General features: G+C 54.1%; 54 protein-coding genes and 2 tRNA genes (2 of these 56 running past the window's edge). 29 read left to right on the plus strand and 27 right to left on the minus strand.

The window, feature by feature from the left end; translation table 11 throughout:
* Positions 1–244, minus strand: the 5' portion of a protein-coding gene (gene rimP, locus WFN75_RS17505; protein ID WP_040078388.1) for a ribosome maturation factor RimP. It extends 209 nt beyond the left edge of the window; the window shows 244 of its 453 coding nt (coding positions 1–244); the start codon lies at positions 242–244; the stop codon falls past the left edge of the window.
* A 207-nt stretch (positions 245–451) separates the two neighbouring features.
* Positions 452–528, minus strand: a tRNA-Met gene (locus tag WFN75_RS17510).
* Between the two features lie 286 nt (positions 529–814).
* Here WFN75_RS17510 and argG point away from each other — a divergent pair.
* Positions 815–2,161: an argininosuccinate synthase gene (argG, locus tag WFN75_RS17515; RefSeq protein WP_212476761.1), complete on the plus strand. Its 1,347-nt coding sequence runs from the start codon at positions 815–817 to the stop codon at positions 2,159–2,161.
* A gap of 153 nt (positions 2,162–2,314) precedes the next feature.
* Here the strand turns inward: argG and WFN75_RS17520 are convergent.
* From WFN75_RS17520 to rlmE, 6 genes are all read right to left on the minus strand, one after another.
* A tRNA-Leu gene (locus WFN75_RS17520) sits at positions 2,315–2,401 on the minus strand.
* Positions 2,402–2,414: 13 nt separating this feature from the next.
* Positions 2,415–2,747 (minus strand): preprotein translocase subunit SecG, encoded by a 333-nt coding sequence (gene secG, locus WFN75_RS17525; RefSeq protein WP_032614427.1) that lies wholly within the window; start codon positions 2,745–2,747, stop codon positions 2,415–2,417.
* A gap of 224 nt (positions 2,748–2,971) precedes the next feature.
* Positions 2,972–4,309 carry a phosphoglucosamine mutase gene (gene glmM, locus WFN75_RS17530; protein ID WP_046885787.1) on the minus strand — a complete coding sequence of 446 codons (1,338 nt, stop codon included), beginning with the start codon at positions 4,307–4,309 and terminating at the stop codon, positions 2,972–2,974.
* A complete protein-coding gene (gene folP / locus WFN75_RS17535; RefSeq protein WP_046885786.1) occupies positions 4,302–5,150 on the minus strand; it encodes a dihydropteroate synthase in 849 nt (282 codons plus the stop codon). Before folP ends, glmM begins: the two co-directional genes overlap by 8 nt.
* Positions 5,151–5,250: 100 nt before the next feature.
* Positions 5,251–7,185 carry an ATP-dependent zinc metalloprotease FtsH gene (ftsH, locus tag WFN75_RS17540; RefSeq protein WP_046885785.1) on the minus strand — a complete coding sequence of 645 codons (1,935 nt, stop codon included), beginning with the start codon at positions 7,183–7,185 and terminating at the stop codon, positions 5,251–5,253.
* A gap of 102 nt (positions 7,186–7,287) precedes the next feature.
* Positions 7,288–7,914: a 23S rRNA (uridine(2552)-2'-O)-methyltransferase RlmE gene (gene rlmE, locus WFN75_RS17545; RefSeq protein WP_039031646.1), complete on the minus strand. Its 627-nt coding sequence runs from the start codon at positions 7,912–7,914 to the stop codon at positions 7,288–7,290.
* 122 nt (positions 7,915–8,036) lie between these two features.
* Here rlmE and yhbY point away from each other — a divergent pair, with 122 nt between their 5' ends.
* Positions 8,037–8,330: a ribosome assembly RNA-binding protein YhbY gene (gene yhbY, locus WFN75_RS17550; RefSeq protein ID WP_040078387.1), complete on the plus strand. Its 294-nt coding sequence runs from the start codon at positions 8,037–8,039 to the stop codon at positions 8,328–8,330.
* 152 nt (positions 8,331–8,482) lie between these two features.
* Here yhbY and greA read toward each other — a convergent pair whose 3' ends face one another.
* The gene (gene greA, locus WFN75_RS17555) at positions 8,483–8,959 is read right to left on the minus strand and encodes a transcription elongation factor GreA (protein ID WP_046885784.1); all 477 of its coding nucleotides are present in this window, start codon (positions 8,957–8,959) and stop codon (positions 8,483–8,485) included.
* Between the two features lie 239 nt (positions 8,960–9,198).
* Here greA and dacB point away from each other — a divergent pair, with 239 nt between their 5' ends.
* Genes dacB through pmrB form a run of 3 tightly spaced genes read left to right on the plus strand, consistent with a single transcriptional unit; the run spans position 9,199 to position 12,337 of the window.
* The gene (dacB, locus tag WFN75_RS17560; RefSeq protein ID WP_207292470.1) at positions 9,199–10,632 is read left to right on the plus strand and encodes a serine-type D-Ala-D-Ala carboxypeptidase; all 1,434 of its coding nucleotides are present in this window, start codon (positions 9,199–9,201) and stop codon (positions 10,630–10,632) included.
* A gap of 2 nt (positions 10,633–10,634) precedes the next feature.
* Positions 10,635–11,297, plus strand: coding sequence for a two-component system response regulator PmrA (gene pmrA, locus WFN75_RS17565; RefSeq protein WP_046885782.1), 663 nt, complete (start codon positions 10,635–10,637; stop codon positions 11,295–11,297).
* Positions 11,294–12,337 carry a two-component system sensor histidine kinase PmrB gene (gene pmrB, locus WFN75_RS17570; RefSeq protein WP_046885781.1) on the plus strand — a complete coding sequence of 348 codons (1,044 nt, stop codon included), beginning with the start codon at positions 11,294–11,296 and terminating at the stop codon, positions 12,335–12,337. Before pmrA ends, pmrB begins: the two co-directional genes overlap by 4 nt.
* Before the next feature lie 36 nt (positions 12,338–12,373).
* Here the strand turns inward: pmrB and cgtA are convergent, their stop codons facing one another.
* From cgtA to rplU, 4 genes are all read right to left on the minus strand, one after another.
* The gene (gene cgtA / locus WFN75_RS17575) at positions 12,374–13,552 is read right to left on the minus strand and encodes an Obg family GTPase CgtA (RefSeq protein WP_040073885.1); all 1,179 of its coding nucleotides are present in this window, start codon (positions 13,550–13,552) and stop codon (positions 12,374–12,376) included.
* Between the two features lie 15 nt (positions 13,553–13,567).
* A complete protein-coding gene (locus WFN75_RS17580; protein WP_040073884.1) occupies positions 13,568–14,533 on the minus strand; it encodes a DMT family transporter in 966 nt (321 codons plus the stop codon).
* A 96-nt stretch (positions 14,534–14,629) separates the two neighbouring features.
* On the minus strand, positions 14,630–14,887 hold the full coding sequence (gene rpmA, locus WFN75_RS17585) for a 50S ribosomal protein L27 (protein ID WP_007673187.1): 258 nt from the start codon (positions 14,885–14,887) through the stop codon (positions 14,630–14,632).
* A gap of 19 nt (positions 14,888–14,906) precedes the next feature.
* Positions 14,907–15,218 carry a 50S ribosomal protein L21 gene (rplU, locus tag WFN75_RS17590; protein WP_003025032.1) on the minus strand — a complete coding sequence of 104 codons (312 nt, stop codon included), beginning with the start codon at positions 15,216–15,218 and terminating at the stop codon, positions 14,907–14,909.
* Positions 15,219–15,474: 256 nt separating this feature from the next.
* Here rplU and ispB point away from each other — a divergent pair, with 256 nt between their 5' ends.
* Positions 15,475–16,446: an octaprenyl diphosphate synthase gene (gene ispB, locus WFN75_RS17595; RefSeq protein ID WP_040073883.1), complete on the plus strand. Its 972-nt coding sequence runs from the start codon at positions 15,475–15,477 to the stop codon at positions 16,444–16,446.
* Between the two features lie 228 nt (positions 16,447–16,674).
* On the plus strand, positions 16,675–16,962 hold the full coding sequence (gene sfsB, locus WFN75_RS17600; RefSeq protein WP_040073882.1) for a DNA-binding transcriptional regulator SfsB: 288 nt from the start codon (positions 16,675–16,677) through the stop codon (positions 16,960–16,962).
* A gap of 59 nt (positions 16,963–17,021) precedes the next feature.
* Here sfsB and murA read toward each other — a convergent pair whose 3' ends face one another.
* The 7 genes from murA to mlaF all read right to left on the minus strand — a co-directional run bounded on the left by murA (position 17,022) and on the right by mlaF (position 21,807).
* A complete protein-coding gene (murA, locus tag WFN75_RS17605; protein WP_040073881.1) occupies positions 17,022–18,281 on the minus strand; it encodes a UDP-N-acetylglucosamine 1-carboxyvinyltransferase in 1,260 nt (419 codons plus the stop codon).
* A gap of 51 nt (positions 18,282–18,332) precedes the next feature.
* Entirely contained in the window at positions 18,333–18,587 is a 255-nt protein-coding gene (ibaG, locus tag WFN75_RS17610) for a BolA family iron metabolism protein IbaG (protein WP_014071941.1), read from the minus strand.
* Positions 18,588–18,713: 126 nt separating this feature from the next.
* Positions 18,714–19,007: a lipid asymmetry maintenance protein MlaB gene (gene mlaB, locus WFN75_RS17615; RefSeq protein ID WP_040073880.1), complete on the minus strand. Its 294-nt coding sequence runs from the start codon at positions 19,005–19,007 to the stop codon at positions 18,714–18,716.
* The gene (mlaC, locus tag WFN75_RS17620) at positions 19,007–19,642 is read right to left on the minus strand and encodes a phospholipid-binding protein MlaC (RefSeq protein ID WP_040073879.1); all 636 of its coding nucleotides are present in this window, start codon (positions 19,640–19,642) and stop codon (positions 19,007–19,009) included. Before mlaC ends, mlaB begins: the two co-directional genes overlap by 1 nt.
* A 3-nt stretch (positions 19,643–19,645) precedes the next feature.
* Positions 19,646–20,200: an outer membrane lipid asymmetry maintenance protein MlaD gene (gene mlaD / locus WFN75_RS17625; protein WP_040073878.1), complete on the minus strand. Its 555-nt coding sequence runs from the start codon at positions 20,198–20,200 to the stop codon at positions 19,646–19,648.
* A gap of 4 nt (positions 20,201–20,204) precedes the next feature.
* Entirely contained in the window at positions 20,205–20,987 is a 783-nt protein-coding gene (gene mlaE, locus WFN75_RS17630) for a lipid asymmetry maintenance ABC transporter permease subunit MlaE (protein ID WP_040073877.1), read from the minus strand.
* A gap of 7 nt (positions 20,988–20,994) precedes the next feature.
* On the minus strand, positions 20,995–21,807 hold the full coding sequence (gene mlaF, locus WFN75_RS17635) for a phospholipid ABC transporter ATP-binding protein MlaF (RefSeq protein WP_040073876.1): 813 nt from the start codon (positions 21,805–21,807) through the stop codon (positions 20,995–20,997).
* Positions 21,808–22,034: 227 nt separating this feature from the next.
* On the opposite strand from mlaF, the gene WFN75_RS17640 reads away from it, so the two are divergent.
* From WFN75_RS17640 to npr, 11 genes are all read left to right on the plus strand, one after another.
* On the plus strand, positions 22,035–23,012 hold the full coding sequence (locus WFN75_RS17640; protein ID WP_040073875.1) for a calcium/sodium antiporter: 978 nt from the start codon (positions 22,035–22,037) through the stop codon (positions 23,010–23,012).
* A 13-nt stretch (positions 23,013–23,025) separates the two neighbouring features.
* Complete coding sequence (kdsD, locus tag WFN75_RS17645; RefSeq protein WP_046885778.1) at positions 23,026–24,012, plus strand: arabinose-5-phosphate isomerase KdsD; 987 nt, start codon at positions 23,026–23,028, stop codon at positions 24,010–24,012.
* A 14-nt stretch (positions 24,013–24,026) separates the two neighbouring features.
* A complete protein-coding gene (kdsC, locus tag WFN75_RS17650) occupies positions 24,027–24,593 on the plus strand; it encodes a 3-deoxy-manno-octulosonate-8-phosphatase KdsC (protein ID WP_336996613.1) in 567 nt (188 codons plus the stop codon).
* Entirely contained in the window at positions 24,590–25,165 is a 576-nt protein-coding gene (gene lptC / locus WFN75_RS17655) for an LPS export ABC transporter periplasmic protein LptC (RefSeq protein ID WP_040073872.1), read from the plus strand. Before kdsC ends, lptC begins: the two co-directional genes overlap by 4 nt.
* On the plus strand, positions 25,134–25,688 hold the full coding sequence (gene lptA, locus WFN75_RS17660) for a lipopolysaccharide ABC transporter substrate-binding protein LptA (protein WP_040073871.1): 555 nt from the start codon (positions 25,134–25,136) through the stop codon (positions 25,686–25,688). The genes lptC and lptA overlap by 32 nt, the downstream gene beginning before the upstream one ends.
* A 6-nt stretch (positions 25,689–25,694) precedes the next feature.
* On the plus strand, positions 25,695–26,420 hold the full coding sequence (lptB, locus tag WFN75_RS17665) for an LPS export ABC transporter ATP-binding protein (protein WP_040073870.1): 726 nt from the start codon (positions 25,695–25,697) through the stop codon (positions 26,418–26,420).
* A gap of 48 nt (positions 26,421–26,468) precedes the next feature.
* Complete coding sequence (rpoN, locus tag WFN75_RS17670) at positions 26,469–27,902, plus strand: RNA polymerase factor sigma-54 (protein WP_336996597.1); 1,434 nt, start codon at positions 26,469–26,471, stop codon at positions 27,900–27,902.
* Between the two features lie 22 nt (positions 27,903–27,924).
* Positions 27,925–28,212, plus strand: a complete 288-nt coding sequence (gene hpf, locus WFN75_RS17675) for a ribosome hibernation promoting factor (RefSeq protein ID WP_010436063.1) — start codon at positions 27,925–27,927, stop codon at positions 28,210–28,212.
* Positions 28,213–28,294: 82 nt separating this feature from the next.
* Positions 28,295–28,786 (plus strand): PTS IIA-like nitrogen regulatory protein PtsN, encoded by a 492-nt coding sequence (gene ptsN, locus WFN75_RS17680; protein ID WP_040073868.1) that lies wholly within the window; start codon positions 28,295–28,297, stop codon positions 28,784–28,786.
* Positions 28,787–28,831: 45 nt separating this feature from the next.
* Entirely contained in the window at positions 28,832–29,686 is an 855-nt protein-coding gene (rapZ, locus tag WFN75_RS17685; protein WP_040073867.1) for an RNase adapter RapZ, read from the plus strand.
* Entirely contained in the window at positions 29,683–29,955 is a 273-nt protein-coding gene (gene npr / locus WFN75_RS17690; RefSeq protein WP_040073866.1) for a PTS phosphocarrier protein NPr, read from the plus strand. Before rapZ ends, npr begins: the two co-directional genes overlap by 4 nt.
* On the opposite strand, the gene mtgA is transcribed toward npr, so the two are convergent.
* The 5 genes from mtgA to lptF all read right to left on the minus strand — a co-directional run bounded on the left by mtgA (position 29,952) and on the right by lptF (position 36,201).
* Positions 29,952–30,650 (minus strand): monofunctional biosynthetic peptidoglycan transglycosylase, encoded by a 699-nt coding sequence (mtgA, locus tag WFN75_RS17695; protein WP_286808834.1) that lies wholly within the window; start codon positions 30,648–30,650, stop codon positions 29,952–29,954. The genes npr and mtgA overlap by 4 nt on opposite strands.
* A gap of 8 nt (positions 30,651–30,658) precedes the next feature.
* Entirely contained in the window at positions 30,659–31,312 is a 654-nt protein-coding gene (gene elbB, locus WFN75_RS17700; RefSeq protein WP_336996614.1) for an isoprenoid biosynthesis glyoxalase ElbB, read from the minus strand.
* 237 nt (positions 31,313–31,549) lie between these two features.
* Positions 31,550–33,883, minus strand: a complete 2,334-nt coding sequence (gene arcB / locus WFN75_RS17705) for an aerobic respiration two-component sensor histidine kinase ArcB (protein ID WP_046885776.1) — start codon at positions 33,881–33,883, stop codon at positions 31,550–31,552.
* Between the two features lie 135 nt (positions 33,884–34,018).
* On the minus strand, positions 34,019–35,101 hold the full coding sequence (gene lptG / locus WFN75_RS17710) for an LPS export ABC transporter permease LptG (RefSeq protein WP_040073863.1): 1,083 nt from the start codon (positions 35,099–35,101) through the stop codon (positions 34,019–34,021).
* Complete coding sequence (gene lptF, locus WFN75_RS17715; protein WP_040073862.1) at positions 35,101–36,201, minus strand: LPS export ABC transporter permease LptF; 1,101 nt, start codon at positions 36,199–36,201, stop codon at positions 35,101–35,103. The genes lptG and lptF overlap by 1 nt, the downstream gene beginning before the upstream one ends.
* A gap of 266 nt (positions 36,202–36,467) precedes the next feature.
* On the opposite strand from lptF, the gene pepA reads away from it, so the two are divergent.
* The 5 genes from pepA (at position 36,468) to ahr (ending at position 43,070) form a co-directional block, all read left to right on the plus strand.
* Positions 36,468–37,979, plus strand: a complete 1,512-nt coding sequence (gene pepA, locus WFN75_RS17720; RefSeq protein ID WP_040073861.1) for a leucyl aminopeptidase — start codon at positions 36,468–36,470, stop codon at positions 37,977–37,979.
* Positions 37,980–38,046: 67 nt separating this feature from the next.
* Positions 38,047–38,490 (plus strand): DNA polymerase III subunit chi, encoded by a 444-nt coding sequence (gene holC / locus WFN75_RS17725; protein WP_040073860.1) that lies wholly within the window; start codon positions 38,047–38,049, stop codon positions 38,488–38,490.
* Entirely contained in the window at positions 38,490–41,345 is a 2,856-nt protein-coding gene (locus WFN75_RS17730) for a valine--tRNA ligase (RefSeq protein ID WP_207292474.1), read from the plus strand. Before holC ends, WFN75_RS17730 begins: the two co-directional genes overlap by 1 nt.
* Before the next feature lie 123 nt (positions 41,346–41,468).
* A complete protein-coding gene (locus WFN75_RS17735; protein WP_046885773.1) occupies positions 41,469–41,972 on the plus strand; it encodes a GNAT family N-acetyltransferase in 504 nt (167 codons plus the stop codon).
* Between the two features lie 78 nt (positions 41,973–42,050).
* Positions 42,051–43,070 carry an NADPH-dependent aldehyde reductase Ahr gene (gene ahr, locus WFN75_RS17740; RefSeq protein WP_046885772.1) on the plus strand — a complete coding sequence of 340 codons (1,020 nt, stop codon included), beginning with the start codon at positions 42,051–42,053 and terminating at the stop codon, positions 43,068–43,070.
* A 45-nt stretch (positions 43,071–43,115) separates the two neighbouring features.
* Here ahr and WFN75_RS17745 read toward each other — a convergent pair whose 3' ends face one another.
* Entirely contained in the window at positions 43,116–44,753 is a 1,638-nt protein-coding gene (locus WFN75_RS17745) for a glycerone kinase (RefSeq protein ID WP_336996598.1), read from the minus strand.
* Between the two features lie 126 nt (positions 44,754–44,879).
* On the opposite strand from WFN75_RS17745, the gene WFN75_RS17750 reads away from it, so the two are divergent.
* Positions 44,880–46,382, plus strand: a complete 1,503-nt coding sequence (locus tag WFN75_RS17750; RefSeq protein WP_336996599.1) for a helicase HerA-like C-terminal domain-containing protein — start codon at positions 44,880–44,882, stop codon at positions 46,380–46,382.
* Here the strand turns inward: WFN75_RS17750 and WFN75_RS17755 are convergent.
* On the minus strand, positions 46,362–47,303 hold the full coding sequence (locus WFN75_RS17755; protein WP_212476783.1) for a TIGR01212 family radical SAM protein: 942 nt from the start codon (positions 47,301–47,303) through the stop codon (positions 46,362–46,364). The genes WFN75_RS17750 and WFN75_RS17755 overlap by 21 nt on opposite strands.
* A gap of 687 nt (positions 47,304–47,990) precedes the next feature.
* Between WFN75_RS17755 and gltB the strand changes: the two genes are divergently transcribed.
* The 5 genes from gltB to WFN75_RS17780 form a co-directional block, all read left to right on the plus strand.
* Positions 47,991–52,451, plus strand: coding sequence for a glutamate synthase large subunit (gene gltB, locus WFN75_RS17760; RefSeq protein ID WP_046885768.1), 4,461 nt, complete (start codon positions 47,991–47,993; stop codon positions 52,449–52,451).
* A 9-nt stretch (positions 52,452–52,460) separates the two neighbouring features.
* Entirely contained in the window at positions 52,461–53,879 is a 1,419-nt protein-coding gene (gene gltD, locus WFN75_RS17765) for a glutamate synthase subunit GltD (RefSeq protein ID WP_040073853.1), read from the plus strand.
* A gap of 539 nt (positions 53,880–54,418) precedes the next feature.
* Positions 54,419–55,156, plus strand: coding sequence for a DUF1120 domain-containing protein (locus WFN75_RS17770; RefSeq protein WP_046885767.1), 738 nt, complete (start codon positions 54,419–54,421; stop codon positions 55,154–55,156).
* A 62-nt stretch (positions 55,157–55,218) separates the two neighbouring features.
* Positions 55,219–55,893 (plus strand): fimbria/pilus chaperone family protein, encoded by a 675-nt coding sequence (locus WFN75_RS17775; protein WP_040073851.1) that lies wholly within the window; start codon positions 55,219–55,221, stop codon positions 55,891–55,893.
* 11 nt (positions 55,894–55,904) lie between these two features.
* On the plus strand, positions 55,905–57,671 hold the 5' portion of the coding sequence (locus tag WFN75_RS17780; RefSeq protein WP_336996600.1) for a fimbrial biogenesis usher protein. Its footprint extends 669 nt past the window's final position; only the first 1,767 of its 2,436 coding nucleotides appear in the window; it begins with the start codon at positions 55,905–55,907; its stop codon lies off the right edge, out of view.

A 57,671-nucleotide genomic window follows, 5' to 3' on the forward strand; every position in this document is an offset into this window, starting at 1 on the left:
CGAGGCCAGGTGAGGAAACTTCCAGGTTGTATGCAACAGTAATCGGGTCTTCAACGTCAAGAACCGCACTCACCTGGTGGCTGACATCAGCACAATCGTCAACATTGATGCCATCTTCACTATCAATATAGATGCGCAGCGTCGATGTACGGCCGCGAACGAATTCGATGCCGACCAGTTCGTAGCCCAGTGCTTCGACCGGTGCTGTAATCATCTCTGTTAATTTTTGCTCTAATGTGGACAAGCCCACCCCCAAGACATAAAAAAAGGGCATAAAGCCCAGTTATTCTGTAGTCAGATAACAAAAAACCCCGATAAATCGGGGCTTTAGATAACTGAACCCTATAGCCGCAACTGCGGCCTGGAGCACTCTCCGAAAGAATTCTTTCAAATCCAGCTACGAAGGCTCTGAGTCTTCACAGTATATTTGAAAAAGAACTTAATGGGAAAGTGGTTGCGGGGGCCGGATTTGAACCGACGACCTTCGGGTTATGAGCCCGACGAGCTACCAGGCTGCTCCACCCCGCGCCTGAAACGTGGCAAATTCTACTCGTTTTGGGTAAAAAATGCAAATAATGCTGGGATTTGGTACCGAGGACGGGACGTAAAATCGGCGTTTAGTATATTGATAGTAGGGGTTGGCTGTCAACCCTGTAACCGACAGTGGAAAGGCTAAGATATTTTTACAAAAAGTACACGAATGTCTTCCGGTCATCGTCAAAAGATGATTAAATGAAAACTCACTTATTTTGCATAAAAATGCAATTCAGGTGAAAAGGATAACTCATCAGTCAATCAAGCAGGGTTTTATTTTATGACGACGATTCTCAAGCATCTTCCGCAAGGACAACGTATTGGCATCGCTTTTTCGGGCGGCCTGGATACCAGCGCTGCACTGCTGTGGATGCGCCAAAAGGGAGCGGTTCCTTATGCATATACTGCGAACCTGGGTCAGCCGGATGAGGACGATTATGAAGCCATCCCGCGTCGCGCCATGGAGTATGGTGCAGAGAACGCCCGTCTGATTGACTGCCGTAAGCAACTGGTTGCTGAAGGTATCGCAGCCATTCAGTGTGGCGCGTTTCATAACACCACCGGCGGTTTGACTTATTTCAATACCACGCCTCTGGGTCGCGCCGTGACCGGTACTATGCTGGTTGCTGCGATGAAAGAAGATGGTGTGAACATCTGGGGTGACGGCAGCACCTATAAAGGCAACGACATTGAGCGTTTCTATCGCTATGGCCTGCTGACCAACGCTGAACTACAGATCTACAAACCCTGGCTGGATACCGATTTCATCGATGAGCTGGGTGGTCGTCATGAAATGTCTGAATTTATGATTGCCTGCGGCTTCGATTATAAGATGTCCGTCGAGAAAGCTTACTCAACAGACTCCAACATGCTGGGTGCGACGCACGAAGCGAAAGACCTGGAGTACCTGAACTCCAGCGTGAAGATCGTTAACCCGATCATGGGCGTTAAGTTCTGGGACGAAAACGTCAAAATCCAGGCTGAAGAAGTGACGGTGCGTTTCGAACGCGGCCATCCGGTCGCCCTGAACGGGAAAACCTTCTCTGATGACGTTGAACTGATGCTCGAAGCCAATCGCATCGGTGGACGTCACGGTCTGGGCATGAGCGACCAGATTGAGAACCGTATTATTGAAGCGAAAAGCCGTGGCATCTATGAAGCGCCGGGGATGGCATTACTGCATATCGCCTATGAGCGTCTGCTGACCGGTATTCACAACGAAGATACCATCGAGCAGTATCACTCTCATGGTCGTCAGTTAGGGAAACTTCTGTATCAGGGCCGCTGGTTCGACCCGCAGGCACTGATGCTGCGTGATGCGTTGCAGCGCTGGGTGGCAAGCGCCATCACGGGCGAAGTGACGCTGGAGCTGCGTCGCGGTAATGACTACTCCATCCTTAACACGGTCTCTGACAACCTGACCTACCAGGCAGAACGTCTGACCATGGAGAAAGGCGATTCAGTCTTCTCTCCGGACGATCGTATCGGCCAGCTGACTATGCGTAATCTGGATATCACCGATACCCGTGCCAAGCTGTTCACCTATACTGAGAACGGTCTGCTCTCGGTATCCGGTGGAAATGGTTTGCCGCAGGTTGAGAATCAGGATCATAACGATAAGCCGTAATCGTTAATCCGAAAGACAAAAAGCGCCTGCCAGGCGCTTTTTTTTGCCCTTTAACGGGGCGCGTCGATAGTATCTAACCCATTATCGTCACTGTCAGGTGATAAAGGACAGACGAAAAAAAAGACGCTTTTCAGCGTCTTTCTTTCGGAATATTGGTACCGAGGATGGGACTCGAACCCACAAGCCCGTTAGGGCACTACCACCTCAAGGTAGCGTGTCTACCAATTCCACCACCTCGGTACGGAATACTTACTTACTGCGGGATATCGCTGGTCGGCTTAGCCGGTGCAGCTGGCTGAGTCTGCTCGGATTTCGCCGGCGCGCTCAGGTTTTCCCACTCACTTCCCTTACTGGTCTTGTTGCTGTTGATATTGCCAAGCGCCAGGCTGATGATGAAAAACAGTGTCGCCAGAATCGCCGTTGCGCGGGTCATGAAGTTACCAGAACCACTTGAACCGAACAGCGTACCGGAAGCGCCTGCTCCGAAGGAGGCTCCCATGTCAGCGCCTTTACCTTGCTGCAGCATAATCAGCGCAACGAGTGCGATGGCCACAATAAGGAAAACAACCAAAAGAGCTTCGTACATAATCAACCTGTTCCTTGCGGATTTGCCGCATACCAATGCTTCGACCAATAAGCAGGAATTTCTCTTTCCCACTGAAGCGGGTGTGAATACTAACCAAAGCGAATGACCTTCGCAAGGGCAATTTCAGCGCATTGTATCAAGTGCGGAAAAAAACAGCAAAAGCCGCACATCTGCGCAATTTAAAGGCGGCAATCGCCGCCTTTTTAAACACTTAACCTGAATGATTATGCCGCTTTTACCGCATCGGCGATACGGTGAGCAAATTCAGTCACCTGAGCTTCGTCTTCACCCTCTACCATCACGCGGATCAGCGGTTCAGTACCAGATTTACGCAGCAATACACGGCCACGTGAGCCCAGCGCGGCTTCAACCTCAGCCATGACGGCTTTCACGTTCTCATTTTCCAGCGGATCGCCGCTACCTGCAGAGAAACGTACGTTGACCAAAATCTGCGGGAACATTTTCATGCCGCTGCAGAGGTCGTGCAGGGACATATGATTACGTACCATCGCCGCCACAACCTGCAGGCCCGCCACGATGCCATCGCCCGTGGTGGTTTTATCCAGCAGAATAACGTGACCGGAGTTTTCAGCCCCAATGCGCCACCCTTTCTCCTGCAGTTTTTCCAGTACATAGCGGTCGCCCACTTTTGCGCGGACAAACGGAATACCGAGCTGTTTCAGCGCCAGTTCCAGACCCATGTTACTCATCAGCGTACCAACAGCACCGCCGCGCAGTTGTCCCTGGCGCAGCCCTTCACGCGCAATGATATACAAGATCTGGTCGCCATCGACCTTGTGACCCTCATGGTCGACCATGATGACGCGGTCGCCGTCGCCGTCCAGCGCAATCCCCAGATCGGCTTTTTCAGCCAGCACACGAGCCTGCAGTGCCCGGACGTCGGTTGCCCCGACGCCTTCGTTGATGTTCACGCCATCCGGTTCACAGCCGATAGTAATCACTTTCGCGCCCAGTTCGCGGAACACATTCGGTGCAATGTGGTAGGTCGCGCCGTTCGCACAGTCGACAACAATTTTGAGATGGCTAAGGCTCAGCTCGTTAGGGAAGGTACCTTTGCAGAATTCAATGTAGCGGCCCGCAGCATCCACAATGCGGCTCGCTTTACCCAGCTCAGCAGAATCTACGCAGGTAATCTCTTTTTCCATCTCCGCTTCAATGGCTTCCTCTACTTCATCTGGCAGTTTGGTACCGTCGATGGAGAAGAATTTGATGCCGTTGTCATAAAACGGGTTATGGGAAGCAGAGATAACAATACCCGCTTCCGCGCGGAAGGTGCGGGTGAGATAAGCCACTGCAGGGGTCGGCATCGGTCCTGTAAAGGAGGCAGAAAGCCCCGCAGCGGCCAGCCCAGCCTCTAATGCCGATTCCAGCATATAACCGGAGATACGCGTATCTTTGCCAATGATGATTTTGCGTGAGCCGTGACGCGCCAGCACTTTACCAGCTGCCCAACCCAGCTTCAGGACAAAATCAGGGGTGATTGGTGCATCGCCTACGCGCCCACGGATGCCATCGGTACCAAAATATTTACGTTCACTCATAGCGTTTGTTTTCCTTCGCTGCCAATGTAGCTTCCACTACACGCATGGCTTCAACAGTCTCTTTTACGTCATGGACGCGAATAATATGAGCTCCCTGCATCGCTGCAATAACGGCGCAAGCCAGGCTGCCGCTCAGGCGCTCGGAAGGGCCCACGTTCAGCAACTGTCCTATCATTGATTTTCTCGACATCCCAACCAGCAGCGGCAGGCCAAAATGGTGAAACTCAGATAAGCGCGCAAGAAGTTCGTAGTTATGGGAGAGATTCTTACCGAAACCGAATCCCGGGTCGAGTAGCAATTTCTCTTTTGGGATGCCTGCACGCTCACAGCGTGCGATATGCTCAATAAAGAAGCGATTAACATCGGCAAAGACATCTGCATACTTAGGCGCTTCCTGCATCGTTTTCGGCTGCCCCTGCATGTGCATCAGGCACACCGGTAGCCCGGTTTCTGCCGCCGCCTCAAGCGCGCCCGGCTCGGTCAGCGAGCGAATGTCATTGATAATGTGAGCACCTACTCTCGCCACTTCGCGAATCACTTCAGGCTTAGAGGTGTCGACGGAAATCCACACTTCAAAACGTTGAGCAATCGCCTCTACCACCGGAACGACGCGCGCTAACTCTTCGTCTACCGAAACATCCGCCGCCCCCGGGCGCGTGGACTCCCCGCCGACATCAATAATGGTGGCACCCGCGTTGATCATCAAATTCGCGTGTCTCACCGCCTCGATAAGCGTGTTGTGCGTCCCGCCGTCGGAGAAGGAGTCAGGGGTAACGTTCAGGATACCCATCACATGAGGATGTGAGAGTTCAAGATGCGAATCCTGGGCGAAAAGTTTCATGGCAAATATCCCTGGTAACTATATGGTTTAGCGAAAAAGAAAAACCCCGGAGCAAGCTCCAGGGTTTTGAAGTTAAGACAAACGCATCAACAGCAGTGACTTATTTGTCGCCCAACTGTTCTGACATGGTATTACCCGGGTTTGGCGTACGCGGTTCATCGACCGGACGCGGTGCACGCGGAGTGCCATTGTTGTCAGAATTGTTGGAAGCGCCTGGGTCTTCCCAGCCTGCTGGCGGACGCACATCACGGCGAGCCATCAGGTCGTCGATCTGCGGCGCATCGATGGTTTCATATTTCATGAGCGCATCTTTCATCGCATGCAGGATGTCCATATTGTCATTCAGGATTTGACGAGCACGAGCATAGTTACGCTCGATAAGCGATTTCACTTCCTGATCGATGATACGTGCTGTTTCATCGGACATATGTTTGGCTTTCGCTACAGAACGGCCCAGGAAAACTTCACCCTCTTCTTCCGCATACAGCAGAGGACCGAGTTTGTCAGAGAAGCCCCATTGGGTCACCATGTTACGCGCCAGGTTAGTCGCAACTTTAATATCGTTGGACGCACCGGTAGAAACATGTTCCGCACCGTAGATGATCTCTTCTGCCAGACGACCACCGTAGAGGGTCGAAATCTGGCTTTCCAGCTTCTGACGGCTGGCGCTGATCGCGTCGCCCTCTGGCAGGAAGAAGGTCACACCCAGCGCACGACCGCGCGGAATAATCGTCACTTTGTGTACCGGATCGTGTTCCGGTACCAGGCGACCAATAATGGCGTGGCCTGCTTCGTGATAAGCCGTGGACTCTTTCTGCGCTTCCGTCATCACCATGGAGCGACGTTCCGCACCCATCATGATTTTGTCTTTCGCTTTCTCGAACTCCACCATGGAAACCACGCGCTTGTTACCGCGAGCCGCAAACAGAGCCGCTTCGTTCACCAGGTTAGCCAGGTCAGCACCAGAGAAGCCCGGCGTACCGCGCGCAATGATTGCCGCATCGATATCTGGCGCCAGCGGAACGCGACGCATGTGTACTTTCAGAATCTGTTCACGACCACGAACATCCGGCAGACCGACCACAACCTGACGGTCGAAACGGCCTGGACGCAGCAGTGCTGGGTCAAGTACGTCCGGACGGTTAGTCGCTGCAATAACGATAATACCTTCGTTACCTTCGAAGCCATCCATCTCAACCAGCATCTGGTTAAGGGTCTGTTCGCGCTCATCGTGACCACCGCCCAGGCCTGCGCCACGCTGGCGGCCTACGGCGTCGATTTCATCGATGAAGATGATGCACGGTGCCGCTTTCTTGGCCTGTTCGAACATGTCGCGCACACGAGATGCACCCACACCCACGAACATTTCCACGAAGTCGGAACCAGAAATGGTAAAGAACGGCACCTTCGCTTCACCGGCAATGGCTTTCGCCAGCAGGGTTTTACCGGTACCTGGAGGGCCGACCATCAGAACGCCTTTCGGGATCTTACCGCCCAGTTTCTGGAAACGGCTCGGCTCACGCAGATATTCAACCAGCTCACCCACCTCTTCTTTTGCTTCGTCACAACCTGCTACGTCGGCAAAAGTGGTTTTGATCTGGTCTTCCGTCAGCATGCGCGCCTTACTCTTACCGAACGACATGGCGCCTTTGCCACCGCCGCCCTGCATCTGACGCATAAAGAAGATCCAGACGCCGATAAGCAGCAGCATCGGGAACCACGAAATGAAGATAGAAGCCAGCAGGCTTGGTTCTTCCGGCGGCTCACCGACCACCTTGACGTTTTTAGTCAGAAGGTTATCAAGCAGCTTAGGATCGTTCACCGGGATGTAAGTCGTGTAACGGTTACTATCTTTCTTGGTAACGTTGATCTCACGTCCGTTGATACGCGCTTCGCGAACCTGATCCTGGTTGACCTCTTGCAGGAAGGTAGAATAATCCACCTTGCGGCCATTAGACTCGCTGGGCCCAAAGCTCTGGAATACTGACATCAGCACAACGGCAATGACCAGCCAGAGTATTAGGTTTTTCGCCATGTCACTCAAGGGATTAACCTCTTATTACAACTGTGTTAAAAACAGCGTCAGGATACTCTGTATCCGATTTATTTCAAACTTTCGTCTGAAACTCACCGACTATCATTTTCGCCCGGTCGCTACAATATACACTTCACGTGAACGCGCACGAGAAGAGTCCGGCTTACGAACTTTGACCTTCGTAAACAGGGAGCGAATTTCCTTTAGATACTCCTCGAAACCTTCGCCCTGGAACACCTTTACTAAAAAACTACCACCTGGCGCCAATACATCACGACACATTTCTAACGCCAGTTCTACCAGATACATGGAGCGAGGAATATCCACCGCCGGTGTTCCGCACATATTTGGCGCCATATCAGACATGACAACCTGTACTTTACTGTCACCTACACGCTCAAGTAACGCTTTCAGCACTAATTCATCACGAAAGTCGCCCTGAAGGAAGTCAACACCAACGATAGGATCCATTGGTAAAAGATCGCATGCAATGATTCGGCCCGTTCCGCCGATTTGCGTCACCGCATACTGAGACCATCCGCCGGGTGCTGCACCGAGATCGACAATCGTCATTCCCGGTTTAAAAAGTTTGTCACTTTGCTGTATTTCATCAAGTTTAAACCAGGCACGGGAACGTAACCCCTTTTTCTGTGCCTGTTGAACATATTTATCGCTAAAGTGTTCCTGGAGCCAGCGGCTCGAGCTAGCAGAACGCTTTTTACCTGTCATTTAACATTCCGTCCTGGTTCATCGTCGCCAGTGGTGTAAATTTCCACATAGCAATTTGGCGATATATGGGAGATGGCGGTAGAATGAACCGTTTTCAATCCCAACGTAAGCAAAAATATACGATGAATCTGAGTACTAAACAAAAACAGCACCTTAAAGGTCTGGCACATCCGCTCAAGCCTGTAGTTATGCTTGGCAACAATGGTTTGACCGAAGGGGTACTGGCCGAGATTGAACAAGCGCTGGAGCACCACGAGCTGATCAAGGTGAAAATCGCCTCTGAAGACAGAGAGACCAAAAACCTGATCGTGGAAGCCATCGTGCGCGAAACCGGCGCCTGTAATGTACAGGTCATCGGTAAAACGCTGGTGCTCTACCGCCCATCTAAAGAGCGTAAAATCTCGCTGCCACGCTAAGATTATCCTGAATTGAACACAGTTTCTGTGTAAAACGAGGGGTTTTCCTTTAGCAGGTGAGCAAAATGCCATGCTCCTTGAGTTGATAAAAGGCCGCTATGCGGCCTTTTTCCTTTCTTTACAATGTATCAACATCTTGCGGGAGATGCGAATTACAGGTAATCAACCTTCGTAATTTCATACTCCACTTCGCCACCCGGGGTACGGATGGTGACCACATCGTCCTGCTCTTTACCGACCAGTCCACGCGCAATCGGCGAATTCACGGAGATCAGATTTTGCTTAAAATCAGCTTCGTCATCGCCCACGATGCGATAAGTCTGCTCTTCGTCCGTATCGAGATTAATCACCGTCACGGTTGAACCGAAAATCACGCGGCCGTTATTAGGCATTTTTGTGATATCAATCACCTGCGCGTTAGACAGTTTTGCTTCGATATCCTTGATGCGACCTTCACAGAAGCCCTGCTGTTCACGCGCGGCATGATACTCAGCATTCTCTTTCAGGTCGCCGTGCTCGCGGGCATCCGCGATGGCAGCGATGATTTCAGGGCGGCGAACAGATTTCAGGAAATCCAGTTCTTCACGCAGTTTTTCGGCACCACGTAAGGTCATCGGAATAGCTTGCATTTGTTATACCTCTTAAACATTCCTGTTGGGGGCAGCGTCACCTGCTCCGGCCCCTGCCACCCTGACGTTCAGCGGGGCAGAAGCAAAAGAAAACTGACCCGGAAACGAAGTTCCAGGTCAGCGGCAATTTTTCAGTTTGATACGTATTTTACCCTGAAGTTCACTATGGGTCATCGTTTACTTTGCAGGGCGTTGCGCCTTAGTATGACGGCTTCTTTCCAGCTTGTTAGCGCGAGATTATGCGATTTTCCAGATTTGTCATCGGATTGACCACCAGTATAGCGTTTACTGCCCAGGCTGCTAATGTCGATGAGTACGTTAACCAGCTCCCTGCCGGCGCCAACCTTGCCCTTATGGTGCAGAAGGTCGGTGCCCAGACTCCTGAAATAGAGTATCACAGCCAACAGATGGCGTTGCCCGCCAGTACCCAAAAGGTCATCACCGGGCTAGCGGCGCTACTGCAACTTGGCCCTGATTTTCGCTTTACCACTACGCTGGAAAGCAAGGGTAACATTGATGGCGGTGTACTAAAAGGTGACCTTACGGCGCGATTTGGCGGCGATCCTACGTTAAAGCGTCAGGATATTCGCAATATGGTTGCGGTGATGAAAAAAGCCGGAGTCCAGCGAATCGAAGGCAATGTGCTGATAGATACCTCGATCTTTGCCAGTCATGATAAAGCCCCGGGTTGGCCCTGGAATGACATGACTCAGTGCTTCAGCGCCCCTCCTGCCGCCGCGATTGTTGATCGCAACTGTTTCTCTGTCTCGCTGTATAGCGCGCCTAAAGCCAATGACCTCGCGTTTATACGCGTCGCCTCTTATTACCCAGTCAATATGTTCAGCCAGGTGCGCACCTTAGCGAAAGGCTCCTCAGAAGCCCAGTATTGCGAACTGGACGTGGTGCCCGGTGATTTAAATCGCTTTACGCTTACAGGGTGTCTAACTCAGCGCGCCGATCCGCTGCCGCTGGCGTTTGCCATTCAGGACGGCGCCAGCTACGCCGGGGCCATTCTGAAAGATGAGTTGAAACAAGCGAACATAAGCTATTCCGGAACACTACTGCGCCAGACGCTGACTAACGAACCGGGAACCGTCCTGGCCAGCAAACAGTCGGCGCCCCTGCATGATCTGCTGAAGATTATGCTGAAAAAGTCAGACAATATGATTGCCGATACCGTATTCCGCATGATTGGCCATGCCCGCTTCGGCGTACCCGGCACCTGGCGCGCGGGCTCCGATGCGGTACGTCAGATTTTGCGTCAGCAGGCGGGTATCGATCTGGGTAATACCATTGCGGTGGATGGTTCAGGCCTGTCACGCCATAACCTCATCTCCCCCGCCACGATGATGCAGGTGCTTCAATACATTGCCCAGCACGACACTGAGCTAAACTTCATTTCAATGCTGCCGCTGGCAGGTTATGACGGTTCACTGCAATATCGCGCTGGCCTGCACGCGGCTGGTGTCGATGGCAAAGTCTCCGCCAAGACCGGTTCGCTGCAGGGGGTATATAACCTTGCCGGGTTTATTACCACCGCCAGCGGCCAACGCATGGCGTTTGTACAATATCTGTCAGGTTATGCTGTCGAGCCCGCGGATCAACGTAATCGCCGTATTCCACTGGTGCGCTTCGAAAGCCGCCTTTATAAAGACATCTATCAGAATAATTAACGATGAAACTGCTTATTGTTGAAGATGATATGTTGTTACAGGAAGGGCTGGCGCTAGCCCTTACTGCTGAGGGCTATACTCTTGACTGCGCGGCTACAGCGGCAGAAGCGGATGGCTTGATCCAGAGTGGTGAGTACAGCCTGGTGATCCTTGACCTTGGTCTGCCGGATAAAGACGGGGCAACGCTACTTAGCCAGTGGCGTCGTCGGGGCATCTCTAATCCCGTGCTGATCCTCACCGCACGCGATGCGCTGGCGGATCGCATCAATGGGCTTGATTCAGGCGCTGATGACTACCTGGTTAAGCCTTTTGCCCTGGCAGAGCTGCAAGCTCGCGTTCGGGCGCTGATTCGTCGCTATCAGGGACACAGCGATAATTTGCTGAGCGATGGCGATCTCACCCTCAATTTGCAAACGCAGCAGGTATTGCAGCAGACGCTACCGGTTGAGGTGACGCCGAAGGAGTTTGCCCTGCTCACTCGCCTCATTATGCGCAGCGGGCAAACCGTGCACCGAGAAACCCTGCAGCAGGATATCTACTCCTGGCAGGATGATCCCGGATCTAACACCCTTGAAGTCCATATCCATAATTTGCGACGCAAACTCGGTAAAGATCGTATTAAAACCGTCCGCGGCGTCGGCTATCGACTGGAAAGCCAAAAATGAACAGTATGCGCCGTCGGCTGATGGTGTTGCTTGCTATTATTTTACTCTTTTTTCAACTGATTAGCGTCGTCTGGCTCTGGCATGAAAGCCGGGAGCAGATCGGCTTTTTAGTCAATGAAACCTTGTCAGCGAAATCGCGAAACCAGCACGTTGAGAAGGAGATCCATGAAGCGATCGCTTCTTTGCTGGTTCCCTCGCTGGTGATGATTGGCTTTACCCTGCTTTTCTCGTTCTGGGCAATCACCTGGATTACCCGTCCACTCAATCAGTTGCGTACCAGCCTGGCAAACCGTTCTGCCGACAATCTCACGCCGCTGCCAGTCTATTCCGACATGCTGGAGATCAGTGCCGTAACCCGCACGCTAAACCAGCTGCTGGCCCGTCTTGACCATACTCTGCAGCAGGAGCGCTTATTCACCGCTGACGCCGCACACGAGCTGCGAACACCGCTGGCTGGCATTCGTCTGCATCTGGAGTTAATGGCGAAGTCTGGCACGCCTCAGGCGGAGCCATTGATTACACGTATTGACCAGTTGATGCACACGGTAGAGCAGCTCTTAATGCTGGCCCGTGCGGGACAGGCGATGGCGAGTGGTCACTATCAGACGCTGAGCTGGAGCGACACGATATTCGCGCCTTTGGCGCTGGAACATGATGCTAAAGAGCACAGGCTTATCTGGCCCCCGCAAAGTCCTCTCGTGGCCGAGGGTGATGCCATCCTGCTGCGCCTGATGCTGCGTAATCTGCTGGAGAACGCTGTTCGTTACAGCCCAAAAGGCACCGTAATCGAGGTGAAATTAGAAGAGACGGGCGACGGGACGAGAGTCAGCGTACTTGACCAGGGGCCGGGTATTGATGAGGCGCATCGACAGTCTATTACTGAGCCGTTCCGCCGTATTGATCAACGTTATGGCGGCAGTGGTCTGGGGCTGAGTATCGTTCAACGTATTCTGCAACTCCATCGCGGCACCCTGCATCTGGAGAATCGTCCTGAAGGCGGGCTAATAGTGAGCTGCTGGCTCCCTGCAAAACTGAGATAAAAAAAAACCCCCTTGATAAGGGGGTCACAGACGGTCTTAACGTTTGTAGATGAATTCGACGCCTTCTTCGTCATCTTCATCCCAGTCGTCATCCCAGTCTTCGTCATCTTCGATATCTTCTTGCTGCTCTTCGAGCTGCTGACGATGATAATCGTCCCACATGAACTCGACTTTCTCGGGCTGTTTCGCCTCTTCTGCCTGAGCGATCGGGTTCTCGATGATAAAGGTCATCACATCCCAGCAGAGATCTTTAACGCCAACCTGGCTTGCCGCAGAGATCAGATAGTATTTATCTTCCCAGCCCATCGCGTCGGCAATCGCTTTCGCCTTCGCTTCGGCCTCGGCTTTGTCCATCAGGTCGATCTTGTTAAAGACCAGCCAGCGCGGTTTCGCCGCCAGCTTGTCGCTGTATTTTTCCAGCTCACCGATGATGATACGGGCGTTTTCAACCGGATCAGAACCGTCGATAGGATCGATATCGATCAGGTGCAGCAGGACGCGGCAACGCTCGAGGTGCTTCAGGAAGCGAATACCCAGACCCGCACCTTCGGCAGCACCTTCGATCAGGCCAGGAATATCAGCCACAACGAAGCTCTTCTCGTTATCCATACGAACCACGCCCAGGCTTGGCACCAGCGTGGTAAACGGATAATCAGCTACTTTCGGCTTGGCAGCAGAGACGGCACGGATAAAGGTCGATTTACCGGCGTTCGGCATGCCCAGCATCCCCACGTCGGCCAGCAGCATCAGCTCCAGCTGCAGATCGCGCTTATCGCCCGGCGTCCCCATCGTTTTCTGACGAGGTGTACGGTTCACAGAGGATTTGAAGCGGGTGTTGCCCAGGCCGTGCCAGCCACCTTTAGCGACCATCAGGCGCTGACCATGCTTCGTCATGTCACCCATAGTTTCGCCGGTGCCCTGATCGATGACGCGCGTCCCTACCGGCACTTTAATGCTTACGTCTTTCCCGCGTTTACCGGTGCAATCACGGCTCTGGCCATTCTGGCCACGTTCCGCGCGGAAAGATTTCTCGAAACGGTAGTCGATCAGCGTGTTGAGGTTTTCATCCGCCTCCAGCCACACATCGCCGCCATCCCCGCCATCGCCGCCGTCCGGGCCGCCGCGTGGAATGTATTTTTCACGGCGGAAGCTTACGCAACCATTACCGCCATCACCTGCAACAACCAGGATCGTTGCTTCATCAACAAACTTCATTTTACTCTCCGTAACTCATTCGCCTGAGCGGGGCATGACTACAACCGCTTCATTTTTGCGCCAACGTCCCCAAAGACGATGACCAATGGCGGAATACATCGCGCCCGCAACCACGACAAACGCACCGAGATACCCCAGAAGGTTTAACATCGGTTTGACGAAGAAATCGGGCCAGGCCACTGATAACAAATCTGAAAATAATAGCGTAAACAGCGGGGTAAGCGTGATTAAGGCGCTCACCTGTGCTGCTTGCCAGCGCGCCATCGCCTCAGCGAGCGCACCATAACCCACCAACGTGTTCAGACCACAAAAGATCAGACACGCCAGTTGCCAGTCGCTCAACTGAGCAATGACGCCCGGCTTCGCAAGTGGTAGCAATGCAATAGTACATAAAGTGTACAGCAAAAAGAGGATCTGCTGTGACGCCAGACGCCGCAATAACACCTTTTGCGCGACGCCATAACTCACCCAGACCATCGCTGCACCTACCCCAAAAATCACACCCCAGGTGTAATCCGTCAGGCGGGTGAAAATCTCAACCAGACTGGTGTTAAAGAACATCACCAGCCCACATAACAGCATACATGCCCCAATAATTTGGGTGCCACGCATCTTCTCTTTGAGAATAAACACGCTGGCTACCATCATGCCCACAGGGGAAAGCTGACCAATCACCTGCGATGCCGTAGGGCTTAAATATTGCAGGGAAGAGCTGAACAGGATGAAGTTACCGAATAACCCCCCCGTCGCGATAGCCAGTAACACCAGCCAGCGCGGACTACGGAAGAGCCGTAGTGGTGGGAGCTTGCCTCTTATCGCGAGGATTGCACCAAGGCCAATACTTGCCATCAGGAAGCGATAAAACACCACGGTGGGCGGCTCCATCACCTCCAGAACCTGCTTCATTGCGATTGGCAGTGCACCCCAGCACATTGCGGTAGTGAGCGCCAAAAGAATACCAATGCCGGCCTGCTGCTTCATGCCCGTTTTCCCTACAGAAAAAATTGCCGGGTTTCCAATGTAAAAAGCCCCGCAACAGGTTGCGGGGCTTTAATCCGTTACCGGACCGAGAAAACCTTACTCAGCAACGATGCTGATGTATTTACGGTTGTTCGGGCCTTTAACTTCAAATTTCACTTTACCGTCTGCTTTAGCAAACAGAGTGTGGTCACGACCGCAACCTACGTTGTTACCAGCGTGGAATTTGGTGCCACGCTGACGAACGATGATGCTACCCGCCAGTACAGTTTCGCCACCGAAACGCTTAACGCCCAGGCGTTTAGCTTCTGAATCGCGACCGTTACGTGTGGAGCCGCCAGCCTTTTTATGTGCCATTTAAATCTCTCCTCAGGTCTTAGGCGCTGATGCCAGTAATTTTCACATCAGTGAACCACTGACGGTGGCCCTGCTGCTTACGGTAGTGTTTACGACGACGAAACTTAACGATTTTAACTTTCTCGCCACGACCGTGTGCAACAACTTCAGCTTTGATAACGCCGCCATCAACGAAAGGAACGCCGATTTTGACTTCTTCACCGTTTGCGATCATCAGAACTTCTGCGAACTCAACAGATTCGCCAGTTGCGATGTCCAGCTTTTCCAGGCGAACGGTCTGACCTTCGCTTACTCGGTGTTGTTTACCACCACTTTGGAAAACCGCGTACATATAAACTCCGCTTCCGCGCACATCCTCGTATGATTCAGAGTGCGCTATAAATATTCACAATAGGGCGCGAATATTACGCAAAACGCGAGCCTTTGACAAGTGCTACCGTCAATACATGAAGAAAAAAAACACAACACGTACGGCAACGTTTATCTGAGGCGTTTTTTCAGTACAATCGGCGCTACTATTGATTAACCGAACCCTTTGTTAACCCATTTAAAATGGGGCCTACAGGACTAAAAGCCCGGCTTTTACGATGAATTTAGAAAAAATCAATGAGTTAACCGCGCAGGATATGGCGGGTGTGAATGCAGCAATCCTGGAACAGCTCAACTCTGATGTTCAGCTTATCAATCAGTTGGGTTACTACATCGTCAGTGGAGGCGGGAAACGCATCCGTCCAATGATCGCTGTGCTTGCCGCGCGCGCGGTGGGCTATCAGGAAAATGCGCACGTTACGATTGCAGCCCTGATCGAATTTATCCATACCGCAACGTTGCTCCACGACGATGTGGTGGATGAATCGGACATGCGCCGGGGTAAAGCCACCGCGAACGCCGCGTTTGGTAATGCCGCCAGCGTTCTGGTCGGCGATTTTATTTACACACGTGCGTTCCAGATGATGACGAGTCTGGGATCCTTAAAGATCCTGGAGGTGATGTCTAAAGCCGTTAACGTCATCGCCGAAGGTGAAGTGTTGCAGCTGATGAACGTCAACGATCCGGACATCACCGAAGAGAACTACATGCGCGTCATCTACAGCAAGACGGCGCGTCTGTTCGAAGCGGCGGCACAGTGCTCGGGTATTCTTGGCGGCTGCTCTGAGGCGCAAGAAAAGGGTCTGCAAGACTACGGGCGTTACCTGGGTACGGCTTTCCAGCTGATTGACGATCTGCTCGACTACAGCGCCGATGGCGAAACGCTGGGTAAAAACGTGGGTGATGACCTGAACGAAGGCAAACCGACACTACCCTTGCTGCATGCCATGCGTAACGGTACGCCTGAACAAGCGAAGCAGATCCGTGATGCGATCGAACAGGGTAATGGCCGACACCTTCTGGAACCCGTGCTGGAAACAATGGCAGCTTGCGGCTCTCTGGAATGGACGCGTCAGCGCGCCGAAGAGGAAGCGGACAAAGCGATCGCTGCCCTTCAGGTTCTGCCTGAAAGCCCTTGGCGTGAGGCACTTATTGGCCTGGCGCACATTGCGGTACAACGCGATCGTTGATCTGAATAAGAACTCTCGATTCGGAAAAAGAGAGTTCTTATAAGCTCCAATTTTATCCATAACGTTGTTAATGAATTCGCTTACAACCCGCATGAATAAAGGATTGGCATAATCTGAATGTCACTCCGCATGCCGCGAACTTTTTAGAACCGCTGTTCGAAGAAGGTATAGTAACAACGTCATTTAACTCGAAATGACGTGGACGCACCTGAACAGAGGGACAGCAACATGGATAAGAAATTTATCGACTGGCATCCGGCCGATATTATTGCCGCGCTGCGTAAAAAAGGAACTTCACTGGCTGCGGAGTCTCGCCGTAATGGTCTTAGCTCATCCACTTTAGCTAACGCGTTAACGCGCTCATGGCCGAAAGGTGAGTTGATCATTGCCACTGCACTGGGCACCGATCCCTGGGTGATATGGCCATCGCGTTATCACGATCCCATAACCCACGAATTTGTTGACAGAACGCGGTTGATGCGGCGGAAAAGAGAAGAGAGAAAGCGCCAGGAGTGACGCTTTTTAGCAGGAATAGCAACCCCCCGGTCTTAAAGGCAGGGGGCTGCCAGGCACGATTACTCGCCCTTCACACGCTCGATATTGGCACCCAGCGCGCGCAGTTTATCTTCGATACGTTCGTAACCGCGATCGATGTGATAAATACGATCGACAATCGTTGTACCTTCGGCAATACAACCCGCCAGCACAAGGCTCGCTGACGCGCGCAGATCGGTCGCCATCACCTGTGCGCCAGACAGTGTTTCAACGCCATGGCAAATAACGGTATTGCTCTCAATCTCCGCGTGTGCGCCCATACGGATAAGTTCCGGTACGTGCATGAAGCGGTTCTCAAAGATGGTTTCAGTGATGAAGCCGGTTCCTTCCGCCACGAGGTTCAGCAGAGTGAACTGTGCCTGCATATCGGTCGGGAATGCCGGATGAGGCGCGGTACGGACGTTTACCGCTTTTGGACGGTTGCCGTGCATATCCAGGCTGATCCAGTCTTCACCGATCTCGATATCGGCCCCTGCGTCACGCAGTTTAGCCAGTACGGCATCCAGGGTATCAGGCTGTGCATTGCGGCAGACAATTTTGCCGCCTGAAATCGCGGCAGCAATCAGGAAAGTACCGGTTTCGATACGGTCAGGCAGTACGCGGTAAACGCCGCCACCCAGACGCTCAACGCCTTCGATGGTGATACGATCGGTACCCTGGCCGGTGATCTTCGCGCCAAGCGCGACCAGGAAGTTTGCGGTATCCACAATTTCCGGCTCGCGTGCGGCGTTCTCGATAACCGTGGTGCCTTCTGCCAGCGTGGCGGCAGACATAATGGTTACCGTGGCGCCAACGCTCACTTTGTCCATGACAATGTGCGCGCCTTTCAGACGGCCATTAACAGAGGCTTTTACGTAACCCTCTTCCAGTTTGATATCTGCGCCCAGTTTTTCCAGGCCGTAGATGTGCAGATCAACCGGACGCGCGCCGATAGCACAGCCGCCAGGCAGTGAGACCTGCCCCTGACCAAAACGCGCCACCAGTGGACCCAGGGCCCAGATAGAGGCACGCATGGTTTTCACAAGATCGTAAGGCGCAGAGAAATTGTTCACGTTGCTGGCATCGATCCACACGGATCCGTTGCGCTCCACCTTCGTGCCGAGCTGAGTCAGCAGCTTCATGGTGGTGTCGATGTCTTTCAATTTTGGTACGTTCTGGATCTCTACCGGCTCTTCCGCAAGCAGTGCGGCGAAGAGGATTGGCAGCGCGGCGTTTTTGGCGCCGGAGATTGTCACTTCGCCCTGGAGACGCGTCGGCCCCTGTACACGAAATTTGTCCATTATTTGCTCTCTGTATGAATTCAACCGTGCTGCTGGCTAATCGCCCTCAGCTCAAAAACCGTTTAGTTTGCGATCGCGAGCCCACTCTTGTGGGGTAAACGCCTTAATCGACAGGGCATGGATACGATTATCCGCGATATATTCCATCAGCGGCGCATAAACAGCCTGCTGTTTCTTCACGCGGCTCATGCCGTCAAAAATCTCACCCACAGCAATAACCTGGAAGTGACTGCCATCGCCGGAGACGTGGGCTTCCTGAAGGGAGAGTGCATTCATCAGCACTGCCTGGATTTCATTATTTTCCATGGGTTCTATATCATCTGATAGTGAAAACAAGCCCAACATCTTAGAGCAAAGTGGCGCTGTCTTAAACAAGCAAAAAGCCCCGACAATGAAACTGTCGAGGCTTTTGATAGTAACGTACTGAAAAAATTAGCGAGGCAAAACGTCTTGCGGCAGATTATAGAGCTGAGCCAACGTGATGACGTTATCGCTGATGCCTGCCAGAGAGACCTGTAGCCCCTGCTTCTTACCGGCAGCGACAAGATGTGCCAGCAGTGCGACGCCGGCCGTATCCACGCGAGAGATCCCGCCAAGATCGATGCAGGTCACCCCTTGCATCGCCTGGTCGCGCGCATCCCACAGAGGATTCAGATAATCCTGATCCAGCTCGCCTGATAGCAACAGCTTTTCGCCATCACGGATCCAGCTGAGTGGCTGCGTCATTATTTTTTCTCGTCCAGGGTAATTTTCTGGCGAGAGATGGATTGCAGCTGAGCGGTCAGGCCGTCAATACCTTTGGTACGCAGCAGGTCGCTCCACTCGTTCTGCTTGGTGGTAATCATGCTAACGCCCTCAGCGATCATGTCATAGGCCTGCCAGTTGCCCGTCTGGCTGTTTTTACGCCACTGGAAATCCAGGCGTACCGGCGGACGGCCGTTCGGATCGATAATGGTTACGCGAATCGGCACGATAGTGGCATCACCCAGGGGCTGCTCAGGGGCGATCTGGTAAGTCTGGCCGTGATACATCGCCAATGCCTGACCGTATGCCTGCTTCAGATATTCACGAAACGCAGCAAAGTAGGCGTCACGCTGCGCTGGGGTGGCGTCTTTGTAGTAGCGGCCCAGAACCAGCGCACCGGCATACTTAATCTGTACGTATGGCAGCAGCTCTTGATCGACGATATCACGCAGATAATCCGGGTTAGAGCGAATTTTAGGTTGTTCGTTTTTAAGGCGATCGAAGGTTTTCTTGGCCGCCTCATTCATCTGTTGGTAAGGGTTAGCCTGACCGGCCGCATTTGCCGCTGTGAGTGGGGCAATCATCAGCATGGCAACCATTAACAGTCGTTTAATCATGAATTACTTCTCCTGAGATGAATTCGTCGTGCCAGCAGGTGGCGTGACATCTGATTCTGCGGGCGCTTCAGCAGATTTGTTCTCGTCACCTCCCTTACTGTTGTAAAGGAACTGACCAATCATATCCTCAAGTACCATGGCTGACTTGGTATCCTGAATAACGCCGCCATCTTTAAGAATAGTCGTTCCCAGTTCAGGGTCTTCAAAACCGACATTCAGCGCCAGATATTGCTCGCCGAGCAGGCCAGAGGTACGAATGGAGAGCGAGCTGGTATCCGGAATGTGGTTGTAGCGCTCTTCGATATCCAGCGCCACGCGAGGCAGATAGGTTTTCTCGTCCAGCGAGATATCCGCTACCCGCCCAATCACCACGCCGCCGATGCGCACCGGCGAGCGTGCCTTCAGGCCGCCAATATTATCGAAGGTGGCATAAATTCGGTACGTAGGCTCGGTACGAACAGAGGTGATATCTGCCGCTCTCAGGCAGATAAACAAGGCCGCCAGCAGCGCCAGCAAAACAAAGATACCAACCCAAATTTCACTTTTTCTCGTTTGCATGAACTCAATTCCCAAACATCAGTGCGGTGAGCACAAAATCCAGACCCAATACGGCCAGCGACGAATGCACGACAGTACGTGTTGTTGCGCGGCTGATCCCTGCAGACGTCGGGATAGCATCGTAACCGTTAAATAAGGCAATCCAGGTAACGGTGATGGCAAACACAATGCTTTTTATCAGGCAGTTCACCAAATCCATTCGCAGATCGATAGCATCCTGCATAGCAGACCAGAAGAAGCCGGCATCAATGCCCTTCCACTGCACGCCCACCAGCGAACCACCCCAAATGCCCACCGCGACGAAGAGAATGGTCAGCAGCGGCAGAGAGATCACCCCAGCCCAGAAGCGCGGTGAAATCACCCGACGCAGAGGGTCGACCGCCATCATCTCCATACTGGAAAGCTGCTCGGTCGCGCGCATCAAACCAATCTCCGCCGTGAGCGCAGAACCCGCCCGCCCCGCAAAGAGCAGCGCGGCCACTACCGGCCCAAGTTCACGCAGCAATGAAAGCGACACCAGCATACCGAGGCTGGTTTCTGCACTATAGGTGGTCAGGACCAGATATCCCTGCAACCCCAGCACCATTCCGATGAACACTCCCGAAACGATGATGATAACCATCGACAGTACGCCAACATTATAGAGCTGACGTATCAGTAGCGGGGTGTGTTTACGGAACTCCGGTTTGCCGACCAGCGCATTGAATAACATCAATCCGGCACGCCCGAACGTCCTGACGGTTTTTATGCCGTGGTGTCCTAAAGCGGCCAACGCATTTAACAGCATGAGCGGCTTAACTCCCTATTCCTAATAAATCTTGATGATAATCATCCGCCGGATAACGGAACGGAACCGGCCCATCAGCAATACCGTAGAGGAACTGGCGCACGCGCGCGTCGTCGTTCTCCTTCAGGGACTGCGCACTGCCGTGAGCGACGATCTTTTTATCGGCCACGATATAGGCATAGTCAGCGATGCTCAGTACTTCCGGAACATCGTGCGACACCACAATACAGGTCACGCCGAGCGCACTGTTCAGTTCCGAGATCAGTTTAACCAGCACTCCCATGGTGATGGGATCCTGCCCGACAAAAGGTTCGTCGAACATAATCAGATCCGGTTCAAGGGCAATGGCACGGGCAAGCGCTGCCCTGCGCGCCATCCCGCCAGAGAGCTCAGAAGGCATTAACTTTGCCGCCCCGCGTAGCCCCACGGCCTCGAGTTTCATCATTACCGTGCTTTTCAGCAGCGGCGCGGGCAGACGTGTGTGTTCACGCAGCGGATAAGCCACGTTATCGAAGACGTTAAGATCGGTAAAAAGCGCCCCCGACTGGAAAAGCATGCTCATGCGTTTACGCACGGTATAGAGGCGTGAACGTGACATGGCTGAAACGTTTTCGCCATCGAAAAGGATCTCGCCGCTGTCCGGGGGGATCTGGCCGCCGATCAGGCGCAGCAGCGTGGTTTTACCAATGCCAGAAGGCCCCATGATGGCGGTGATCTTGCCGCGCGGCACGGTCAGAGAAATATTGTCAAAAATGACCCGGTCGCTGCGCGTAAAACTTACGCCGCGAACATCGACTAAATTCGCCCCGTTCAGGCTCATGTATATTTCCTTTCTATTGCCGGCTCAGGATAAGCATGATGCTTGATTCAGCTCCAAACCCAGCATTTTTACAGAATATTTCACACTGAGGTAAGCGAAAGCTGGCATTTGTTTTACTTTTACGGCGCATAAAGTCAAAATTAAGAATTCGTTACGTCTACAGACTGTATGCAGCCAGAGATTTTCTCTCAGTGGACCGGCGAGTATACCTGAAGAAAGGACTTTTGATGCTTCTCGCAACAGCACTGTTAATAATTGGTTTACTTTTGGTCGTCTACAGTGCCGATCGTCTGGTGTTTTCAGCATCAATACTCTGTCGTCTCTTTGGCATTCCCCCTTTGATTATTGGCATGACGGTGGTCAGCGTTGGCACCTCCCTTCCTGAGATCATCGTGTCGGTCGCCGCTTCGATGCATGACCAGTTGGATCTCGCCGTCGGTACCGCCATTGGCTCCAATATCGTCAATATATTATTGATATTAGGGCTTGCCGCACTGTTGCACCCATTTCGCGTGCATTCTGATGTTCTGCGCCGCGAATTGCCGCTAATGTTGATCGTAAGTCTGTTGGCAGGCTGCGTATTGTACGACGGGCAGTTGACGATGAGCGATGGCATATTCCTGCTGGCGCTGGCGACGGTCTGGCTGCTTTACATTGTTAAGCTTGCCCGCGCCGCAGAAAAACAGGGCAATGATAGCCTGACCCGAGAACAGATGGCGGAGCTACCGCGCGAAGGCACGCTGCCCGTGGCGCTACTCTGGCTGGGGATCGCATTGATCATCATGCCCATGGCGACGCGGATGATCGTCGATAACGCTACGGTATTGGCAAACTACTTTGCCATGAGCGAGCTCACCATCGGCCTGACGGTTATCGCCATTGGTACCAGTCTGCCCGAACTGGCAACCGCCATCGCGGGAGCGCGTAAAGGCGAGGACGATATCGCCATTGGTAACATCATCGGTTCGAACATTTTTAACATCGCGATTGTGCTCGGCCTGCCAGCGTTGCTCTCACCTGGCGTATTCAACCCGCTGGCGTTCTCGCGAGATTACGGGGTGATGGTGCTGGTCAGCGCCATCTTTGCCCTACTCTGCTGGCGCCGCAAACGGCAGATTGGTAAAGGCGCAGGCGCGCTACTGACCGCGGGTTTTATCGTATGGATGGCGATGCTGTACTGGCTCTCGCCTCTTCTCTCTGGGTAAACGGATACGGATTATGTCGCACATAGAATTGCAGCCGGACTTTGACTTTCAGAAAGCAGGAAAAGCGGTTCTGGAGATTGAACGTGAAGGTCTGGCGCAGTTAGACCAATACATTAATCAGGATTTTACGCTGGCGTGCGAAATGCTGTTTCGCTGTAGCGGCAAAGTCGTGGTAATGGGGATGGGTAAATCAGGTCATATCGGCCGCAAGATGGCGGCAACCTTTGCCAGCACCGGGACAACGGCCTTTTTCGTCCACCCAGGCGAAGCCGCTCACGGCGATCTCGGTATGGTCACGCCGCAGGATGTGGTTATTGCCTTATCCAACTCAGGTGAATCTAACGAAATTCTGGCGCTGATCCCGGTCCTAAAGCGGCTGCAGGTTAAGCTTATCTGTGTTACCAGCCGCCCCGAGAGCAGCATGGCGCGCGCCGCAGATGTGCACCTGTGCGTGAAAGTCCCTAAAGAGGCCTGCCCGCTGGGTCTGGCTCCCACATCCAGCACCACCGCGGTACTGGTGATGGGCGACGCCCTTGCCGTCGCGCTGCTTGAGGCCCGCGGTTTTACGGCGGAAGATTTCGCCCTCTCCCACCCTGGCGGTGCGCTTGGACGCAAATTGCTGTTACGCGTCAACGACATCATGCATACTGGCGAGGAAATTCCGCACGTCAGTAAAGACGCTCCCTTACGTGATGCGTTACTGGAAATCACCCGTAAAAACCTGGGCATGACGGTCATCTGTGATGAGACGATGAAGATCGAAGGTATCTTCACCGACGGGGACCTGCGCCGGGTATTTGATATGGGCGTCGATGTACGTACGCTGGGTATCGCCGATGTGATGACCAGCGGCGGAATTCGCGTGCGTCCGGGGACGCTGGCGGTCGATGCGCTCAACCTGATGCAGTCCCGCCATATTACCGCGGTCATGGTTGCCGATGGCGACCAGTTGCTGGGTGTGGTACATATGCATGATCTTCTGCGCGCAGGCGTAGTGTAATGAAGGATAAGACAATGAGTAATGCGGGTGCTTCGCTTGCAACCTGTTACGGCCCGGTCAGTTCACAAATGATGGCGCAAGCGGAAAAGATTCGTTTGCTGATTCTGGACGTGGACGGCGTCCTCTCCGACGGCCTGATCTATATGGGCAATAACGGCGAGGAGCTTAAGGCCTTTAATGTGCGTGATGGCTACGGCATTCGCTGCGCACTGACTTCTGGCATAGAAGTTGCCATTATCACCGGCCGGAAGGCTAAACTAGTAGAAGACCGTTGCGACACGTTGGGCATCACCCATCTTTATCAGGGACAATCCGATAAGAGGGTCGCTTTCAGGGATTTGCTGGATAAACTGGCTATTGCCCCAGAAAACGTAGCCTATGTGGGCGACGATCTGATCGACTGGCCAGTAATGGCTGAAGTGGGGCTGAGCATTGCCGTTGCCGATGCGCATCCGCTTTTACTCTCCCGCGCTGACTATGTCACCCGGATCAACGGTGGCCGGGGCGCGGTTCGTGAGGTGTGCGATCTCCTGTTACTGGCGCAAGGCAAGCTTGATGAGGCCAAAGGGCAATCGATATGAGTAAAACCAGACGTTGGGTTATTATTCTGCTTTCGCTGTTGGCACTGGTACTGATTGGCGTGAATCTTGCCGATCGGGATGACACCGAAGCGCCGACGGTGAACACGAGCGATCCAACCTATAAAAGCGATCAAAGCAATACCGTGGTTTATAGCCCGGAAGGCGCACTGAATTATCGCCTTATCGCCCAGCACGTTGAATATTTCTCTGAGCAGGGTGATTCGTGGTTTACCCAGCCGGTGCTGACCACGTTTGACAAAGATAAAGTTCAGACATGGTCCATCAAATCAGATCGGGCAAAACTGACGAATGACCGTATGCTTTATCTCTATGGCCATGTGGAAGTGAATGCGCTGACCCCTGATGCGCAATTGCGCAAAATCACCACTGACAACGCACAGATCAACCTGGTCACCCAGGATGTCACATCCCAGGATCTGGTCACTTTATACGGCACAACATTTAATTCCAGCGGCCTCAGAATGCGCGGGAACTTACGCAGCAAGAACGCAGAGCTGATTGAAAAGGTTAGAACCTCCTATGAAATTCAAAACAAACAAACTCAGCCTTAATTTCGTCATCGCCAGCGCACTGCTGGCCGCCAGTCTGCCTGCGCTTGCTGTGACAGGTGATACCGAGCAGCCGATTCATATCGAGTCAGACACCCAGTCTCTTGATATGCAGGGCAATGTGGTGACGTTCACTGGCAATGTGGTGGTGACTCAGGGCACCATCAAAATCAATGCAGACAAAGTCGTCGTGACCCGTCCGGGTGGCGAAGATGGCAAAGAGATTATCGATGGTTACGGCAATCCGGCCACCTTCTACCAGATGCAGGACAATGGCAAACCGGTAAAAGGCCACGCGTCGCACATGCACTATGAACTGGCAAAAGATTTTGTCGTGCTCACTGGCAACGCGTTCCTGGAGCAGCTGGACAGTAATATCACCGGCGACAAGATCACCTACCTGGTGAAAGAGCAGAAAATGCAGGCCTTCAGTGAAAAAGGCAAACGCGTCACCACCGTACTTGTTCCGTCGCAGCTGCAGGACAAAAACAGCAATCAGGCTCCGGCACAGAAAAAGAGTAACTAATTCGTTATGGCAACATTAACTGCAAAGAATCTTGCGAAGGCCTATAAGGGCCGCCGCGTCGTGGAAGATGTCAGTCTGACCGTAAACTCTGGTGAGATCGTCGGGCTTCTGGGGCCGAACGGTGCGGGTAAAACCACCACCTTCTACATGGTGGTCGGTATTGTGCCGCGCGATGCAGGCAACATCATTATCGATGACGAAGACATCAGTCTGCTGCCACTGCACGCCCGTGCCCGTCGTGGTATCGGCTATCTGCCGCAGGAAGCGTCCATCTTCCGTCGCCTGAGCGTCTTCGACAACCTGATGGCCGTCTTGCAGATCCGTGACGATCTTACCGCCGAGCAGCGTGAAGATCGCGCTAACGAGCTGATGGAAGAGTTCCACATTGAACATCTGCGTGACAGCCTCGGTCAGGCGCTCTCGGGCGGCGAACGTCGTCGCGTTGAGATTGCCCGAGCGCTGGCTGCCAACCCAAAATTCATTCTTCTTGATGAACCCTTTGCGGGTGTTGACCCCATTTCCGTAATTGATATCAAACGCATTATCGAGCATCTGCGCGACAGCGGCCTCGGCGTATTGATCACGGACCATAACGTGCGCGAAACGCTGGCCGTCTGCGAACGCGCATACATTGTGAGCCAGGGGCATCTGATTGCTCATGGCACGCCGCAGGCGATCCTGGAAGACGAGCATGTTAAGCGCGTGTATCTTGGGGAAGACTTCAGACTCTGATAGGGTAAGAGGTACAACAACGCGTAACCGGAGAAAAATGCTCTGAATATGAAGCAAGGTTTGCAATTAAGGCTCAGCCAGCAGCTGGCAATGACGCCACAATTACAGCAGGCAATCCGCCTGTTGCAATTGTCTACGCTTGAACTGCAGCAGGAGCTCCAGCAAGCGCTGGAGAGCAATCCTCTGCTTGAGCAAACCGATCTTCACGATGAGGTAGAAACCCAGCAGTCCCAGGACACCGAGGCACTTGATACCGCCGATGCCCTTGAGCAGAAAGAGATGCCCGACGAGCTGCCGCTGGATGCCAGCTGGGATGAGATCTACACCGCCGGCACCCCTTCCGGTAACCGCGTGGATTACCAGGACGATGAACTGCCGGTTTATCAGGGGGAAACGACCCAGTCACTGCAGGATTATCTGATGTGGCAGGTGGAGCTGACCCCGTTCTCCGATACCGATCGCGCCATCGCCACCTCTATCGTCGATGCTGTTGATGACACCGGTTATCTCACCGTACCGCTGGAAGATATTCTGGAAAGCATTGGCGATGCCGATATCGATCTGGAAGAGGTCGAAGCGGTTCTGAAGCGAGTTCAGCGCTTTGATCCCATTGGCGTAGCGGCGAGAGATTTACGTAACTGCCTGCTTATACAGCTGTCGCAGTTTGTGAAAGAGACGCCCTGGATCGAAGAGGCCAGACTGATCGTCAGCGATCATCTGGATCTGCTGGCAAATCATGACTTCCGTGCCTTAATGCGGGTGACGCGGCTAAAAGAAGATGTGCTCAAGGCCGCCGTGAATCTGATTCAGTCACTGGATCCCCGTCCGGGTCAGTCGATCCAGACCAGCGAGCCCGAGTATGTTATCCCCGACGTGCTGGTGCGAAAACATAACGGTCTGTGGACCGTAGAACTTAACTCCGACAGCATTCCCCGCCTGCAAATTAACCAGCAATATGCCTCAATGTGCACCAGCTCGCGCAATGATTCAGATAACCAGTTTATTCGCAGTAATCTGCAGGAAGCGCGCTGGCTGATTAAAAGCCTTGAGAGCCGTAACGATACCCTGCTGCGCGTCAGCCGCTGTATCGTCGAGCAACAGCAGGCCTTTTTCGAACGGGGCGAAGAGTACATGAAACCGATGGTGCTGGCGGATATCGCCCAGGCCGTCGAAATGCACGAATCCACGATTTCCCGCGTCACTACGCAGAAGTATCTGCATAGCCCACGCGGTATTTTTGAGCTTAAGTATTTCTTCTCTAGCCATGTTAATACCGAGGGCGGCGGCGAAGCATCGTCGACAGCCATCCGTGCGCTGGTGAAGAAATTGATCGCCGCGGAAAACCCCGCGAAACCACTGAGTGACAGTAAGTTAACCACCATGCTGTCGGATCAAGGTATCATGGTGGCTCGCCGCACTGTTGCGAAGTATCGAGAGTCTTTATCCATTCCGCCGTCTAACCAGCGTAAACAGCTGGTCTGACACAACCGATAAGGAAGACACTATGCAGCTCAACATCACTGGACATAACGTCGAAATTACCGAGGCGCTGCGCGAATTTTTGAATACAAAATTTGCCAAACTTGAACAGTATTTCGAGAGGATCAACCAGGTCTACATTGTGTTGAAAGTGGAGAAAGTGACTCATATCTCGGACGCCACCCTGCATGTTAACGGTGGCGAACTCCATGCCAGTGCGGAAGGGCAGGACATGTATGCGGCTATCGACGGCTTGATTGATAAGCTGGCCCGACAGCTAAATAAACATAAAGATAAACTGAAACAACACTAATTGTCCGGGCAGTTAACGGATGCAGGCCGGCCTGTTGTGAAACACATCAGGCCCTTTGTATCGTTAACGCTTAGGTGAAATTATGATAAATAACGATTCCGCTCTTCAACTGAGCAATGTCCTTAACCAGGAATGTACCCGCAGTGCCGTTCATTGCCAGAGCAAAAAACGTGCGCTAGAGATCATCAGCGAACTGGCGGCTAAACAGCTGGGCTTAGCGCCGCAAGTGGTGTTTGAAGCCATTCTGACCCGTGAAAAAATGGGCAGTACCGGTATCGGTAACGGCATCGCCATTCCGCATGGCAAGCTGGAAGAGGACACCCTGCGCGCCGTGGGCGTCTTTGTGCAGCTGGAAACGCCGATCGCCTTTGATGCCATCGACAATCAGCCTGTCGATCTGCTGTTTGCGCTACTGGTTCCTGCCGATCAAACGAAAACCCATCTGCATACGCTGTCGCTGGTCGCCAGACGCCTGGCAGACAAAACCATTTGTCGCCGCCTGCGCGCTGCGCAGAGTGACGAAGAGCTTTATCAAATTATCACGGAAGCGGAAGGCAACCAGGATGATGCGTAATCGGGTAATGGCTATGACATTTGCTGTCCTGAGGAGAAAAGTTTCATGGTGCTGATGATCGTCAGCGGACGTTCCGGGTCGGGTAAATCCGTCGCCCTGCGTGCGCTGGAAGATATGGGCTTTTACTGCGTAGATAACCTGCCGGTGGTGCTGTTGCCCGACCTGGCACGAACGCTGGCAGACAGACAAATCTCGGCGGCCGTCAGTATCGACGTACGAAATATGCCGGAATCCCCGGAGATCTTCGAACAGGCGATGAGCAGCCTGCCGGAAGCGTTTTCCCCGCAGCTGCTCTTCCTTGATGCCGACCGCAATACGTTAATCCGTCGTTATAGCGACACCCGTCGTCTGCACCCTCTTTCCAGTAAGAATCTGTCGCTGGAAAGCGCTATTGATGAAGAGAGCGATCTACTGGAGCCGCTGCGTTCCCGCGCGGATCTGATCGTAGATACCTCTGAGATGTCAGTGCATGAGCTGGCCGAGATGCTGCGTACCCGCCTACTGGGTAAACGCGAACGTGAGCTGACCATGGTGTTTGAGTCCTTTGGCTTCAAGCACGGTATCCCTATCGATGCCGACTACGTCTTTGACGTACGCTTCCTGCCAAACCCACACTGGGATCCTAAACTGCGCCCAATGACGGGTCTGGATAAGCCGGTAGCGGCCTTCCTTGATCGGCATACTGAAGTCCATAACTTTATCTACCAGACTCGTAGCTATCTTGAGCTATGGTTACCTATGCTGGAGACCAATAACCGCAGCTATCTGACTGTGGCGATTGGCTGTACGGGCGGTAAACACCGTTCGGTCTACATTGCCGAGCAACTGGCTGACTATTTCCGCTCTCGCGGTAAAAACGTTCAGTCGCGTCATCGCACGCTGGAAAAACGTAAAACATGACCGTAAAGCAGACCGTGGAAGTCACCAATAAGCTGGGAATGCACGCCCGCCCGGCTATGAAGCTATTTGAGCTGATGCAGGGCTTCGACGCAGAGGTTCTGCTACGTAACGACGAAGGTACCGAAGCGGAAGCGAACAGCGTGATTGCACTGCTGATGCTCGATTCCGCTAAGGGCCGCCAGATTGAAATTGAAGCGACGGGGCCTCAGGAAGAAGAGGCGCTGGCCGCGGTCATTGCGCTGTTTAACGCCGGGTTCGACGAAGATTAGTAGAGCTTGTGCGCCTGCATAAAGCCTTCGCCGCCTAACTGCCGCATCTGCCGCAGGATCCACGCCTGGCGGCTACGCACGTAACCCGTCGGTGCGCTGGCCTTAAAGCGAATTGGGTTTGGCAGAACGGCTGCGAGAAGCGCGGCTTCAGCGGGGCTTAGCTTACTGGCAGGTTTATGGAAATAGCGTTGAGACGCAGCCTCCACACCAAATACCCCCTCACCAAACTCGGCGATGTTGAGATACACCGTCAGGATCCGCTTCTTACTCCAGACGGTCTCCATACCTAGCGTCAGCCCGGCTTCCAGCCCTTTTCTCACCCAGCTGCGTCCATCCCACAAAAAGAGGTTTTTGGCCGTTTGCTGGGAAAGCGTCGATGCACCACGGATCCGGTTCTCATTGCGTTCGTTATGCGCCAACGCTTTTTCAATGGCGCCCATGTCAAACCCCCAGTGCTCCGGGAATTTCTGATCTTCAGCGGCTATCACTGCCAGCCCCATCCAGGGGGAGATCTCATCCATGCTCACCCAGTCGGAATGCGCCACATAGCTGAAGTTTCCCGCGAACCAGGCACTAAGCTGACGCTCTACCATTACCGCAGAAAATGGCACCGGTAGAATATTGAACAGCGCAATGCCGCCGCCCCAGAACACCGCCAGCACCAACACAATCCGCAGCAGCCAGCGCTTGAACATCTTCACAATCATTCCGTCAGCACCAGTACGCGTGCGACCAGTTTATCAATGCCCGCAGCGGCTTCGGCGATAGTCTGTGCCAACATATACGCAGGTGTGGTGACGATTTTGTTATCTTCATCGACAACGATATCTTCCACCGGGCAGGGAACATGTTCACCGCCCATCTCCTCGATCACCTCGGCAGTATCGATATCGGTGCCGATGGTCAGGCGCAGCGGGAAATCAAAAATTTTTGGCAGCAAGGCCGGCGCAATGCAGATAAAACCCAGGGGTTTGCCCTGCTGGTGCATCTGCAGCGCCAGCGCTTTTAGATCGTCATCAACTTCACACTGGCTTCCCTGCGCAGCAAAGTTGCTCAGGTTTTTTGCCGCACCGAATCCGCCCGGTACGATCAGTGCATCCAGCGCCTCTGCCTTCGCCATATTGAGCGGATGAATATCTCCACGGGCGATGCGCGCCGCTTCGATCAGCGCGTTACGGCTGTCGGCCATCACTTCGCCAGTCAGATGATTAATGACGTCGGACTGGACTTTATCGGGGGCAAAACAGATTGCCTGCGCACCTACCCGGGACAACGCCAGGAGCGTAAGGACGGACTCGGTGATTTCAGCCCCGTCATAAACACCACAACCGCTAAGCACTACGCCAACTTTTTTCATCATGCCGATTCCTTATAGCAAGTGACTGAAGCTTATTAATAATTCTGATTAAAACGCTATGCTTCACATATTTCACTGATTCATGTAACAAAGTATTTAAGATTTGCTATCTTAACTGCGTGCGGCCTAAATTTTGAGGCGGCGTCTGGTTCCAAAATGATAACAATGTTCTCTACAGGCGCAGCCAAGATTTCCCTGGTGTTGGCGCAGTATTCGCGCACCCCGGTTTAGCCGGGGTCATTTTTTTCTGCTTTCTACCCACGCTTTCAATACCGCCACATCGTTCTGCCACTCTTGCTTCATCTCTTCGACCCATTCACCGACATTATCGGACCAGGCAGGAAGATCGGGGCTCTGGATCTGCTGACCAAGCTGTTGCAGATGACGCAAACCTACCGAGCCCGCTGCGCCTTTAATTTTATGCCCCTCTTCCACGATGCCTTTCTGATCGCGCGCGGTCAGGTTCGACTCCAGCACCGCTAAATAGCCAGGCATCATCTTCTCGAAGACCGCCAGCCCATCGGTAATCAGCTTCGGGCCAACCAGTTCGATGTATTGTTCAAGCATGGCGATATCCAGCAAGGTATGCGCTTTATCGGTATCAACCTTCGTCATGGTGCTCTCCTCTTCGTCACAGGTATCCCAGTACTTCTTAATCATGGCAGTGAGAGCAGGTACGGACAGCGGCTTGCTCAGCACATCGTCCATCCCGGCCTCCAGATACTCTTTTTTATCCTTCAGCACGTTCGCGGTCAGCGCCACCAGCGGCGGCAGCTCGTCACGGCTGTAGCGACGCGTGAGCTCACGCGAAATATCCAGCCCGGTCATATCCGGCAACTGGATATCAAGCAACAGCAGGTCATATTCGCCTGGCGTGAACATCTCCAGCGCGGCAGTCCCGGTCATGGCGACATCCACGCTACTGCCCAGTTTTTCCAGCACCGAGCGCGCCACAATGACGTTAAGTTCAATATCTTCTACCAGCAAGACGTGCAGCGCGGGCAGCGGTAAATCATCGTGAGCGAAGGTATCTTCCACCTCTTCTGCCACCGCCGGAGCATGCACGCTCAGAGCAAACAGCGAGCCCTTACCCGGGTTGCTGGAGACGGTGATATCGCCGCCCATGCTTTTCGCCAGACGACGCGATACTGCCAGACCTATACCGGTGCCGGTGGCAGGCTTACCGCCCTGGCTATCTTTCACCTGATAGTACATGGCAAAGATCTTATCCTGCTCTTCCTGTGGAATGCCGATCCCTGAGTCTTCAACCTCGAAATGCAGCATCTCCCCTTCGCCGTAGCGAACCCGCACCGACACCTGCCCGGCCTGCGTAAACTTGACGGCGTTACTGATCAGATTCCACAGAATCTGGCGCAGACGTGTACCATCGGTGACCACTTTATGGGGCAACGGCAAGGTGGGCTCCAGCACAAAGCGTAGACCTTTCTGCTGTGCTTGCAGGCCTGACAGATTTTCCAGGTCGGCCAGGAAGCTGGTGAAGTCTACCGGCTGGTTATCCAGCTGAACTTTACGCCGCTCCATCTTATCCATGTCGATAATATCGTTGAAAATATTCCCCAACGTCACGGCTGAAACATGGATAGTCTTAAGGTATTTCTCCTGCTCGGCAGACAGCTCGGTATCAAGCAGAATACGGCTTAGCCCGACGATACCGTTTAAAGGCGTACGCAGCTCATGGCTGATGGTTGAGATAAAGGTGGTCTTATCCCGGCTGGCGCGCTCCAGCGCATCCTGATAGCGCTTACGTTCGGTAATATCGCGGCCAAAGCCCATCAGGCCATGGCGTTTACCCACGCGGTCGTAATAGGGGACTTTGCGGATCTCAAAGCAGGCTTTGCGCCCATCCGGATAATCCAGCCACTGTTCGTAGGTGAGAGAGACGTTGTGACGGAAGACTTTTTCATCCGTTTCAATGACTTTTGCCGCCGCCTCTTCGGAATAGACGTCCTGCGGTTTGAGGCTAACCAGCTGTTTTTCACTTTTGCCGGTCAGCAGTTCCATTGCCCGGTTGCAGCCGGAGAACTCTTTATCCTCATTACGGTAGAAGACCAGATCCGGTGAGGCATCAAGAAACGAACGCAGAAAAGAGGATTGCTGTTCGAGCTGGATCTGCGTCTCTTCACGCTCTTTCATCTCGACCTTCAGCTGCTCCAGCGTTACGCGGCGCTCTGCTTCGGCTTTTTCACGATCTGAAATTTCCTGATTAAGCTGTGCAATGTTGTCCTTCAACTGAACATTGAGCTTCAGATCGCGCTCGCGCATCTCCTCCAGTTTCTCCACCAGCCGGGAGAGGCGCTGACGCGACTCCTCCAGCTGCTCAACCACCACCGACAGGAAGTAGACCGCCCAGGGGGTAATCAACAGGCCGAAGAAAATAGAGCGGATCACGTCGATACTTTCGACCTGCCCATGCAGCACCATGGTCACCGCCATCTGTACCACAATCGCCAGCACCACCAGCGCCAGGGCGAGCAACATGGAGAAGCGTACCAGGCCAAGCTTCATCATGAGATCGACGTAGTACTGCGCCAGCATTCGAATTTGCTTCATAGAGGATTCCTTCACGGCTTCATCGCACAATCATACTCAAATTTCAGGCAAGACGTTGAAGGTTGTGCGAAAAAGTGCGGGGTAGAGCGGGAGATACCCCTCGCTCCCACGACCGGGAGGGAGGGGTAAAGCAGGTCAGGAGCGTTTTAGCATCAGCCAGAGGCTGATAACGAAGAAAGATGCGCTTGGCAGCAGGGCACCAATCACCGGCGGTATGCCATACACCAGGGTCAGCGGACCGAAGATCTGGTCCAGCACGTAGAAGACAAAGCCAAAGCTAATCCCGGTGACGACGCGCACGCCCATGGCTACGCTACGCAGCGGCCCGAAGATAAAGGAGAGAGCCATCAACATCATGACCGCCACGGAGAGCGGCTGGAAGATTTTGCTCCACATATTGAGCTGATAACGACCGGCATCCTGGCCACTCGACTTCAGGTACTTCACATAGTTGTGAAGGCCACTGATAGAGAGTGCGTCCGGATCCAGCGCCACCACGCCGAGCTTGTCCGGCGTCAGGTTGGTTTTCCAGGTGCCACTGACGGTTTGCGAGCCCGTGATCTGTTTTGGATCCTGCAGGTTAGACTCGTCAACCTGCGACAGACGCCAAAGTTTATTCTCTGCATCAAAGGTCGCCGATGCCGCATAACGTACCGCCTGCAGGCGGCGCTGATCGTTAAAGCTATAAATGCTTACGCCGCCAAGGGAGTTGTCGCCCTTCACGCGTTCGATATAGACAAAGTTATTTCCGTCTTTCGCCCACAGCCCCTGCTGGGTTGAGAGCAGCGAGCCGCCGTACATGGCCTGCGCACGGTAGTTACGCGCCATCTGCTCGCCCTGCGGTGCCACCCATTCGCCGATGGCCATGGTCAGCAGCACCAGTGGAATGGCGGTTTTCATAACCGACAGCGCCACCTGCATACGGGTAAAGCCAGAGGCCTGCATGACAACCAGTTCACTGCGCTGTGCCAACATCCCCAGACCCAGCAGGGCACCTAACAGCGCCGCCATCGGGAAGAAGATCTGCACATCTTTTGGCATGCTGAGCAGGGTATACATACCTGCACCCAGAGCGTCGTAACTCCCCTGCCCGGCCTTTTTCAGCTGATCAACAAACTTGATGATGCCGGAGAGGGAGACCAGCATGAATAACGTCATCATGATGGTGGTAAAAATGGTTTTACCGATATAGCGGTCTAAAACGCGAAAAGCCTGCATTACACCGCTCCTTTACGCATAAAACGGGATCTGAAACGGCGCATCGGCACGGTATCCCAAAGGTTAAGCGCGATGGCCAGCAACAGATACAGCACGTTGACCGCCCAGGTCCAGATAACCGGGTCGATTTTGCCTTTCCCACCGTTCGATTTTATGGAGGTCTGCAGCAGGAAGAAGACCAGATAGAGCAGCATCGCCGGCAGCATTGACAGCACACGTCCCTGACGCGGGTTGACCACGCTCAGCGGAACCACCATCAGTGCCATCATAAACACGGTGAATACCAGCGTAATACGCCAGTGCAACTCTGCCCGGGCGCGATCGGTATCGGTGGTGAAGAGCGTACGCATGTTCATCTGATCCGTATCGCTCGGGTCCAGCGCGACCGCCTGGTGACCAATGATCGCCTGGTAGTTCTGGAAGTCGGTAATACGGAAATCGCGCAACATGGCAGTGCCTTCAAAGCGGGTGCCTTTGTTCAGCGTGACGACCTGAGACCCATCTTTAGTCTGAGAAAGCTGGCCTGAATCAGCCACCACCACGGAGGGACGGGCATTGCCTTTCGGCCGAATTTGCGCGAGGAAAACGTCGTTGAACCGGCTACCGTCAACGCTTTCGATAAACAGGACCGAGTTGCCGTCGCTGGCTTGCTGGAACTGTCCCTGGGCCAGGGCAGCCATGCCGGGGTTGGCTTTCGCTTCAGCCAGCACTTCATCCTGATGGCGCGATGACCAGGGGCCTGCCCACATCACGTTGACGGCGGCAACGATACCGGTAAACAACGCCAGTACCATGGCGGCTTTTACCAGTACCGCTTTGCTCAGTCCGCAGGCGTGCATGACGGTGATTTCACTTTCGGTATAGAGTTTACCGAGCGTCATCAGCAATCCGAGGAAAAGGCTCAACGGCAGGATCAGCTGCGCCATTTCAGGCACGCCTAACCCGAGGAGGGAAAGCACCAGATTTGTAGGAATTTCGCCGTCGACCGCTGCACCGAGGATCCTCACCAGTTTCTGACAGAAAAAAATCAGAAGCAGGATGAAGAGTATTGCCAGCTGGCTTTTGAGCGTCTCCCGCACCAGATATCTTATGATTATCACATTAAATACGCCCGTAAAAACCCGTCTTTTTGCTGGAAAATCGCTTGTTTCATGGCTTAAACGTCATTTATTCTCTTGAGTCGTCGAAATCATCGCTAAGATTAGAACACCCGACGGATTCGCGCTTCAGAAGATGTAATGATGTGTCGAAACCGTAATAACGTAAGATTAACACGAAGTCACCGCAACAGCGGGCATGAGTTACGAAAGGTTTCAATTCTATCCGTAGCGGCCGCTGTTGTCTTTAAGATTCAGGAGCGTAGTGCATGGAGTTCAGTGTAAAAAGCGGCAGCCCGGAGAAACAGCGGAGCGCCTGTATCGTTGTGGGTGTCTTTGAGCCCCGCCGCCTCTCCCCCATCGCCGAGCAACTCGACAAAATCAGCGACGGCTATATTAGTGCCCTGCTGCGCCGTGGCGAACTGGAAGGCAAACCGGGACAGACCTTATTACTGCATCATGTTCCGAACGTGCTGTCCGAGCGTATTCTTCTGATCGGCTGCGGTAAAGAACGTGAGCTGGATGAGCGCCAGTACAAACAGGTTATTCAGAAAACTATCAATACGCTGAATGATACTGGCTCAATGGAAGCGGTCTGCTTCCTCACCGAGCTGCACGTTAAAGGCCGTAACACTTACTGGAAAGTGCGTCAGGCCGTTGAGACGGCAAAAGAGTCGCTGTACAGCTTCGATCAGCTGAAAACCAATAAAAGCGAACCCCGTCGTCCGCTGCGTAAAATGGTCTTTAACGTGCCTACCCGCCGCGAACTGACCAGCGGTGAACGTGCGATTCAGCATGGCCTGGCCATCGCGGCCGGTATCAAAGCCGCAAAAGATCTGGGTAATATGCCACCAAACATCTGTAACGCCGGCTATCTGGCCTCGCAGGCGCGTCAGTTGGCCGACTCTTACAGCAAAAACGTCATCACCCGCGTGATTGGCGAGCAGCAGATGAAAGAGCTGGGCATGCACTCCTACCTCGCGGTGGGAAATGGTTCCCAGAACGAATCCCTGATGTCTGTCATTGAATACAAGGGCAATCCATCGGAAGACGCACGCCCTATCGTGCTGGTGGGTAAAGGCCTGACCTTTGACTCCGGCGGTATCTCCATCAAACCAGCCGAAGGCATGGATGAGATGAAGTACGACATGTGCGGTGCGGCGGCCGTGTACGGTGTCATGCGTATGGTGGCGGAGCTGCAACTGCCGCTTAACGTTATCGGCGTACTGGCCGGCTGTGAAAACATGCCGGGTGGCCGCGCATACCGCCCAGGCGACGTGCTGACCACCATGTCCGGTCAGACCGTTGAAGTGCTGAATACCGATGCTGAAGGCCGCCTGGTGCTGTGCGACGTCCTGACCTACGTTGAGCGCTTCGAACCTGAAGCGGTTATCGATGTGGCAACCCTGACCGGGGCCTGCGTCATTGCGCTGGGCCACCACATCACCGGCCTGATGTCGAACCATAATCCGCTGGCGCACGAGTTGATTGGCGCGTCCGAGCAGGCTGGCGACCGCGCATGGCGACTGCCGCTGGCCGACGAGTTCCAGGATCAGCTGGAGTCGAATTTCGCGGATATGGCGAATATCGGCGGCCGTCCGGGTGGTGCCATTACCGCGGGCTGTTTCCTGTCGCGTTTCACCCGTAAGTACAACTGGGCACACCTCGACATCGCGGGTACCGCATGGCGCTCCGGCAAAGCCAAAGGCGCCACCGGTCGTCCGGTTGCGCTGCTGTCGCAGTTCCTGCTCAACCGCGCCGGCTTTAACGGCGAAGAGTAAACCCGAAAGCCGGGTGGCAGATGCCACCCGGTTTCGCATTTAAAATCACCACAAGAAGCCCCATATCATGAAAAACGCAACGTTCTATATTCTGGACAACGATACACAACAGGATGGCCTGAGCGCCGTTGAACAACTGGTGTGTGACATTGCCGCAGAACGTTGGCGCAGTGGCAAGCGCGTGCTCATCGCCTGTGAAGATGAGCAGCAAGCCATTCGTCTTGATGAGGCGCTATGGGCGCGACCTGCCGAGAGTTTTGTCCCGCACAATCTGTCGGGTGAAGGGCCGCGTGGCGGTGCCCCGGTGGAGATAGCCTGGCCACAAAAACGTAACAGCAGCGCGCGCGATATCCTGATAAGCCTGCGTACTGGCTTTGCAGATTTTGCCACCGCTTTCACAGAAGTGGTAGACTTTGTCCCCTACGAAGATTCCCTGAAACAACTGGCGCGCGAACGCTATAAAGCGTACCGCCTGGCTGGTTTTAACCTGAATACGGCAACCTGGAAATAATGGAAAAGACATATAACCCACGCGATATCGAACAGCCGCTTTACGAGCACTGGGAACAGCAGGGCTATTTCAAGCCTAACGGCGATGAAAGCAAAGAGTCCTTCTGCATCATGATCCCGCCGCCGAACGTCACCGGCAGTTTGCATATGGGTCATGCTTTCCAGCAGACCATCATGGACACCATGATCCGCTACCAGCGCATGCAGGGTAAAAACACCCTGTGGCAGGCGGGGACTGACCACGCGGGTATCGCGACCCAGATGGTCGTTGAGCGTAAAATTGCCGCTGAAGAGGGTAAAACCCGCCACGACTACGGTCGCGACGCGTTCATCGACAAAATCTGGCAGTGGAAGGCAGAATCTGGCGGCACCATTACCCGCCAGATGCGTCGTCTCGGCAACTCCGTGGACTGGGAGCGCGAGCGCTTCACCATGGACGAAGGCCTCTCCAACGCTGTGAAAGAAGTGTTTGTCCGTCTGTATAAAGAGGACCTGATTTACCGTGGCAAGCGCCTGGTAAACTGGGACCCGAAACTGCGCACCGCCATCTCTGACCTGGAAGTGGAAAACCGCGAGTCAAAAGGCTCGATGTGGCACATCCGCTATCCGCTGGCCGACGGCGCAAAAACCGCAGACGGTAAAGATTACCTGGTGGTTGCTACCACCCGTCCGGAAACCCTGCTGGGCGATACCGGTGTGGCCGTTAACCCGGAAGATCCGCGCTACAAAGATCTGATCGGTAAATTTGTGGTCCTGCCGCTGGTTAACCGCCGTATTCCGATTGTGGGCGACGAACACGCCGACATGGAAAAAGGCACCGGCTGCGTGAAAATCACCCCGGCCCACGACTTCAACGACTACGAAGTCGGTCGTCGTCATCAGCTGCCGATGATCAACATTCTGACCTTCGACGGCGATATCCGTGAAAGCGCAGAAGTGTATGACACGAAAGGCAACGAGTCTGATGTTTACGCAAGTGACATCCCGGCCGAGTTCCAGAAGCTGGAACGCTTCGCCGCGCGTAAAGCGATCGTCGCTGCCGTAGATGCGCTGGGCCTGCTGGAAGAGATCAAGCCTCACGATCTGACCGTGCCATACGGCGACCGTGGCGGTGTGGTTATCGAGCCAATGTTAACCGACCAGTGGTATGTGCGTGCCGACGTGCTGGCTAAACCTGCTGTTGAAGCGGTTGAAAACGGCAGCATCCAGTTCGTGCCGAAACAGTATGAAAACATGTACTTCTCCTGGATGCGTGACATTCAGGACTGGTGTATCTCCCGTCAGCTGTGGTGGGGCCACCGTATTCCGGCGTGGTATGACAACGAAGGCAACGTCTACGTTGGCCGCACCGAAGACGAAGTGCGTCAGGAAAACAACCTGGGCGCTGACGTTGCCCTGCGTCAGGACGAAGACGTGCTGGATACCTGGTTCTCCTCCGCACTCTGGACCTTCTCTACCCTCGGCTGGCCGGAAAATACCGATGCCCTGCGTCAGTTCCACCCAACCAGCGTGATGGTTTCCGGCTTCGACATCATCTTCTTCTGGATCGCCCGCATGATCATGATGACCATGCACTTTATTAAAGATGAAGACGGCAAACCGCAGATCCCGTTTAAGACGATCTACATGACTGGCCTTATCCGCGACGACGAAGGTCAGAAGATGTCTAAATCCAAGGGTAACGTTATTGACCCGCTGGATATGGTCGACGGTATTTCGCTGGAAGAGCTGCTGGAAAAACGTACCGGCAACATGATGCAGCCGCAGCTGGCCGAGAAGATCCGCAAGCGTACCGAGAAGCAGTTCCCGAACGGGATTGAGTCTCACGGTACCGACGCCCTGCGCTTCACCCTGGCGGCGCTGGCCTCTACCGGCCGCGACATCAACTGGGACATGAAGCGTCTGGAAGGTTACCGTAACTTCTGTAACAAGCTGTGGAACGCCAGCCGTTTCGTGCTGATGAATACCGAAGACCAAGATTGCGGCTTTAACGGCGGCGAGATGACGCTGTCGCTGGCAGACCGCTGGATCCTGGCGGAATTCAACCAGACGGTGAAAGCCTTCCGTGACGCCCTGGACAGCTTCCGCTTCGACATCGCGGCAGGCATCCTGTACGAATTCACCTGGAACCAGTTCTGCGACTGGTATCTGGAGCTGGCGAAGCCGGTGATGAACGGTGGTTCTGAAGCAGAACTGCGCGGTACGCGTAATACGCTGATCACCGTGCTGGAAGGTCTGCTGCGCCTGGCGCACCCGGTCATTCCGTTCATTACTGAAACTATCTGGCAGCGCGTGAAGGTGATTGCAGGTATCAACGCCGACACCATCATGCTACAGCCGTTCCCGGAGTTCGATGCCGCTAAAGTAGATGAAGCCGCATCAGCTGATACCGAATGGCTGAAACAGGCGATTGTTGCTGTGCGTAACGTTCGTGCAGAAATGAACATCGCCCCGAGCAAGCCGCTGGAACTGCTGCTGCGCGGTTGCAGCGAGGCTGCCGTTCGTCGTGTGAATGAGAACAGCACCTTCCTGAAAACCATGGCGCGTCTGGAGAGCATCACCGTGCTGCCTGCCGATGACAAAGGTCCGGTTTCTGTGACCAAAATCATCGACGGCGCCGAGCTGCTGATCCCAATGGCGGGTCTGATCGACAAAGATGCCGAGCTGGCGCGTCTGGCGAAGGAAGTGGCGAAAGTCGACGTGGAAATTGGCAAAATCGAAAGCAAACTGGCGAACGAAGGCTTTGTCGCCCGCGCGCCGGAAGCGGTCATCGCCAAAGAGCGTGAGCGTCTGGTTGCTTTCGCCGATGCAAAAACCAAACTGATTGAGCAGCAGGCGGTTATCGCAGCCCTGTAATGCTTTTACCCCTTACGCTTCAGGGCGTAAGGGGTTTCCTCCCTGAAAACTCCTCGCTTGCACTCCCTTTGCTCCAGTGCTATTAACAGCAGCTGTGTGTCAATTTTTGTCATGAGTAATGCTATGAGCGTGATTGCCCCCGTCGCGACGACGATGCGTCGTATCACTGAACAGGACAACCCGGCTATCGCCGCCGTTATCCGCACCGTTTCCGCCGAATATGGCCTCACGGCCGATAAAGGCTACACCGTAGCCGATCCAAACCTTGATGAGCTGTTCCAGCTATACAGCCAGCCGGGCCACGCCTACTGGATCATTGAGCAGGCAGGCAAGGTTGTGGGCGGTGGCGGCGTGGCGCCTTTGACCTGCAGCGAGCCCGATATCTGTGAACTACAGAAGATGTACTTTCTGCCCGCCATTCGCGGCCAGGGGCTGGCGAAAAAGCTGGCGCTGGTTGCGCTTGAACACGCGCGCGCTGAGGGCTTCACCCGCTGTTATCTCGAAACCACCGCGTTCCTCAAAGAGGCCATTGGCCTGTATGAACACCTGGGCTTCGAACATATTGACGCGCCGCTGGGTTGCACCGGCCACGTCGACTGCGAAGTGCGGATGCTAAAGACCCTCTGATACTGCCCCCATTCTGTTAAGCGGCTGTAAACTGAATGCTCTACACTCTCAGTTCAACACCATAACGGGGGAATAAAGATGTCGATGATAAAAAGCTATGCCGCGCCGCAGGCGGGTGCAGAACTTGAGCTGTACGAGTACGATGCGGGTGAGCTAAAAGCAGAAGACGTCGAAGTTCAGGTAGATTATTGCGGCATTTGCCACTCAGACCTGTCGATGATCGACAACGAATGGGGCTTTTCAAACTATCCCCTGGTTGCCGGGCATGAGGTCATCGGCCGTGTGGTTGCGCTGGGCACTGCCGCGCAGGACAAAGGGTTGAAAGTTGGCCAGCGCGTGGGCATTGGCTGGACGGCACGCAGCTGTGGACATTGTGATGCCTGTATCAGCGGCAACCAGATTAACTGTCTGGAAGGCACGGTACCTACCATTCTCAATAAGGGCGGGTTCGCCGACAAACTGCGCGCCGACTGGCAGTGGGTGATCCCGCTACCGGACAGCATTGATATCGAATCCGCAGGCCCGCTGCTCTGCGGCGGTATTACGGTATTTAAACCGCTGCTGATGCACCACATCACCGCCACCAGCCGCGTGGGCGTAATTGGTATTGGCGGACTGGGCCACATTGCCATTAAGTTACTGCACGCCATGGGCTGCGAAGTGACAGCGTTCAGCTCTAACCCGGCGAAAGAGCAGGAAGTACTGGCGATGGGCGCCGATAAAGTGGTGAACAGCCGCGATCCGGAAGCCCTGAAAGCGCTGGCGGGTCAGTTCGATCTGATCATCAACACCGTGAACGTCGATCTCGACTGGCAGCCGTACTTTGAAGCGCTGGCCTACGGCGGTAACTTCCATACCGTTGGTGCAGTGCTGAAGCCGCTGCCGGTTCCGGCATTTACCCTGATTGGTGGCGATCGCAGCGTATCTGGCTCTGCAACCGGCACACCGTTTGAGTTGCGCAAACTGATGAAGTTTGCCGGACGCACCAAAGTGTCCCCAACCACCGAACTGTATCCGATGTCGAAAATCAATGAGGCGATCCAGCACGTGCGCGACGGCAAGGCCCGTTACCGCGTGGTATTAAAAGCCGATTTCTGATGTGACTACGCCGGGTGGCGGCATCGCCCCACCCGGTTCTCTTCGCTACTTCGCCAGCGCTTTAAACACCTCTGCCACCGCTACCGCACCCGGATCGGTCACCCCCTGTAGATTCTCTTTATTGACATAGGATGAACGCCCCGCGCCGGCTTTGTGCATGCTGGCCGTCGCCTCTGCACCCTGCTGAGCGGCCTGTGCAGCAGCCTGAATATCCCCTTGCTGCAAAGCTTCCAGCGCAGGCTGGAGCGCATCGATCAGGGTGCGATCCCCAGGCGCGGCCCCGCCGTAATGCTTCATTTGTGCCAACCCGCTCAACAACGATTCCGGCACGGTTTTCCCCTCCAGCAACGACTGCCCGGCGGCGGTAAAGAAGATCGACATCAATACGCCGCTCGAGCCGCCCATCACCGTCGCCAGTCTTTCACCCACCAGCAATAACAACTTCGCGGGGTCATTTAGCGGCAGCTGCTTTTGCGCAAGCCGTTGGGCTATCTCCTTCGCACCTTGCGCAAAGGTAGATCCGGTATCGCCATCGCCTACTTTCGCATCCAGCGCGTTGAGCCGGTTTTCCAGATCCAGCAGCGTCTGCGTCGCTGCGCCCACCCACGCGGCAATTTGCGCATTATCGGAGGGGGTAAATTCCACTTTGTCGCGCACAACCTCGTGCGATACCGTACGCATTGGCGCAAAGGCGACGGGTTTTTGCCAGCCCAGGGTCTCCACTGGCGAATTGAGTGCCTGCTCAAAGGTGTCGTTCAGCTTCAAACACGAGAGCGAAAAGCCTTTCATATCCAGCGAACTGACCAGCGTCGCCGGGCCGATGAGCCAGTCAATCTGGTCTTTTACCGCTGAATGCGCCAGCTCTTTGGTAAGCTGCGCCATCTCCAACGCAGATACGCCGCCGAGGTTATTGATCATAACCGCCAGCCGCCCGGCGCCAGCCTGCTCCTGCAGCGGTTTCACCAGGGTGTCGATGATTGTTTTACTGTTCTGGGTATCGACAATCGACGCACCCGGCTCACCGTGGATCCCGAGACCCAGCTCGACTTGCCCCTGCTGGATACGTCCCTCCTCTTCATCGCTGCCGGGCAGACTGCATGTGCGCATCGCCACACCGAGGCTCCAGAGGTTATCGCAGGCCTGCTGGGCGAGATCCCGAACCTCACGGAGCGATTTCCCCTGCTCGGCAGCGTAACCGGCTATCTTATGCACCAGCACCGTACCTGCAATGCCGCGCGGCTGCTTGTTATCAGGCAGAGCAATGTCGTCGGCCACAATCACCATTTCGACGTTCAGCCCGTAGCCCTTGGCCTTTTCTGCCGCGAGGCCAAAGTTCAGACGATCGCCGGTATAGTTTTTGACGATCAACAGGCAGCCATGCTCGCCCGTTACCGCCACGATCGCATTCAACACCGCGTCAACGCTCGGCGAAGCAAAAAGATCGCCGCACACCGCTGCGGTGAGCATCCCCTTGCCCACAAATCCGGCATGGGCGGGTTCATGACCCGAACCACCGCCGGAAATAACCGCCACGCGGCTTTTATCCCAGTCAGCACGGGCGACAACGCGAATAGCCGGGTCGATATCAAGCCTGGCGAGATTAGCGTGTGGTGTAGAAATCAGCATGCCTTCAATGGCGTCATTGACCAGCTGTTCGCGGTCGTTAAAAAAGAATCTGGACATAATTTCCCAAAAAGTTGATAACCGTATGGAAAAGCATAGTCCGCACTGGGTAATGCGCAGCAAACAAAGGAATTTGCGCATCAGGTTGCCTATACTCCACCCAGTGCCCAGAAAAGGAATTGGATCATGAGTACTCCTCTGCTAATTGCTCGTACGCTGGATCACGAGCTGTTTCTCCTCCCTGCAATGGCAAACCGACACGGGCTCATTACCGGTGCCACCGGCACGGGCAAAACCGTCACCCTACAAAAGCTGGCTGAATCATTCTCAAGCTGTGGCGTACCGGTATTTATGGCCGATGTGAAGGGCGATTTAACCGGCATTGCGCAGGAGGGCGTTGGCTCAGAGAAGCTGCTCGCCAGACTGAAAAACATCGGTGTGACCGACTGGCAACCGCAGGGTAACCCGGTCGTCTTGTGGGATATCTTCGGCGAAAAAGGCCACCCGGTACGTGCCACCGTTTCCGATCTGGGCCCGCTGCTGCTGGCACGGCTGCTCAATCTGAACGAGGTGCAGTCTGGCGTGCTGAATATCATCTTTCGTATTGCCGACGAACAGGGATTACTGTTGCTGGATTTCAAAGATCTTCGCGCTATCACCCACTATATTGGTGATAACGCCAAATCTTTCCAGACCCAGTATGGCAACATCAGTTCCGCCTCGATTGGCGCCATTCAGCGTGGATTGCTCACGCTTGAGCAGCAAGGCGCCGGACACTTCTTCGGCGAACCGATGCTGGATATTAAGGACTGGATGCGCACCGACAGTAACGGTAAGGGCATCATTAACATTCTGAGCGCGGAAAAGCTCTATCAGATGCCCAAACTGTACGCCGCCAGTCTGCTGTGGATGCTCTCTGAAATATATGAACAACTCCCTGAAGCGGGCGATCTGGAAAAACCCAAACTGGTGTTCTTCTTTGACGAAGCACATCTGCTGTTCAGCGATGCTCCGCAGGTCTTACTCGACAAGATTGAACAAGTGATCCGTTTGATCCGCTCGAAAGGGGTTGGCGTCTGGTTTGTTTCGCAAAATCCGTCCGATATCCCTGACAACGTACTGGGTCAGTTAGGTAACCGCGTACAGCACGCTCTGCGCGCCTTCACGCCAAAAGATCAAAAAGCAGTTAAAGCGGCCGCACAGACCATGCGCGCCAATCCAGCGTTCAGTACGGAAGAGGCAATTCAGGCGCTGGGCACCGGTGAAGCCTTGATCTCCTTCCTGGATGTCAAAGGCAGCCCCTCAGTGGTAGAGCGCGCAATGGTGATCGCACCCAACTCACGTATGGGGCCCGTCACTGACGATGAACGTAACGGGCTAATTAACCACTCTCCGGTTTACGGCAAATACGAAGACGAGATCGATCGGGAATCGGCTTTTGAAAAGTTACAGGCGGGGATAGAGGCGAGCCCGCAGCAGCAGAGTGCTCCCACTGCGAAAGGCGATGCAGCGGCCACGGACGATGGCATTCTGGGCGGGCTCAAAGATATTCTGTTTGGCAGCACCGGGCCGCGCGGGGGTAAGCGCGACGGCGTGGTACAAACTATGGCGAAAAGCGCAGCCCGCCAGGTCACCAATCAGATCGTACGCGGCATGCTGGGCAGCTTGTTAGGCGGACGTAGACGCTAAAGGTGATACCCAAGGGCGCCCCAGGGCACTCCCCTGAACCCCGTGCTCATTGAGGTATTTATCGATTTCCACCATCCCCGTCCAGCGGTTCTCGCACCAGAGCGGTGCCAGCAGCGTTGGACGGCGGGCGCTGGCAGATATACGGTGGTAAACCACTTCTGGCGGCGTATGGCGGATCATCTCCCCCGCCGTCACGGTGTACTCTTCGAGTGTAATTCCATTTACCCTTCCCGCTTCCCAGGCCTTTGCCATAATACTGCCGGTCACGATATGTAGCGGATGCAGCTTGATACCATCCACGCCGGTTTCGACCACGTTTTCCAGCGTCTCAAGTCCCTGCTGCAGCCCCTCTCCGGGCAAGCCTACAATCAGATGCGAGCATACCTTAAGCCCCCGTTCACGCGCCAGCCGCGTAGTGCGCTGGTAGCAGGCAAAGTCATGGCCGCGATTAATACGGTGCAGCGTTTTGTCGTGCGCGCTCTGTAACCCCAGCTCCAACCAGACTTCATAGCCCTGCGCGTGATATTCGCTCAGCAGGTCTAATACGGCATCGGGGACACAATCCGGACGCGTGCCGACACAGAGCCCGACGATATTCGCCTGGCTTACGGCCTGCTGATACATGGCGCGCAGTACCTGCACCTCTGCCCAGGTGCTGGTATAAGCCTGGAAGTAGGCCAGATAATGTCTGGCGCGATTGACCCGGCTCGCCTGATGCGCCAACTGTTCAGCGATGGAGTGCTGCTGTTGTGTTTCATCGGCGAAAGAGGCCACGTTGCAGAAGGTACAGCCGCCACGGCCAATAGTTCCATCGCGGTTGGGGCAGCTGAAACCACCGTGCAGCGTCAGCTTATGGACCTTTTCGCCATAACGACGTAAAAGATCCCCACCAAACATATTGACTAATTTCTGTAACTGCATAATCTGATAGACCGCCCCGCTGAAAGGGGCCTAGCCTGCCATTTTTAGCCACAGTCGGCGATGACCTGGATCAATCGCCCTGGACGGCTATTATTCATTTGAATAAAAAATCAAGATTACTGCAATTTCATTCAAGCATTCGCCAATTACTTTTCCTTATGTTCAGCCGCTTTTTTTCATTTATAGCGTCACTGCTGAAAAACAGTGTGATTATGCGGGTTTGATCGCCACACCAGAGTAATATCCTGCCAAAAACAAGCTTTTCAGCATCCCACGTGGATAATACCGCTTTCAGATAGTGAGTCAGATCACACTACCCCACTCCCTCCCTTTGCCTATTGTGGTTGTAAAAATCGTTAAATGTCTTTTTATTTCAGATAATTAAACATGCTTTAGCACATTTTCGTATAAATAAGATTGCCATTTGACCTGATAACCGATTCCCGATAAGTTGGAAATCCGCTGGAAGCTTTCTGGATGAGCAGTCTGCTCATCATATTTATGCAGTAATTGAGATTCCCTCTGAAGCAAGTCCTCAAACTTGTTTACCTGCGCGAAAGGATGAAAAAGAGGGCGAATGCGAGGTACGCGTATGAAACGCAAACCCCGTCGCCATGCTCTTTCTGTGCCTGTGCGCCACGGTTAAGTTCAGTGGGAAGCCCGACGAGCCTAGGGAGGTTCACTGATATGTTGTACGATAAATCCCTTGAGAAGGATAACTGTGGTTTCGGCCTGATCGCCCACATAGAAGGCGAACCTAGCCACAAGGTAGTGCGTACTGCCATTCACGCACTGGCCCGCATGCAGCACCGTGGTGCCATCCTTGCCGATGGTAAAACCGGCGACGGTTGCGGTCTGCTGCTGCAAAAACCGGATCGTTTCTTCCGCATCGTAGCGGAAGAGCGCGGCTGGCGTTTAGCCAAAAACTACGCTGTCGGCATGCTGTTCCTGAATCAGGATCCTGAAAAAGCTGCCGCCTCACGCCGCATCGTCGAAGAAGAACTTCAACGAGAAACTCTGTCGATTGTCGGCTGGCGCGATGTGCCTACCAACGAAGGGGTGCTCGGTGAAATCGCCCTCTCCTCGCTGCCTCGTATTGAACAGATTTTTGTCAACGCGCCTGCGGGCTGGCGTCCACGCGATATGGAACGCCGTCTGTTTATTGCGCGTCGCCGCATTGAAAAACGTCTCCAGGAAGACAAAGAGTTCTACGTCTGTAGCCTCTCCAACCTGGTGAACATCTATAAAGGTCTGTGTATGCCGGCTGACCTGCCGCGCTTCTACCTGGACCTGGCGGACCTGCGTCTGGAATCGGCCATTTGCCTGTTCCACCAGCGCTTCTCCACCAACACCGTTCCACGCTGGCCGCTGGCTCAGCCGTTCCGCTATCTGGCACACAACGGCGAGATCAACACCATCACCGGTAACCGCCAGTGGGCGCGCGCCCGTACCTATAAGTTCCAGACGCCGCTGATCCCCGATCTGCACGACGCCGCACCGTTCGTGAACGAAACCGGCTCGGACTCCAGCTCCATGGATAACATGCTTGAGCTGCTGCTGGCTGGCGGGATGGACATCGTCCGTGCCATGCGTCTGCTTGTGCCACCGGCCTGGCAGAACAACCCGGACATGGATCCTGAACTGCGCGCGTTCTTCGACTTTAACTCCATGCACATGGAGCCGTGGGACGGCCCGGCGGGCATTGTTATGTCCGATGGCCGCTTTGCCGCCTGTAACCTGGACCGTAACGGCCTGCGTCCTGCGCGCTACGTCATCACCAAAGATAAGCTCATCACCTGCGCGTCTGAAGTCGGCATCTGGGATTACCAGCCTGATGAAGTGGTCGAGAAAGGCCGCGTCGGCCCGGGCGAGCTGATGGTTATCGATACCCGTGGCGGGCGTATTCTTCACTCCGCTGAAACCGATAACGATCTGAAAAGCCGCCACCCGTACAAAGAGTGGATGGAGAAAAACGTTCGTCGTCTGGTGCCTTTTGAAGAGCTGCCGGACGAAGAAGTGGGTAGCCGTGAGATGGATGACGATGCGCTCGCGAGCTTCCAGAAACAGTTTAACTACAGCGCGGAAGAGCTGGACTCGGTTATCCGCGTACTGGGCGAAAATGGCCAGGAAGCGGTCGGATCAATGGGCGACGATACCCCATTTGCCGTCCTCTCCAGCCAGCCGCGTATTATTTATGACTACTTCCGCCAGCAGTTTGCGCAGGTAACCAACCCGCCAATCGATCCGCTGCGTGAAGCGCACGTCATGTCGCTGGCCACCAGCATCGGCCGCGAGATGAACGTCTTCTGCGAAGCCGAAGGCCAGGCGCACCGTCTGACCTTTAAATCGCCGATTCTGCTCTATTCCGATTTCAAACAGCTAACGACGCTGCAAGAGGATCACTATCGCGCCGACACGCTTGATATTACCTTCGACGTGACCGAAGCGACCCTCGAAGAGACGGTAAAAGCGCTGTGCGACAAAGCGGAGCAGATGGTACGTAACGGTACCGTGCTGCTGGTGCTCTCTGACCGCAACATTGCCAAAAACCGTCTGCCGGTGCCTGCGCCGATGGCGGTGGGAGCGATTCAAACCCGTCTGGTGGATAAGAGCCTGCGCTGCGACGCCAACATCATTGTTGAAACCGCCAGCGCCCGCGATCCGCACCACTTCGCCGTGCTGTTAGGCTTTGGTGCGACAGCCATCTACCCGTACCTGGCCTACGAAACGCTGGCGAAGCTGGTCGATAGCCGTGCCATCGACAAAGATTACCGCACTGTCATGTTGAACTACCGCAACGGTATCAACAAAGGTCTGTACAAGATTATGTCCAAGATGGGCATCTCGACTATTGCCTCTTACCGCTGTTCGAAGCTGTTTGAAGCCGTGGGTCTGCATGACGATGTGGCAGAACTCTGCTTCCAGGGCGTGATCAGCCGCATCAGCGGCGCGGGTTTTGCTGATTTCCAGCAAGACCTGCTCAACCTTTCCAAACGTGCATGGCTGGCGCGTAAACCACTGGAACAAGGTGGTCTACTGAAATACGTTCACGGGGGCGAATACCACGCCTATAACCCGGACGTTGTGCGCACGCTGCAGCAGGCAGTGCAGAGCGGCGAGTACAGCGACTATCAGCAGTACGCTGAACTGGTCAATAACCGTCCGGCGGCAACGCTGCGCGACCTGATTGCCCTGAATCCAGGTGATGAAGCGGTCAGCATCGATGACGTTGAACCGGCGTCCGAGCTGTTTAAGCGCTTCGATACCGCGGCGATGTCTATCGGCGCGCTCAGCCCGGAAGCTCATGAAGCGCTGGCAGAAGCCATGAACAGCATCGGCGGCAACTCGAACTCCGGCGAAGGCGGCGAAGATCCTGCGCGCTACGGTACCAATAAAGTGTCGCGCATTAAGCAGGTGGCCTCCGGTCGCTTTGGCGTAACGCCTGCGTACCTGGTCAACGCCGACGTGATTCAGATTAAAGTTGCTCAGGGGGCAAAACCGGGCGAAGGCGGTCAGTTGCCGGGTGATAAAGTCACGCCGTACATCGCTAAATTGCGCTACTCGGTGCCGGGCGTGACGCTGATCTCCCCGCCGCCGCACCACGATATCTACTCTATCGAGGACTTAGCGCAGCTGATTTTCGACCTGAAACAGGTTAACCCGCAGGCGATGATCTCCGTGAAGCTGGTTTCCGAACCGGGCGTCGGCACCATCGCGACCGGCGTGGCAAAAGCCTACGCAGACTTGATCACCATCGCCGGCTACGACGGCGGTACCGGCGCAAGCCCGCTCTCCTCCGTGAAATACGCTGGCTGTCCGTGGGAGCTGGGCCTGGTGGAAACCCAGCAGGCGCTGGTGGCGAACGGCCTGCGCCACAAGATCCGCCTGCAGGTGGACGGGGGTCTTAAAACCGGCCTCGACATCATCAAGGCGGCGATCCTCGGTGCAGAAAGCTTTGGCTTCGGCACCGGCCCGATGGTGGCGCTGGGCTGTAAATACCTGCGTATTTGCCACCTCAACAACTGCGCAACCGGTGTGGCAACCCAGGACGAGAAGCTGCGTAAGAACCATTACCACGGTCTTCCCTTCAAAGTGACCAACTACTTTGAATTTATTGCCCGCGAAACGCGCGAGCTGATGGCGCAGCTGGGCGTGAAGCGACTGGTGGATCTGATTGGCCGTACCGACCTGCTGAAAGAGCTGGAAGGATTTACCGCCAAACAGCAGAAACTGGAGCTGAGCAAGCTGCTGGAAACCGCGCAGCCGCACCCTGGCAAAGCGGTCTATTGCACCGAGAAAAACCCGCCGTTTGACAACGGCGTGCTGAATGCACAGTTGCTGCAGCAGGCGAAGCCGTATGTGGATGATAAGCAGAGCAAAACCTTCTGGTTTGATATCCGCAATACTGACCGCTCCGTCGGCGCATCGCTCTCCGGCTACATCGCGCAAACGCATGGCGACCAGGGCCTGGCGTCCGATCCGATTACCGCGCACTTCAGCGGCACGGCGGGTCAGAGCTTCGGCGTCTGGAACGCGGGCGGCGTGGAGCTGTACCTGACCGGCGATGCCAACGACTACGTGGGTAAAGGCATGGCGGGTGGTCTGCTGGCGGTGCGTCCGCCGGTCGGTTCTGCCTTCCGTAGCCACGAAGCCAGCATTATCGGTAACACCTGCCTGTACGGCGCGACCGGCGGTCGTCTGTTTGCAGCCGGTCGTGCGGGTGAGCGTTTTGCAGTGCGTAACTCCGGTGCTATCACCGTGGTAGAAGGTATTGGCGACAACGGTTGTGAGTATATGACCGGCGGGATCGTCTGTGTTCTGGGCAAAACCGGTGTGAACTTCGGTGCCGGTATGACGGGCGGCTTCGCCTACGTGCTGGACGAAAGCGGTGATTTCCGTAAACGTGTAAACCCGGAGCTGGTTGAAGTGCTGGATGTTGAATCCCTGGCGATCCACGAAGAGCATCTGCGCGGTCTTATCACCGAGCACGTGCAGCATACCGGTTCTTCACGCGGCGAAGAGATTCTGGCGAACTGGCCAGCCTTCTCCTCGAAATTCGCGCTGGTTAAACCGAAGTCCAGCGATGTTAAAGCCCTGTTGGGTCACCGTAGTCGTAGCGCAGCAGAGCTGCGCGTGCAGGCGCAGTAAGGGGTAGCAATGAGCCAGAACGTATACCAGTTTATCGACCTGCAGCGTGTTGATCCGCCAAAGAAACCGCTGAAGATCCGTAAAATTGAATTTGTAGAAATCTATGAGCCGTTTTCAGAAGGCCAGGCCAAAGCGCAGGCAGACCGCTGCCTGTCCTGCGGTAACCCTTACTGCGAATGGAAATGCCCGGTCCATAACTACATCCCGAACTGGCTGAAGCTGGCCAATGAAGGACGTATTTTTGAAGCCGCCGAACTGTCTCACCAGACCAACACCCTGCCGGAAGTGTGCGGTCGCGTCTGCCCGCAGGACCGCCTGTGTGAAGGCTCCTGTACGCTGAACGACGAGTTTGGTGCGGTGACCATCGGTAACATCGAACGCTATATCAACGATAAAGCGTTCGAAATGGGCTGGCGTCCGGATATGACCGGCGTGCGTCAAACCGACAAGCGCGTGGCGATCATTGGTGCAGGCCCGGCGGGCCTGGCCTGTGCCGACGTCCTGACCCGTAACGGCGTGAAGGCGGTGGTCTTCGACCGTCATCCGGAAATCGGCGGCCTGCTGACCTTCGGCATCCCGGCCTTCAAGCTGGAAAAAGAGGTCATGACCCGCCGCCGCGAAATCTTCACCGGCATGGGCATTGAGTTCAAACTGAATGTGGAAGTGGGCCGCGACGTGCAGCTCGACGACCTGCTGAAGGATTACGACGCCGTATTCCTGGGCGTGGGTACCTATCAGTCCATGCGCGGTGGTCTGGAGAATGAAGATGCGCCAGGCGTGTACGACGCCCTGCCGTTCCTGATTGCCAACACCAAACAGCTGATGGGCTACGGTGAAACGACCAACGAGCCCTTCGTGAGCATGGAAGGTAAACGCGTCGTGGTGCTGGGCGGCGGCGATACCGCGATGGACTGCGTGCGAACCTCTATTCGTCAGAATGCGGCGCACGTTATCTGCGCCTATCGTCGTGATGAAGAGAACATGCCAGGCTCAAGACGCGAAGTGAAAAACGCGCGTGAAGAGGGTGTCGAGTTCCAGTTCAACATCCAGCCGCTGGGTATTGAAGTGAATGCAAACGGCAAGGTGAGCGGCGTGAAGATGGCGCGTACCGAGATGGGGGCGCCGGATGCGAAAGGTCGTCGTCGTGCAGAAATCGTTGCCGGCTCCGAGCATGTGATCCCGGCAGATGCGGTGGTGATGGCGTTTGGTTTCCGTCCCCACAGCATGGAGTGGCTGGCGAAGCACAGCGTTGAGCTGGATTCGCAGGGTCGCGTGATTGCCCCGGAAGGCAGCGACAACGCCTTCCAGACCAGCAACCCGAAAATCTTCGCCGGTGGCGATATCGTTCGCGGTTCTGACCTGGTGGTCACGGCGATTGCCGAAGGGCGCAAAGCGGCTGACGGCATTATGAACTACCTAGAAGTATAAAACGCGTAAAGACAGGCCATCTCGTCTATTAAAGATGGCCTGTCACATTCATCAGTTAATGATTTTCCCACCTAAAAATAGCCCTCTTACTCCATTAATAAGCATTTAAATTTTGCAAGATCATTTTTGCATAAAATTATCCAGCGGCGTAATTGCCGCTTTTACGGCTTTAAATAAAATCACGCTTATAATAAAAACCCTTAAATGGCCTCGACAGAGACATTAAATAATAACGTCCAGATAATTTTAATTGGTTATTAAAAGCTTTAAAAACAGATGGTTTAGTATAAATACATTCAACAAATCAATACGAACCAAATGAATTCTTAATACTCGAGTTGCTAATTCACATTAGCCTAAAGAGTATTTAATATAGGAATAGCTAAAGCAACACACTCTAACCCATGCCAATTAAGCGTTAATAATCATCTTAACAGGATGATCGTTAATCCCTGAATGGCATTGTTGTAACGAATCTTAATTCACTACAACGCTTTTATTAACACACCGTAATTTTATCAGTAAGGATATTTGATACTATGAACATGAAATGGAAAATTTCTGCAGTCGCGCTGTGCTCTGCACTGTCATTTGCAACTTTTAATGCAGCAGCCGCTGGCAGCGTAACCATGGGCGTAAAAGGCTCTATCACCCCGGGTTCTTGCACGCCAACCCTGAGCGCAGCTGAGATTGACTTCGGCACCATCACTGCTTCCACCCTGACCGCAGTAGCGCCTGCACTGAACCAGCTGGGTTCACGTGATATTACTCTTTCTATTGCCTGCACCGGCGCAACGGGAGTGGCATTTGCCGCTAACGACAACCGCCTCGAATCTGTCGTTCCGCTGAGCACTGATACTTTTATTGCCAATGCCAGCCCTAACCAGACCAACTACTCCGTAGGCAACAGTTCTCAGGCGTTTGGTCTGGGTACCGTTGGGACAACGAAGATCGGTGCATACACCATTGCCATGAAAATGAGTGACATCACCGCGACCGATGGCGCTGATGCCAACCTGCCTGTAGATATGCTCTCCGTTCGTGCAGGCATCACTACCTGGAGCAAAGCGAATACCGGCATGTTGAGTCCCTTTAATGGTACCAGTGCAAATATCGTCACCTTTGCGCGTACCGGTACCCTGGCTCCGGTCGCTATTAAAACCGCGAGCGTACCGCTGACCATCACTGCCGCTGTACAACCAATGTCTGCCTTCAGCAGCGCAAGTGAAAGCATTACTCTGAGTGGTAATGCAACTATCGGTCTGATTTACCTGTAATACGCCGGCCTGCGAACGGAACGTTCGCAGGCCTTTTTACTATTTTTTTAGCTGATGTGTTTATGAAAAAACATTTCCTACCCACCCTGCTTATTCTTTATTCGGCGCAAAGTCTGGCGTCAGGAATGGTTCCTGAAACCACAATGCTTCTGGTCGATGAAAGCAAAGGCGAAGCCAGTATTAATATTACCAATACGGACAGCACCCCTGCGCTTTTATATACCCGCGTCACAGAGCTACCGGGCAGTAAGAGCACTACCCGTCTGGTGGCTACTCAGCCAGTGGTTCGCTTAGAAGCAGGCCAGGTACAGCGTGTGCGCTTTATGTTGCAAACATCCGGTCCGTTACAGCAGCAGGAAATGAAACGTGTAAGTTTTGAAGGGATCCCGGCCAAAACGAAGGATGGCAACCGTCTCGCCGTCACGATACGCCAGGATTTACCGGTAATTATTCAGCCAACCTCTCTGCCAGAAGACTTACAACCCTGGAAGCATCTGCAATGGCAAAAAAAAGGCAGTGATATTGATATAGTCAACCCCGGAAAATATGTCGTTCGGATGTCACCAAGATTTATTTCCATGCCTTCAGGGAAAGAAGGTCATCTTCCGGCAACCTATATTCTGCCCGGCACTCACATCACAGTGAAATTACCTCAGACAACCGACTCTAAAATTAAATTCTTCCCGGCCAGCCGCTATGGCTATACAGGAGAAAGTTATACCACCGCATTACAATAAAAGGGAATAGAATGTGGTTACATGGATCGTTCTTAAAAAAATTAATTGTTATTACGCTTGGTACGCTGCCTGTAGTCATTTATCCGACCGTTGCTTCCGCGGATGAAAGTCAGGCGGTAGATTTTGATCGCGAGACGCTCAAAGCGTTGGGCATGGACCCTGCCATCTCCAAATATTTTGAGAAAGAAGCTCGCTTTGCGCCCGGTGAAGTCCCGCTGGCATTGAAAGTGAATGGCACTTCGAAAGGTGCTTTTATCGCTCGTTTTTCTGAGAAAGGCGAACTCTGTTTTGATGAAGGGTTGCTTAAGCAGGCGGCGCTGAAAATACCCAGCGATATTAACGACATGCCTTGCTATGACTTTCGCAAAACCTGGCCCAATACGATCATCAAACAGCATCCTGAAAAGGAAGAGCTGGAAATCATCGTACCGACTGACGCGCTGGACAGTCAGGCGGACGATCTGGGCGATTACGTAACTGGTGGCGCGGCGGGAATGTTAAATTATTCCCTTTTCACGACCCGAAACCATTTTGCTGATTCGCAATCCGACTATTCACAGGCGACGATTGACGGCGGTTTCAACATCCTCGACTGGATGGTGCGCTCGCACCAAATGCTGAGCTATAACGACGGCAGATACAGCACCATAAGCTCCTCAACATGGATACAGCATACCTTTGTTGGGCTTGGCAGCACCATGAAAGCGGGTGAGGTCAGTCTCAATAATAGCTTACTGGATGGAGCATCCATTTACGGCGTATCGTTCTCACCGGATAGCGCATTGTCTCCCAATGATGCTGGTGTCCAGGTAAGCGGTATCGCCAACTCTTCCCAGGCTCGCGTGGAGATTCGTCAGGGTAATAAGCTCATCGCCTCCAACCTTGTTCCTCAGGGACCCTTTACGCTCACGGATCTTCAACTACTCGATCGCAGCAGCGATCTGTCGGTGACGGTGGTGGAAGCGGACGGTTCGCAGCAACGCTTTATCGTACCGGCAACACAATATAACCGGGGGAGCGGCACGCCGACGGGCATCCACGTAGCATTTGGGCGCGTCGATGATGATTACAAGAAAAAGCCCTGGGTGGGTAGCGTGTCGATGGGCACTCGTTTAACCCATAACCTTAACCTGAGCGGCGGCCTGATCGGCGCACGGGATTATCAAAACGCCGCGATTAACGTCGACTGGCTGCTTACACGCCTGAGCACGACGACGCAGTTGGCGGTATCAAACGATCGGGAATACACCCTTCAGGGGCAAAAAGCCTCGGTTTCGGCAAACTATGCGCTTACGCCAAACATCAGCCTGCGGGCCAGTGCTGCGCACGCGACGCGTGATTACCGCACCTTGTCGGACACGCTCGACAACGATTTTGTGGCGCAAAACAAAAATGAATACTCTGCTGGGATAAGCCTGGCGACCGAGGCGATCGGCAGCCTGGGCCTGAGCTACTATCAGACGGACAGTTACCAGCGCGATAATGATACTCGCTATCTCGCGCTGAGCTGGTCGAAAGCCTTCCGTCGCGCCATGTTATCCGTGAGCTGGCAGCACCAGTTAGGGACCAACGGCCAGCTCCACTATGACAGCGGCAATGGCAAAAATAACACGGCAGGAAACGATAAGGATCTGGTCTACGTGAATCTCAGCATACCGCTGGGAGAGAAGTCGGCCAACCTGTATAGCCGCCATGACAGCAACAACACCCATTTTGGCGCCACGATGAACGCCAATGTCTCTGACGAGCTGAACTACTCGGTCGGCGCGGAAAGAGGC

The organism is Leclercia sp. UBA7405 (genome assembly GCF_037152215.1).
Classification (GTDB): domain Bacteria; phylum Pseudomonadota; class Gammaproteobacteria; order Enterobacterales; family Enterobacteriaceae; genus Enterobacter; species Enterobacter pneumoniae.

Bases quoted from the DNA above. Each gene is read 5' to 3' on its own strand.
- sfsB (WP_040073882.1), top strand. From the start codon at position 16,675: ATGGATAAGAAATTTATCGACTGGCATCCGGCCGATATTATTGCCGCG.
- holC (WP_040073860.1), top strand. From the start codon at position 38,047: ATGAAAAACGCAACGTTCTATATTCTGGACAACGATACACAACAGGAT.
- glmM (WP_046885787.1), bottom strand. From the start codon at position 4,309: ATGAGTGAACGTAAATATTTTGGTACCGATGGCATCCGTGGGCGCGTA.
- mlaB (WP_040073880.1), bottom strand. From the start codon at position 19,007: ATGACGCAGCCACTCAGCTGGATCCGTGATGGCGAAAAGCTGTTGCTA.
- hpf (WP_010436063.1), top strand. From the start codon at position 27,925: ATGCAGCTCAACATCACTGGACATAACGTCGAAATTACCGAGGCGCTG.
- rlmE (WP_039031646.1), bottom strand. From the start codon at position 7,914: ATGACAGGTAAAAAGCGTTCTGCTAGCTCGAGCCGCTGGCTCCAGGAA.
- npr (WP_040073866.1), top strand. From the start codon at position 29,683: ATGACCGTAAAGCAGACCGTGGAAGTCACCAATAAGCTGGGAATGCAC.
- mlaF (WP_040073876.1), bottom strand. From the start codon at position 21,807: ATGAGCCTGAACGGGGCGAATTTAGTCGATGTTCGCGGCGTAAGTTTT.
- gltD (WP_040073853.1), top strand. From the start codon at position 52,461: ATGAGCCAGAACGTATACCAGTTTATCGACCTGCAGCGTGTTGATCCG.
- rpmA (WP_007673187.1), bottom strand. From the start codon at position 14,887: ATGGCACATAAAAAGGCTGGCGGCTCCACACGTAACGGTCGCGATTCA.
- kdsC (WP_336996613.1), top strand. From the start codon at position 24,027: ATGAGTAATGCGGGTGCTTCGCTTGCAACCTGTTACGGCCCGGTCAGT.
- ispB (WP_040073883.1), top strand. From the start codon at position 15,475: ATGAATTTAGAAAAAATCAATGAGTTAACCGCGCAGGATATGGCGGGT.
- arcB (WP_046885776.1), bottom strand. From the start codon at position 33,883: ATGAAGCAAATTCGAATGCTGGCGCAGTACTACGTCGATCTCATGATG.
- WFN75_RS17580 (WP_040073884.1), bottom strand. From the start codon at position 14,533: ATGAAGCAGCAGGCCGGCATTGGTATTCTTTTGGCGCTCACTACCGCA.
- lptC (WP_040073872.1), top strand. From the start codon at position 24,590: ATGAGTAAAACCAGACGTTGGGTTATTATTCTGCTTTCGCTGTTGGCA.
- WFN75_RS17770 (WP_046885767.1), top strand. From the start codon at position 54,419: ATGAACATGAAATGGAAAATTTCTGCAGTCGCGCTGTGCTCTGCACTG.
- WFN75_RS17775 (WP_040073851.1), top strand. From the start codon at position 55,219: ATGAAAAAACATTTCCTACCCACCCTGCTTATTCTTTATTCGGCGCAA.
- WFN75_RS17745 (WP_336996598.1), bottom strand. From the start codon at position 44,753: ATGTCCAGATTCTTTTTTAACGACCGCGAACAGCTGGTCAATGACGCC.
- dacB (WP_207292470.1), top strand. From the start codon at position 9,199: ATGCGATTTTCCAGATTTGTCATCGGATTGACCACCAGTATAGCGTTT.
- gltB (WP_046885768.1), top strand. From the start codon at position 47,991: ATGTTGTACGATAAATCCCTTGAGAAGGATAACTGTGGTTTCGGCCTG.
- rplU (WP_003025032.1), bottom strand. From the start codon at position 15,218: ATGTACGCGGTTTTCCAAAGTGGTGGTAAACAACACCGAGTAAGCGAA.
- greA (WP_046885784.1), bottom strand. From the start codon at position 8,959: ATGCAAGCTATTCCGATGACCTTACGTGGTGCCGAAAAACTGCGTGAA.
- elbB (WP_336996614.1), bottom strand. From the start codon at position 31,312: ATGAAAAAAGTTGGCGTAGTGCTTAGCGGTTGTGGTGTTTATGACGGG.
- cgtA (WP_040073885.1), bottom strand. From the start codon at position 13,552: ATGAAGTTTGTTGATGAAGCAACGATCCTGGTTGTTGCAGGTGATGGC.
- mtgA (WP_286808834.1), bottom strand. From the start codon at position 30,650: ATGTTCAAGCGCTGGCTGCTGCGGATTGTGTTGGTGCTGGCGGTGTTC.
- WFN75_RS17730 (WP_207292474.1), top strand. From the start codon at position 38,490: ATGGAAAAGACATATAACCCACGCGATATCGAACAGCCGCTTTACGAG.
- WFN75_RS17755 (WP_212476783.1), bottom strand. From the start codon at position 47,303: ATGCAGTTACAGAAATTAGTCAATATGTTTGGTGGGGATCTTTTACGT.
- rapZ (WP_040073867.1), top strand. From the start codon at position 28,832: ATGGTGCTGATGATCGTCAGCGGACGTTCCGGGTCGGGTAAATCCGTC.
- WFN75_RS17750 (WP_336996599.1), top strand. From the start codon at position 44,880: ATGAGTACTCCTCTGCTAATTGCTCGTACGCTGGATCACGAGCTGTTT.
- secG (WP_032614427.1), bottom strand. From the start codon at position 2,747: ATGTACGAAGCTCTTTTGGTTGTTTTCCTTATTGTGGCCATCGCACTC.
- WFN75_RS17735 (WP_046885773.1), top strand. From the start codon at position 41,469: ATGAGCGTGATTGCCCCCGTCGCGACGACGATGCGTCGTATCACTGAA.
- WFN75_RS17640 (WP_040073875.1), top strand. From the start codon at position 22,035: ATGCTTCTCGCAACAGCACTGTTAATAATTGGTTTACTTTTGGTCGTC.
- lptB (WP_040073870.1), top strand. From the start codon at position 25,695: ATGGCAACATTAACTGCAAAGAATCTTGCGAAGGCCTATAAGGGCCGC.
- lptA (WP_040073871.1), top strand. From the start codon at position 25,134: ATGAAATTCAAAACAAACAAACTCAGCCTTAATTTCGTCATCGCCAGC.
- rpoN (WP_336996597.1), top strand. From the start codon at position 26,469: ATGAAGCAAGGTTTGCAATTAAGGCTCAGCCAGCAGCTGGCAATGACG.
- kdsD (WP_046885778.1), top strand. From the start codon at position 23,026: ATGTCGCACATAGAATTGCAGCCGGACTTTGACTTTCAGAAAGCAGGA.
- yhbY (WP_040078387.1), top strand. From the start codon at position 8,037: ATGAATCTGAGTACTAAACAAAAACAGCACCTTAAAGGTCTGGCACAT.
- pepA (WP_040073861.1), top strand. From the start codon at position 36,468: ATGGAGTTCAGTGTAAAAAGCGGCAGCCCGGAGAAACAGCGGAGCGCC.
- murA (WP_040073881.1), bottom strand. From the start codon at position 18,281: ATGGACAAATTTCGTGTACAGGGGCCGACGCGTCTCCAGGGCGAAGTG.
- ptsN (WP_040073868.1), top strand. From the start codon at position 28,295: ATGATAAATAACGATTCCGCTCTTCAACTGAGCAATGTCCTTAACCAG.
- folP (WP_046885786.1), bottom strand. From the start codon at position 5,150: ATGAAACTTTTCGCCCAGGATTCGCATCTTGAACTCTCACATCCTCAT.
- ibaG (WP_014071941.1), bottom strand. From the start codon at position 18,587: ATGGAAAATAATGAAATCCAGGCAGTGCTGATGAATGCACTCTCCCTT.
- argG (WP_212476761.1), top strand. From the start codon at position 815: ATGACGACGATTCTCAAGCATCTTCCGCAAGGACAACGTATTGGCATC.
- pmrB (WP_046885781.1), top strand. From the start codon at position 11,294: ATGAACAGTATGCGCCGTCGGCTGATGGTGTTGCTTGCTATTATTTTA.
- pmrA (WP_046885782.1), top strand. From the start codon at position 10,635: ATGAAACTGCTTATTGTTGAAGATGATATGTTGTTACAGGAAGGGCTG.
- mlaE (WP_040073877.1), bottom strand. From the start codon at position 20,987: ATGCTGTTAAATGCGTTGGCCGCTTTAGGACACCACGGCATAAAAACC.
- ftsH (WP_046885785.1), bottom strand. From the start codon at position 7,185: ATGGCGAAAAACCTAATACTCTGGCTGGTCATTGCCGTTGTGCTGATG.
- ahr (WP_046885772.1), top strand. From the start codon at position 42,051: ATGTCGATGATAAAAAGCTATGCCGCGCCGCAGGCGGGTGCAGAACTT.
- mlaD (WP_040073878.1), bottom strand. From the start codon at position 20,200: ATGCAAACGAGAAAAAGTGAAATTTGGGTTGGTATCTTTGTTTTGCTG.
- lptG (WP_040073863.1), bottom strand. From the start codon at position 35,101: ATGCAGGCTTTTCGCGTTTTAGACCGCTATATCGGTAAAACCATTTTT.
- mlaC (WP_040073879.1), bottom strand. From the start codon at position 19,642: ATGATTAAACGACTGTTAATGGTTGCCATGCTGATGATTGCCCCACTC.